This is a genomic window from Lactiplantibacillus fabifermentans DSM 21115, from assembly GCF_000498955.2.
GTDB classification, from domain to species: Bacteria; Bacillota; Bacilli; order Lactobacillales; family Lactobacillaceae; genus Lactiplantibacillus; species Lactiplantibacillus fabifermentans.
On the sequence record NZ_AYGX02000175.1, the window covers coordinates 1 to 47,430 of the forward strand.

Genomic DNA, 47,430 nt, shown 5'->3' on the forward strand with positions numbered 1-47,430 from the left:
GTAGAGCGCTTGACTGTTAATCAAGATGTCGACGGTTCGAGCCCGCCTGTCGGAGTGACAGTAGATGTTGGCCCTAGTGTTAACATCTTTTTTATATCATGCCGGCTTAGCTCAGTTGGTAGAGCATCGGTATCGTAAACCGAGGGTCATCAGTTCGACTCTGGTAGCCGGCACTCATGAAGACGAGATTAATTTTTCGTCTTTTTTTGCGTCTTCATTTAGAAGTCAGGTATTTTAAAATGATCACCGTTTTTTGTACATTGTAACCAAAATCGATTTTTAGCCGTGGCAGTGCCAGACCCCACCGTTACGAGCTCTGCCGGCGTCGTTTGTTTAATTAGATAATGGCCTAATTTAAAGGTGCATAATCGCATGCATACGCCTAAAAAGTTGCAGATATGTCGTAATTAAAATTAGAAATTCATGTTATAAGTATTTTAATGTAAGCGGATAACTTTGCCGTGATGACTGAATTCCCCCGTGATTCCGGGATTTTGAGTCTATGTTTAATATGAGAATGATTTTATTTAATGGATTTCTCATTAAAAATCAATTAAAAGCATTGTTGAATAAGATTAAGGCTAGTATAATAGTTATTATGTTTAATTAAGAAACAACTTTTGTTACTTTTAAACGAAGTTCCATCTGTTTGATTAAGTTTGGAGGAAATTCATTTGGATAATGAACAAAAACTGGATCGATCGTTTTTAGGCCAACCTCGTGGCTTACGGACATTGTTCTTCACGGAAATGTGGGAACGATTCAGTTACTACGGTATGCGGGCGCTGCTCATCTACTACATGTACTACAGTGTCAGCCAAGGCGGGTTAGGTTTTAACCAAACCACTGCCGCATCAATTATGTCAATTTACTCGGCGTTAGTTTACGTTTCGAGTGTGTTAGGTGGATTCTTATCTGACCGGGTTTGGGGCAGTCGTAAGACGGTCTTTATCGGTGGAATTTTAATCATGGTTGGTCATATGGTCTTATCATTACCATTTGGCGCACCAGCCTTGTTCATTTCAATTGCGTTTATCGTGATTGGGACTGGGTTATTGAAGCCTAACGTTTCGGATATGGTCGGTCAACTTTATTCACCAGAAGATCGGCGTCGTGACGCCGGTTTCAGTATTTTCGTCTTTGGGATTAACTTAGGTTCATTAGTATCCCCATTCTTAGTTGGACGGATTGGGTTAAACGTCAACTTCCATTTAGGCTTCTCATTAGCCGCTATTGGGATGTTCTTCGGTTTACTTCAATACTACTTCGACGGTAAGAAGACGTTGAGCAAAGACAGTCTTTATCCAACCGACCCATTGCAACCAGGCGAAATGAACAAAGTCGTTCGTCGGGTAATCTTGGGCGTTGTCGGGATTGGCTTGATCTTATTATTAATGTTCTTAATGAACGCTTTAACCTTGGAAAATGTTATTTCACTTATTAGTATTCTCGTTATCTTAACACCAGTGGCGTACTTCACGTTGATGTTAACTTCTGAAAAAACTAACGCGAAAGAACGTTCACGGGTACGCGCTTATATTCCATTATTTATCGCTGCGGCCTTATTCTGGGCCATTGAAGAACAAGGTTCCGCCGTCTTGGCATTGTTTGCCGCTGACCGGACCCGCTTAGATTTCTTAGGCTTGCATTTAGCAGCCTCTGACTTCCAAAGCTTGAACCCCTTGTTCATTATGATTTACACGACACCATTTGTTTGGTTATGGACGAAATGGGGTAAGAAACAACCTAGTTCACCGGCTAAGTTTGCGACTGGGTTAATCTTCGCCGGGGCGTCATACTTAATTATGGCGATGCCAGGTGCGTTATTTGGGACAGCTGGTAAAGTTAGCCCATTATGGTTAGTTGGTAGCTGGGCCGTTGTTGAAATCGCTGAAATGTTGATTTCACCAATTGGTTTGTCAGTAACGACTAAGTTAGCTCCAAAGGCGTTCGCTTCACAAATGATGAGTATGTGGTTCTTGGCTGATTCGGCTGGGAGTGCCGTTAACGCGCAAATCGTGCGGTTCTACTCAACGAAGACCGAAGTCCCATACTTCGCGACGATTGGGATTGTCAGTGTCATCTTAGGGATTGTGCTCTTTATGATGGTACCAATGATCAAACGCGCGATGAAGGGCGTACTTTAAAAATGATTTTTTCAAAAGATGTGTTATCTTAATTGATAGCACATCTTTTTTGATTGAGGGGGCGCACCATGACAGTTCGAGTCGCATTTACTAGTGATAATCATTTTGACGTGAATCGCGTTGATCCGCAGGCGATGATGACCGCCCAGGCCGAGTATTTATTGCAACAACACGTGCAATGGTATTTGATTGCGGGGGACTTATTTAATGATTTTCAGCGCAGTCAGCAATTTGTCGTCGATTTACAGGCTAAATTAAGCTATCAGACGCAAGTTCTCTGGATTGCGGGTAATCATGACATGGTGCACGGCGTAAGCTTTGATGAGCTCGAAAAGGGCCATTTTAACGGCTACCTGCATAACCAGTTCGTCGATATCCCGAATACGGATTGGCGCATCATTGGCAACAACGGGTGGTATGATTACCAATTTGCCAGTCAACTGGATAAACCGGCCGCCGATTTTGAACAATGGAAACGGGGCTTTTGGATTGACCGCGCCATTGAACAACCAATGACCGACCAGGAACGGGCTGATTTAGCGTTACAACAAACGGCAGTTCAGTTGCAGGCAGCGCAGGCGGCTAACAAGCACGTCATTTTTATGACGCACTTTGTTCCGCGCACAGATTATATCCACTATTCAACGACCCATCCCTTTTGGAATATGGCCAATGCGTTACTCGGCACGCCCCGGATGGGGGACTTGTTAAATCAATATCAAGTGGACCACGTGTTGTTTGGTCACACCCATCTCCATCCAGCGCCATTAAAAATCGAGAATACGACCTATTATGATCAAGCAGTGGGCTATGGCCTCAAGCGCATCAACGAATGGCAGGAGCCAACCTTCATGGCTGAATGGCGTCGGGATACGTTTTTACTCGATTTGGAAGAAAAAACAAAAAAACTTTCAAAAAAGGGTTGATTTTTTATTCAAAATTATGTATTCTAATATAGTTGATTGATTCACGGAGGGGTAGCGAAGTCTGGCTAAACGCGGCGGACTGTAAATCCGCTCCTTCGGGTTCGGTGGTTCGAATCCACTCCCCTCCATTTTATTATTGGGCTATAGCCAAGTGGTAAGGCAACGGGTTTTGATCCCGTGATGCGCTGGTTCGAACCCAGCTAGCCCAATTAGAAATAATTGGTAGTCGTTATATTAAGCTTAAACGCTTGGTATAACGACTTTTTTATTTGTTTAGATTTTAACATCACCGCGCTGAGCATTAGATATTTAAGGAACACGTCAGTTGAGAGATATATGCGCGGCGACAGCTGGTCATCAGCAGGCGCCTAATGACTTAGCTACTTAGTTGACAGTTCCACGTGACCTCATAAAGTATGCCAAAAAGCGTGAATTTTTATACGCCCTTACAAATACATCTATTTTATGAGTAAGATAAAGGGCCCCTAATCGTTAGCGTGATTCCGCTTGACGATTAGGGCCCCTTTTTTGGTTACGCAGGCTTTAATTGGTTGTAATTACTGTGCCAGCGTCCGCCAAAATGACTGCCGATAATACCATAGTAAGCCGCCGGAAATAATAATGATGATTGCGAATACGATAAGGTTTATTAGGAATGCCAAGGCTGACTGGCTGCCAATTAGCCAGCTGTAAATGCCGATAATGATGGCACCGGCAATGGCGCCCGCCATAGTGCCCAGCACTAACCCAATATTTCCGGACCCGCGATTGAATAATTGGGTCACGTTGGTCCAATTCGTTGAGCGTAAGTGATAATCGCGAATGAAGTAATGTTGCGACATCAAGTAGGTGCCCCAAGTGACGCCTAAAATTAACGCTAAGCTTAATAGTAGTGGTAACCGAGTAACTAGGGCCACGATGAGAGCAATAATTGCCGTGATGGCTGTTTGGAGGCCATAGCCCCAGTAAAACTTCTGCCACAAGTATTGTGAGGTCGAGATAGGCAACGCCTTAATAAATTCAAAATTCATTTTATCCAACGAAATAATATTAGCAACTAGCGTAGTTTGGTTGACCGTAATTACCGCCAAGAAGATCCCAACGGTGAACCAAACGCCTAACCAGTTCAATGACAGCTGGCTAAAGTTACTAGCAGAACCCGAAAAGAGCCATGGGAAAATTAAGATAATCGGCATGAGAATCGAAGTCGAAAATAGTTGAAACACTAAATTAGGCTCTTTGAGCACTTGCAGCTGATAACTGTTGAGCATCTGCTTAAGCCCGTGACGTTGATGGTGCTGCCGTTTAACGTGGGCCGGGGTTGACGCTAAGGCTGTATTTACCAAGGTCAACTGCTCAACTAAGTGGGCCAAGACATATTGACGCGTTAACAGTGCTAATACGAGGGACAGGCCCACTAAAGTGCCTAAAGCAAGCAGGCTGGTCGTACTCGTGGGCACGGTGAAAATTTTAAAAATCGGGAATAACGGTGTCAACACGGCATGGTCCAGCTGGTTCGGGTTATTCGAGCCGTGATTGAGGAAAAATAGCCCGCCTAAGATGAGGATGAGGTTCAGGGCCAGCATCAAATTCATGACGACTTTTTGATGTTGCTGAAATAGTTTTAGCTTCGTTAAACCGAAGACTAGCAGCGAACATAACATCAAAATCAGGCTTAAGATCAACGCGTAGACAATGATGGTTAAGAGTAGCGCGCTGACGATAAAGACGTGGGCGCGAATGGCGGTTAACGCAAAGATTAACATTAGTGGGGTTGTGAATGGAATAGTGTTTAAGACAACGACGAGCAATTTGCTAATAAAAATTTCGTGATTGCGAAAGGGGAGCGGCAAGTAGGCGACTAAATCGTTACCGGCGAAAAAAACGTTATAAATTCCCGAGATACTTTGCGAAATGCCTAGCAAGATGAATAGCGCCACATAGAACGTAAACATCCCCGGGAGTTTGCTAAAATCAAACATCACCAGCGACAATCCGTAAATCCCTAAAAAAATCAGCACATTCCAATAAAACTGATGCGTCAATTTTTGCGTCAAGACCTTACCGGTGGCGCCCTTTTTTCGTAAGCGGTCCGTGGCTTGCGGATTCAATAATCTGAGGTTGACCGCTAGCAACGCTCGCAGCTGTTGTTTATTCATGCGGCTCACCTTCGATTTCATCGACTAGTTGACCATTGGCCGCCTGACCAGCCATCTGTAAATAAATGGTCTCCAGTGATTGTTCCGGATGGACTGCTAATAATTGACTGACCGAGCCATTATAAATGAGTTCGCCCTTTTTTAAGATGGCTAACTGATCACAAAGTTGTTGAGCGGTATCGAGATTATGTGTTGAGAAAATAACGGTCCGACCCTTGGCGGCGTGGGCTTTCATTAGTTTTTTTAAGTCAAAGGCCGCTTGGGGGTCGAGTCCTTGTAGCGGTTCATCCAAAATCCAAATATCTGGATCTGGCAATAATGCGCCGATTAAAATCGCTTTTTGCCGCATCCCATGCGAATAGCTAGCCATGGGTTCTTCGGCGTGGGCCCCCATATCGAACAAAGCGACTAATTGTTGTCGGCGCTGTTGGACGTCCGCCGCCGATTGATTATAAGCGGCGGCTAGCAATTCCCAATATTCGACGGCCGAAAGTTGTAAGAAAATATCGGGCGTATCGGGAACATAGGATATTTTTTCTTTGCAGGCTTGCCGATTTTGCGCCAAGTCTAAGCCATCAATGATAATTGAACCACTTGTTGGGTTGATAATGCTGACTAAACTTTTGAGCGTCGTCGACTTACCGGCGCCATTATGGCCTAAGAAGCCAAAAATTTGGCCGGGTGCAATCTGTAAGGATAGTTGGTTTAACGCCAGCTGATTCCCGTATCGCTTCGTTAAATCGTGAATTTCAATCATGAGCTGATTCCCCCTATTAGTCATGGATGCCATTATTATACCTAAGAAAACCCTTTACAAACAGCGCAATAATTGCGATTTGGCTGCATAACGCTCGGATTGGCCATTGTTTTGATAAATAAAATTAAAAACTTTTTGGACCGTCGTCCGCTTAAAAATGGCGATACCCGTGACTGGAATCGTTGTTGAACGCGGGTGCTTATTTGGCCGTGATTGAAAATATAAATTATTAACAGTGCTTCAATTTATAACTAGTTCGTTAATGGGATAGTGTCTGGTGGTATCTTAAGCGGATTGACGGGGCCTAAGCTGGTCCGGGTATAATTAAGCATCAAATGAGTAGGGGTGGCGACATGCGCTTTATTTTGATTCCAGCAACGCTCGCGGGATTACTAGGAATACTAGTGGGCCAATACGGGATAACTAGTTTAATTCGCCGATTAGTGCTTGGTATTCACGGGGATAAGTATTTGGCCACGTGGGCGGAGCGAATCTGGCATCGCCGCGTTAGTCGGGCGGTCCTGATTGGATTGGCGGTCATTATTTTAGGCTTGGGGACGGGCCAAGCGACGCAGTTTTATTTATTTAATGGCGCCTACTTTTGGGTCGCCATTTTATCGGCCGGCTTATATGGGCTGCTGTTTATTTTACCGTGGTTGACGTTACTGTTAGGGTACCGGCATTCCTATAACTTGGTCGGCTTACTGGCGGTGAATTTGGGTACCGGGACCGTTGCGGTCTGGATTGGGTTATTACTGACGGCGGGCAACAAACTCTTTGACGATGAGGGTGGCGTTAGTTATCACATGGCCAATGTGCCTTTAAAAAAGGTCACTATCGGATTATTAGTCGGTTATTATGTGGTGGCGTTGCTGGGGCTAGTAGTCGTGAGTAATCAGTATTGGGCGCAACGGCGAGCGGCCCAACCCGCTAAGCTCCAAGTAGTCGGCCAACATCGTCCGGGGCGGCTAACCCCAGCTCACACGGCCCTCGTCGTTGCCAGTGGGCCGCTGATATTTATCGCGGCGATGCAACTAGTTGATAATATCATTGGGGCATCAATGTTTAAGCTGTTGACGAGTATTTTGTTCATTCCAGCAACGCTGACTTTAGTAATTAGCTTGATTAGTTGGGGCTTTTTGCGTTCTTCGCGTCAGGGGGTCCGAGTGGTGAGCTTAATTAGCTATACGATTTTATCCATTATCAATTTATTAGGCACTTATTTGTTCACCGCTTCCGGATGGTCGCGGTTTGCAGGCGATACGAGCGGTCATTTGGGCGTGTTATTACGCTTGAACGCGTTGCCGATAATGCAAGTCGGGTTGTGGCTATTAACCGTGTTCGCTTGGTTAGTCCCATACTGGTTATTTTATCGGCGGCAACATGCGTCTAAAAACGCCGAGTAGCTTAAGCAGCTATGGCGGCGTTTTGGACACGACTATTAGTGACCGGATGGCTAATTATTGGCGGGCTTTTCGGCTTGTTGGCCGTAAAACCATAAGTACGCACCGTAAAGGGCATTGATCAGCATGATGATTTGTAAGACGAACATCGAAGTGGCGGCCGGACTGACCGTCTTTAGTTGGTTGAACCAAATGATGACGTTAATCAGATCCAGCGTAATCCAAGCGACCCATTGCGAACGGTAGCCGTAAGTCATGAGGACTTGGCCGACGATGCCTAACGGGAGTAACGTCGCATCTAAGTAAACTTGGGTGCCATGGAGTCGTTTACTAAAGTACAACACAATCGCGTAAATAACTGCCGTGACGACAAACCAAAAGAGCCCGTCTAACCAGCTAAATTTGCGCGAAGCCAGTTCACTTTGGTCGCCTTGTTCGTTAAGCTGCGTGTGCCAAACGGCCATGCCAACGAATTGCATGATGACGTAAAAGCTTTGCGAAGCGATGTCGCCAATTAGTCGGTTATTGATGGCAATCACCAGCCAGACGGCGCAGCCTAAAAGCCCCCAACTGTAATTGGTTAAGCGGCCTTGGTCGACTAAAATCAAGTTTAAGACGACCGCCATTCCAGTGATTAGGCCAATCCAACCGTTGAAGCCAAAGTCTTGGCCAAACAGGAATGAGCCAATGGTAGCGAGTAGCATCAGGCTCATCATGAGTTTCGTAATGGGCCATAGCGTTTTGAGTTCGTGCACGTTACGTTGGAAGCTGAAGACTTCCCGTAACGCGGCGGGCAAGGCGTGCCAGCCGTTAATAATAGCGGTACCCCAATGATGATGAATAAAAATATTTTCCATGAAATAAAACACTCCTTAATTGTTTTTAGACAGCCGTATTCGGATGCAACGCTGTTCGGTCAAATAGTCGTTGCTAAATAGCCTAATTGTTACGTTGTCAATCTGCAATCAAGTTTGTGTAAATTTCTGGTATTGGCGCGTGAATTTTTCAGTCTGTTGATAGGTTAAGTTAACATTTACAAAAATGGCTAAAAGTTTTACAGCAGAGGCAACGCGCTGTATAATGCATTTGTAGATAAAACAAAAACATCGGTATCACAATACCGAATACCCTTAGCTATTTCAGTAGCGAAGGGTATTTTTTTACGCAAATGTATTGCGCAATAAGTGTGGCATTTGGAAATTGACGTTAAATTAAAGCGTGAACTCGGGATGAGGGCTGATTGTTTTTCGATGACATGGAGTCGAGTTATTCCAGATGGTGTCGGTGACGTGAATTGGCATTTTATGACCGCTGCGCTGGGTGATATGGCGACCATTAGATAGAAGCGTGCCGGACTTAATCGGCGGTTGAAAAGTGGTATCAACAGGTAATTAAAACTAATGGTCGTGAGTTGAATTAGGTGAAGTGGTTAGTCCTGCGAAGTTGAGATTAACCACTTTTTGAGTTGGCAGAAAAGCAAGCTGATTGAGTGTCAGTTTGTTACTAGTTTGTGCGATAATGAGGCTAAATTACGTTTGGAGGGGAATGTGGATGCAGCAACTGATTCTAATTCAACACCCGGAAGCCCAACATCATTTGAATGGCATGGTCGGTTCTTGGACTGATTGGCCATTAACAGCAGCTGGCGAAGCGACGGCTACTCAGATTGGCAAAAAACTGGCGCCGATACTGGCGGCCCATGACTTTGAAAGCTACTGTTCGGATTTGACGCGGACCAGTCAGACGATCGCGGCCTTGCCGGTAACGGATGTTCATTTTTCAGCTCAATTACGCGAACAAAACTTAGGTGTCGCGGTCGGCCAAACGCGGCAATGGGAATTTGAACACGCGCAAGAGGTTCACGATAAGTCCGAACGGCGCTTTGAAGGGGCGGAATCGGAACTTGAGTTTGAACAACGCGTCCAGCAGTTTTATGAACAAACGCTGTGTGACAATCCGCATGACCTGCTAGTTGTATCGCATGGTGGGTGGCTGCGAAAATTGATGCCGCTGCTTATGGGACAGCCAGCAGTCAATGTTTGGGGCGCTCCGGGTGGGGTTTCATGGTTTGAAAGAAATGTTGGCGAAACTAATTGGTACATTAAACGTATCAATGATTTATCGCTCCAGGTTTGATGGTAGTCAGGTGGCCGAATCTAAATAAGTTGAGGCTTTACAAGTTCGTCACCGATTTGTACGATATTAATAAGTAAATAAAACGTCACGACGAGGAGTTTTTTGATGAAAATTGGATTTTTAGGCGCCGGCAATATGGGCCGCGCTATTATTGATGGTTGGTTGAAGATGGACGCAGTAGCGCCGAGTGACTTATACATTCACAGTGCGCATCAAGTGAGTTATGAACCATATGCGCAAGCGAACGGCTTGAATGCCATGGATTCAAATTTAGCGGTCGCTGAAGCGGCGGACGTGATTGTCTTGGCCGTGAAGCCTAATATTGCTTTAGACGTTTTAAAGAGCGTTAAATCAGCTATTACAGGTGATAAATGGGTTGTAACGATGGTTTCTGGCTTACAATTAGCTGATTATGAAGCTGCGGTTGGACAAGTGCCCGTCTTACGGATTATGCCAAACGTGAATGTCGCGATTGGTGCTGGGATGACCGCCTTGATTGGCAACGATGCTTTGACGGCAGACCAATATGCCGCGGGGCAAAAGTTATTCGATGCCATTGGCCAGACGAGTGAAATCGCTGAAAAAGATTTTAGTACCTTTTCAGCTTTAGCTGGGAGTTCGCCAGCTTACATTTACTTCTTTATTGATGCCATGGCTCGCGCCGGCGTTAAGCACGGCTTGAGTAAAGCGGCCGCTGATAAGATTGCGGCGCAAGCAACGTTAGGTAGCGCTAAGATGGTCTTAGAATCTAACAAGATTCCGTTCGACTTGATTGATCAAGTTTCTTCACCGGGTGGCACGACGGTGGCCGGCTTATTGGCGATGGAAGAAGCTGGATTTATGACTTCGGTGGTTAAAGGGATTGATGCGACGATTGCTAAGGAATTGGGCGAAGATTAAGTTGGCTGTTTGAGGTTGTCGATGATTAAATAAATTATATTCGGTGACCAGTTTGTGGGTTTGGCGAGATGCTGCCCGCGGATTTAGATGACATTATGTTTTTTTGAAACGTGTTCCGACCGGCAGCGGCCTGTGCTTGCTATGCTAACCACCGAATGCCCAACCCGCATTAGGTGGTTAGCTAGGCAATGCTCGGGATTGGTGCTGCTTAATTAGACGACATTATGTTTTTTTGAAACGTGTTCAGCCCAACTGAGTCCTGCGCTTAGCTATGCAGTCACATCACCCGGGAAAGTGCACCCGGATAATATGACTGCACGGCTAATGCTCAGACTCAAAGCGTTGGGCTGAACACTCTTGCATTTTTGGTCTATACCGATTATAATAGAACCATTCAATCCAAGGAGGAATAGTTCATGAGCAAAGTGTTAAAGCATGCCATCATCTATACCGGTTTAGAAAAAATCGATGACGGTTATATTCGTTTCGGTAAGGAAATTGAAGCGGTGGGGCCGATGGACGAATACGTCGCCCAACCAGATGATGATATCGAATTTGTCAGTGGCAAGACGATTGTCCCTGGCTTTATCGATGTGCATAGCCATGGTGGTTATAGTTTTGATTCGATGGATGGGAATCCAGCCGAAATTAATGAAATGGTTAACGACATGGTGGCACGCGAAGGGATTACTTCATACTTCTGTACCACAATGACCCAATCTAATGAAAATTTGGATCATTCTATGGAAGGTATCAATAAGGCCGCTGAAGAAAACCCAGTTATCCAAGGGGTTCATTTGGAAGGGCCATTCATTTCAGCAACCTTTAAAGGGGCCCAACCTGAAAAATACATCAAGAATCCAAATGTTGAATTACTCGACAACTGGAACAAATTATCTGGCGGCCGCGTTAAGTTAATTACTTACGCACCCGAAGATGAAGGTTCTCGCGAATTTGAAAAGTATTGCTTGGAAAATGGCATCGTGCCTTCAGTTGGTCACAGTAATGCCACTCGTGAACAATTATTAGCAAGTAAAGCAACTCACGTGACGCATTTATACAATGCCCAACGTGAATTCAAGCACCGCGAACCCGGCGTTACTGGGCATGCCATGCTTGAAAACAACATGTATTGCGAGTTGATTTGTGACGGGTTCCATATCGTACCTGACATGATCAAATTAGCTTACGAACAAAAGGGTGTTGACCGGATCGAATTGGTTACCGACTCGATGCGTGCCAAAGGCGAACCCGATGGTGTGAGTGAATTAGGTGGGCAAAAAGTTATCGTTAAAGATGGCCAAGCGCGCTTGGAAGCTGGTAACTTAGCCGGTTCCGTGTTAACTTATATTAACGCCTTCAAAAATGTACAACGTTTTACTGGCTGTGGCATTGCCGAAGCTGTTAAAATGTCATCTGTTAACCAAGCGCGTGAATTTGGTTTAACTAAGAAGGGGACCTTGGAAGCTGGTAAGGATGCGGACATCAATATCTTGGATGCTAACCAAGACTTAGTCGCAACTTATAGCTACGGTCAAAAAGCAGTTAAATAAATTATTAGAAGTAAGGGATGAGTACCATGAGTTCGCCAATTTATATTCAAATTCACAACCAAATTAAGCAAGCCATCGAAGCCGGACGCTGGGCTGTTGGTGACCGAATTCCATCTGAACGTGAGCTGGCTAGTCAGTTTGATGTTAGTCGGATGACGTTACGCCAAGCGATTCAGACGTTGGTTGATGAAGGGATACTAGAACGGCGAGTGGGCGCCGGCACCTTTGTTGCTAACCAAAAAGTGCAAGAAAAAATGTCCGGGGTTACCAGTTTTACCGACCTCATGCTGGCGCAAGGAAAAGTTCCTTCGAGCAAAACGATTTCGTATCACGTCACGAGTCCGTCGCTATCCGAAAGTGAAAAACTAGCCCTCAAGCCTAACGAGCAAGTGCTACGGATGGAACGAATTCGCTATGGCGATGATACGCCCATTTGTTTTGAAGTTGCGACGGTGCCCGAACGGCTCGTTAAGCAATTTACTAAAGACGAGATTACCAGTTCGCTATACCGGACGTTGGAAGAAAAGGCGGGGTATATTCCCGGCAAAGCCCAACAAACGGTTTCCGCGATGTCCGCTTCCGAACGAATTGCCGAATATTTGTCGGTCCGCCGTGGCGACGCATTATTGCGCTTGCGGCAGATTTCATACTTACAGACGGGCGAACCGTTTGAGTATGTCCGGACCCAATATGTGGGGAATCGCTTTGAATTCTATTTAGAAAAATAAATGTATTTAGTGCACGTCAAAAATGCCGACCGATGAACTTTTTCATCAGTCGGCATTTTTTAGTTGGATGGTCGCAACGTGAATTTCGGTTATGATTGTTTCGCAATCTTTTTAACGAGCCGTAAGTAACGCGGTAAAACGAGCATGCGCTTGAAACGGCTCGGTTCTTTGATTAACCGGTAGAGCCATTCAATATGATGGTCTTGCCAAAATTTCGGTGCCCGTTTGACGGCGCCGGCTAAGACATCAAAGCTGCCGCCAACGCCCATCCACAAGCCATCGACGCGGTGGCGATATTTGGCAATGAAGAATTCTTGTTTCGGAAAACCAGTCGCGATGAAGATCATGTCCGGCTTGGCCGCACTGATTTGGTCTACGACGGTGGCTTCATCGTCGTAGTAGCCGTCTAAAGCGCCGGCAATGACTAAATTAGGGTACTGCGTTTTAACGGTCGCGACCACTTGTTTCAAGACTTCCGGTTTGGCGCCCAAAAAGAAGACGCGCTGACGCTGTTCGTGCCCCCATTGTAATAGGTCTAATAAGGTATCATAGCCCGTAATGCGTTCGGGGAGCGGCGTGCCGAGAATTTGCGCCCCTTGGATGACGCCGATGCCATCCGGGGTAATGTAGTCGGCTTGCTTCAGGACTTGTTGATAGTCGGGATGTTCACGGGCGTACATTAAAATTTCCGGATTCGCCGTCACCACGAAACGATTGTGATGCGCTAAAATATCTTGTTTTAATTGGGCGACAAAGGCAGCGTTAGTCGTGTTAATAAACGGAACATTTAAGATGGAAACAGTCGTAAAAGGTGCTGACATAGGCGGCCTCACTTTCTATTATTAGTTAAAGTATAGAGAAAACCGTGATTTCTGCAACTTTTTCAAGGGCAGAATCGCATTCTTTAAGTAAATAATGATAAAATAGGCTTATCTTTGTGTAATCGATATACACCTATTTATGAAATGGAGAATTAAACTCATGACTCAAATCTATCCGGATGATAGTTTTACCTTGCATACGGATGCTTATCAGATCAACATGATGCAAACTTATTGGAACCAAGGAATTCATAACAAGCACGCGGTGTTTGAAGTGTTTTTCCGCAAGATGCCGTTCCAAAATGGTTATGCCATCTTTGCTGGTCTTGAGCGAGTAGTTAATTATATCAATAATCTTAAGTTCACGGAGACGGATATTGCGTACTTACGTGAAACGGGGAATTATTCTGACGGCTTTTTAGATTATTTGAAAAACTTTAAGTTTGACGCCACGATTCGTTCTGTCCGTGAAGGCGACTTAGTCTTCAACAATGAACCGATGATGCAAGTTGAAGGCCCGTTAGCCACTTGCCAATTAATTGAAACGGCCTTATTAAACATCATTAATTACCAAACTTTGATTGCCACGAAAGCGGCCCGCATTAAATCAGTGGTTGGTGAAGACGGCTTATTGGAATTTGGGACACGCCGCGCGCAAGAATTTGACGCGGCCATTTGGGGCACCCGGGCCGCTTATATCGGGGGCTTCGATGCGACAAGCAATGTCCGCGCTGGTAAAATCTTCGGGATTCCAATCAGTGGGACGCATGCCCATGCCTTAGTGCAAACGTATCGTAATGATTACAAAGCCTTCAAGGCCTACGCCGAAACGTACCGCGACTGTGTCTTCTTAGTCGATACGTATGACACGTTACGCAGCGGGGTGCCGAGTGCGATTAAAGTTGCCAAAGAAATGGGCGACAAGATCAATTTCCAAGGGGTTCGCATTGATAGTGGCGATATGGCCTACATCTCTAAGCGGGTCCGCGAACAGTTGGATGAAGCGGGTTTCCCCGATGCCAAGATTTATGCGTCGAATGATTTGGATGAAAAGACCATTCAAAACTTGAAGATGCAAGGCGCTAAGATTAGCGTTTGGGGCGTTGGGACGAAGCTGATTACGGCGTTTGACCAACCGGCTTTAGGGGCGGTTTATAAGATGGTTTCGATTGAAAATGACAATCATAAGATGGTCGATACGATTAAACTTTCTAATAACGCTGAAAAAGTTTCTACGCCGGGTCGTAAACAAGTTTGGCGGATTACGAAGCGCGCCGATGGTAAGTCCGAAGGTGATTACGTCACGTTATATGACGAAGACCCCCGCAACGAAGATTCTATCTACATGTTCCACCCAAGCTTTACGTATATCAACAAAACGGTCAGTGACTTTGATGCCCGGCCAGTATTAATTCCGATTTATGACCAAGGTAAGCAAATCTATGATTTACCAGCCCTGGATGACATCAAAAAATATTCTTCAGACAGCTTAGACTCGCTCTGGGACGAATACAAGCGGGATTTGAATCCGCAAGATTATCCGGTCGACTTGTCACAAAAGTTGTATGATCATAAAATTAACATTATTCATTCTGTGCGTGACACGGTGAATAAGAAAGACTACTAGGAGGAATTTAGCCGATGCGGCCCTTACAAACAGAAATTATTAACGCGTTACACGTAGCACCTAGCATTGACCCGGAAACTGAAATCCGGCGCAGTATTGATTTTTTGAAAGCCTATTTGAAGAAAAATACGTTCTTAAAAACGTATGTCTTAGGTATTTCTGGCGGCCAAGACTCCACGTTAGCCGGCAAAATGACTCAAATGGCGATTGCTGAAATGCGTGAAGAAACTGGCGATGACGCCTACAAGTTCATCGCGGTGCGTTTACCATACGGTGACCAAGCGGATGAATCAGATGCCATGGATGCCATCAAGTTCATGAACGCGGATGTCGTTGACCGCGTGGATATCAAACCGGCTACCGATGCGATGGTCACGGCCTTAGAAGCCAATGATTTAACCATCCACGACTTCAACAAGGGTAACATCAAAGCCCGTCAACGAATGATCGTGCAATACGGGATTGCCGGTGAATTACACGGTGCCGTAGTTGGGACGGACCACGCTGCCGAAGCAGTCACTGGTTTTTACACGAAATATGGTGATGGTGGCGCGGATATCGTGCCATTGTACCGGTTAGATAAGCGCCAAGGTCGTGCAATGCTGGAAGTATTGCAAGCACCAGAACACTTATACAAGAAGGTACCAACGGCCGACTTAGAAGACGACCGGCCGGCTTTACCAGACGAAGTGGCCTTAGGAGTGCACTATGATGATATCGACGACTACCTTGAAGGTAAAGACATCGAAACGTCTGCGGCTGAAAAGATTGAATCATGGTATTTAAAGACCGCCCACAAGCGGCACGCCGCCATTAGTGTTTACGACGATTTTTGGAAATAGCGTTATTTTGAAACGACATCTGATTAGGTGTCGTTTTTTTTGTTGGCGTGTGGTTCCGCCTCCAGCGACAAGTGGGCGCGCCGTGGGGGAGCCCTCGGGCCAAACAGCGGTCCCGAGGGCGCTTTTACGCCCAGCCAAAACCCATTGCTGGTCGAAAAAGTCGCCCCCAATACCTAGTTGGCCCAGACCACCAACTAGGCATTGCGACACGACGCGCCCACTTGTCGCTTACGGCTAAGGTTGTTGGTGAGTTGGAGAATAGCTATTTCACCGGTGTGTAGTAGTTGCATACTATTCCAGAATTGGATTGTGGGTAGAAACTCGTAACTTAGGATTATCAAGTTTTATGAATAGTACTCGAATTAGCATTTTGCTGGGGTGTTGTCCAATCTATATTGAATCATTTGTGCAGTTGGAATCTTAACTTATATTGCCGTCTGCTTTTGGGCCCACGGTCTGCCCCACGGCGCACGACCGCGTGGCGACGGGCGGCAATAACAGCTATCCCAAACCTGAATGAAATAAGTAGACAGCTCCGAATATATCCGGTATACTGATGACAAATATCCATAAGGGAGTAACTAGCGGTTATCCGCGGCAATATCGTCAGCAAGAATCGTCGAGTGACGTCTATCCGGTATTGTCTTAAATAGTGAGACTTATGTATGTTCACACAAATTTTTTGCGTGCATACATGAGTCTCATTTTTTATATTTTGGCGATATAAAAGATGAGACTCATGGGGATGCCAGAAGGGGAACTTACTATGTCAAACCAACCAAAGTACCAACAAACTTTGCCGGCCATCTATCAAGAACTTAAAACCGATGAGCATGGCTTAACGCAAGCCGATGCCGCGGCTCGGCTCGAACAATATGGGCATAACGTCTTAAATCAACAAAAGACGACGTCCATGCTCCAAAAATTTGGGGCGCAATTCAAAGATTTTATGATCATTGTCTTACTGGCAGCAGCGCTGATTGCCGCCTTTACTGGTGAAGTGGTCGATGCCATCATTATTTTGCTCGTGGTCGTGTTAAACGCGATTTTTGGGGTTTTCCAAGAATCCAAAGCCGAAGAAGCGATTAATGCTTTAAAAGAAATGGCCGCGCCTGATGCGACCGTCTTGCGCGATGGTGAGTTACAGACCGTCAAAAGTGACGCCTTAGTTCCCGGTGACATCGTAGCGCTGGAAGCCGGGGACAGTGTGCCGGCGGACTTGCGGTTGATTGAGAGTGCGTCGTTAAAAGTCGAAGAATCAGCGTTGACGGGTGAATCCGTGCCGGTTGAAAAGCAAGCCGAAACGTTAACGGCGGGCGATTTAGCCATCGGGGATCGCCTCAACATGGCGTATATGAATAGTAACGTCACTTATGGTCGCGCAACGGGGATGGTTGTGGCGACTGGGATGCAGACCGAAGTGGGCCGGATTGCCGGCATGATTGAAGCCGCCGATGAAACGACGACCCCCCTACAAGCCAACTTGACCCAACTCGGGAAGTCCTTGACGATTTTAATTTTAGTCATTGCGGCGGTGGTTTTCGGAATCGGGATGTGGCGCGGAAGTGAAAGTCTCGTCAACATGTTGTTAACGGCAATTTCATTAGCCGTCGCCGCGATTCCAGAAGGCTTACCCGCCATCGTCACGATTACGTTGGCGTTAGGGACGCAACGGATGGCCAAACGTCACGCCTTAGTGCGGAAGTTGCCAGCGGTGGAAACGTTAGGGAGTACCGACATTATTGCGTCGGATAAGACCGGGACGTTGACCCAAAATAAAATGACCGTTGAAAAATTAGTCTTAAATCAACAATTAGTCGATGCTAAAACGACGAATTTAGCTACGGATAACCATTTAGCCCAAGTCATGATTTTAAGTAATGATACGAAAATTATGGCGGACGGCTTAGCGGGTGACCCCACGGAAACGGCGTTAGTGCAATACAATTTAGACCAAGGCTATCCCGTCGACCAATTATTGGCCGATATGCCGCGAGTGGCGGAAGTACCGTTTGATTCCGAACGGAAATTAATGTCGACGGTGCACCCCTTGAGTGATGGCCAATTCTTAGTCGCCGTCAAAGGGGCCCCCGACGAATTACTCAAACGGGTGACGAAAGTTGAGACTAATGGTGAAGTGACACCATTGACCAAACCCGTCCGGAACCAAATTTTAGCGACCAATCATGAGTTAGCCACGCAAGCCTTACGGGTCTTAGCGTTTGCTTACAAAGTGATTACAGCGGTACCGACGACCGTGAACTCAGAAACGTTAGAACAAGACCTCGTCTTTGCCGGGATGGTCGGGATGATTGATCCGGAACGGCCCGAAGTTGAACAAGCCGTGGCCGAAGCTAAGTCAGCGGGGATTCGCCCATTAATGATTACGGGGGACCATCGTGATACGGCCGAAGCGATTGCGGCGCGGTTAGGAATTATTGAAGCTGGCGATGATGCAGCGGTCATTACTGGGGCGGAATTAGATGCCATGAGTGACGCCGAGTTTGGTAAAAAAGTTGGTGATTATTCCGTTTATGCGCGGGTCGCTCCGGAACATAAAGTCCGGATTGTTAATGCTTGGCAAAAGCGCGGTAAAGTCGTCGCCATGACTGGTGATGGGGTCAATGATGCCCCGGCGTTAAAAGCCGCCGATATTGGTATTGGGATGGGGATTACCGGGACGGAAGTGTCTAAAGGGGCCAGTGACATGGTCTTAGCCGATGATAACTTTGCGACGATTGTCGTGGCGGTGGAAGAAGGCCGAAAAGTTTTCGCCAACATTCAAAAAGCCATTCAATACTTGTTATCCGCGAACTTAGGGGAAGTTTTGACCTTGTTCATGATGACGATGCTGGGCTGGCAGATTTTAGCACCGGTGCATATTTTGTGGATTAACTTAGTCACAGATACGTTGCCGGCGATCGCCTTAGGGGTCGAACCGACGGAAAAGAACATCATGCAAAAACAACCCCGCGGTCGGAATTCCAATTTCTTCTCGGGTGGCGTGTTCTCAAGTATTATTTACCAAGGGTTGTTAGAAGGTGGGATTACGTTATTCGTCTACTGGTTAGCGATTACGTATCCAGTCCATGCTAACGACGCGTTAGCCCATGCCGATGCGTTAACAATGGCGTTTATCACGTTAGGGTTAATTCAGTTGTTCCACGCCTTTAACTCGAAGTCGATTCACGAATCATTATTCACGGTCGGCTTGTTCCGCAACAAGTTCTTCAACTGGGCCATTTTGATTGCCTTTGCCTTATTAGCAATGACCGTCGTTGTGCCCGGATTTAACAGTTTGTTCCACGTGACACCGTTGGACGCTTACCAATGGGGCATCATTATCATCGCTTCCTTATCGATGGTCGTGATTGTTGAAATCGTTAAGTTCTTCCAACGTCGTCACATGCGGCGCGCATAATTGCCGGATAACTGGTAAAATAACGGTAACTAAACCATAAGAAAAGAGTTCTGAATTTATGAGAAAAGCAACGGTTCAAACGTATATGCCGGTCTTATCAAAAGTCATCGAAAGCACGGAAAAGATGGGGGAACAATTGAATCCTTCCTTTGAAAAAATTCGCCAAGCTTTAGATAAGGATGCCCTTAGTGACATGGTGCCAGCCGAATTCAGCGACATCCAAATGGAATTCAGTGATGGTACCGAAGAATATCAAAATAACTTGAAAAAGTTGCAGTCAGCGCCAGTGCCAGTCCGGTTGATGGGCCGCCATCGTAACTTAGTAGCTGCTTATGACGCGTATACTAAAGCGTGTGCTGCCATGACAGCTAGCTTACATGTTGATGATCAAACGGTCGATGTGGCTGCTTTCAATCAAGCTGAAAAAGATCAAGAAGAACAGATGAATCACATTTCCAACGATGTCCAACGCATCATGAATACGGTAATGTAATTAGGTTTTAATTGCCGTAGCCGTCTGACCGTAATTCCAGCTGCTATGGGACCGGTCCAAGCCTGAGGGACGTCTTGAACCTTGCTTTTGAGCCTGAAAAGCAAGTCTCAAAAGACGTCCGTGGTGTAAACGGCCGAAAACCAGCCGTTAACGCCACCCGCATAGCTGCTTCCATTACGGTTAGCCGGCAGCTGAATTGAAGATAAATACAAGTGTCCCCCGTTATGATTAGCCATGGCGGGGGATACTTGTCTATCAGGGCTGTGTTTCATAGTTAAAATATGAATGTTTTGGTTGATTGTGAGTGGCTTGAATTGAAAATAGACGCAGGTTTATTTGATAGACTAACGACTTCTAGGTGGAGGCATATTAACAAAGATTTACAAATAACTGGAGCCAACCACGCTCATTTCGACCTTTAGAACAGGTATAATATAGATATTACGCACAAACAAAGATTGGGTGAAAAGATGGATAATCAAATTTTAAAATTAGTCGAACAGACGTTGACGATGTTTAAACCGCAACAAATTAAAGCCGTCTTGGGTCTGATGGACGAAGGCAATACCGTGCCGTTTATTGCGCGGTATCGGAAAGAACGGACGGGCAGCTTGGATGAAGTTGCCATTCGTGACATTAAGGATAACTATGACCGGCTCGCGAACCTTGAAAGTCGTAAAGCCGATGTGATTAAGCTGATTAATGAACAACAACAATTAACGCCAGCTTTAAAGGCCGCCATTCAAAAAGCCGATAAATTACAAGATGTGGAAGATTTGTATTTGCCTTACAAGCAAAAACGCCGTACTAAGGCCACGATTGCCAAAGAAGCTGGCCTGGAACCATTGGCGGCGTGGTTATTGCGTTATCCGAATGGGCAAATTGCTGAAAAAGCGCAAAGTTTTGTGAAGGCCGATGCGGAAGTGTTAACCGCTGACGATGCTTTAGCCGGGGCTCATGAGATTTTAGCGGAAGCCTTTGGCGATAACGCCAGCTTACGTAACTGGGTCCGTAACTTTACCCGTAATAAAGGTGAACTCGTCGTTAAGGTGAAGCCTAAAGGCAAAGAACTGGATGAACAAGGCGTGTATCAACAATATTATGATTTCACGAGCACGCTGAAACAATTAGTGTCATACCGGGTCTTAGCCATCAATCGGGGTGAAAAAGAAAAAGTACTCCGGGTTAGCTTACAAGTTGACCAAGCCGATATTGACCGCTACTGTCATTTCCGGTTTGTTGGCCAACATCAAGGCCCCGCGGTGGCTTACATTGAAGCCGCTTATCAAGATGCCTATAAACGTTTTATTGCGCCGGCCATTGAACGCGAATTACGCAATGAACTGTCCGATGCCGCCGATGCGCAAGCCATTAAAGTCTTTGGGGATAACTTGTATCACTTATTGATGCAAGCGCCATTGAAAGGGCGGGTCGTTTTAGGGTTTGACCCGGCTTATCGGACTGGCTGTAAGTTGGCGGTCATGGATGCCAATGGTAAGTTCTTAGATAAACTCGTTATTTATCCACATAAGCCCGCGGCCCCTGCCAAACGCCAAGCCGCCGCTGGTGAATTTACTGCCTTTATCGAAAAGTACCACGTCGAAATGATTGCGATTGGGAACGGGACCGCCTCCCGTGAATCGGAAGAGTTCGTGGCGAACGTTTTAAAGACGCTCAATCGCCCTGTTTATTACGTCATCGTCAATGAAGCCGGGGCTTCGGTCTATTCTGCCAGCGACAATGCGCGGGCAGAATTTCCGGATTTGCACGTTGAACAACGTAGTGCCATCAGTATTGGTCGCCGTTTGCAAGATCCGTTAGCGGAACTGATTAAGATTGACCCGAAATCCGTTGGGGTCGGGCAATACCAGCATGACGTGCCGCAAAAAGACTTGACCGCCCAATTAGATGTCGTCATTGAAACGGCCGTTAACCAAGTCGGCGTTAATTTAAATACCGCTAGTCCGGAATTGTTGACGCATATTTCCGGTTTGTCGAAGACCATTGCCCAAAATGTGGTGGCCTATCGTGATGAAAATGGCGAATTCGCCAGTCGGCCCCAATTGAAAAAAGTGCCGCGCTTAGGACCGAAAGCGTATGAACAAGCGGTCGGGTTCTTACGGATTATTGATGGCAAAAACGTCTTCGATAATACCGATATCCATCCCGAAAGTTATCCCGCTGCCAAGGCTTTGCTCAAAGCCGCGGGACTGGCGACTAAGGATGTCGGTACCGATAAAGCCCAAACGTTATCGCACTTGAATTTACAACCGGTGGAAACCGAAACTGGCGTCGGGGCGCCAACGTTGAAAGACATTATTAGTAGCTTACAAAAGCCGGGCCGCGATGTCCGTGACCAAATGCCGGCGCCACTTTTACGCCAAGATGTCTTGAAGATGGCCGACTTGAAGCCCGGGATGCAGCTACAAGGGACCGTCCGCAACGTCGTGGACTTTGGCGCCTTTGTCGATATTGGTGTTAAACAAGATGGTCTCGTACATGTGTCGAAATTAACGAATAAGTTCTTAAAGGACCCTCGCCAGGCCGTTGCCGTGGGTGATATTGTGACCGTGTGGGTCGAAGAAGTCGATGAACAGCGCCAACGCATCGCCTTAACGATGGTCGAACCGAGCGCAGACTAGTTATGACGGATATTGAACTACAAGCACTCGTGCAACAAATCTCCCAACGCGACTTTCATCAGCCGTTTTTACACCGCGCGTATTTTAATGCCCGCTTGCGCAGTACCGGTGGGCGTTACCAGTTACAAAATCACAATATCGATATCAATCCGAAGATGTTGACGGACTTTGATGAAGCGACGTTGATTGGCGTGATTAAACACGAACTCTGCCATTACCACTTACACTTGGCCGGTCGGGGGTATCAGCATCGCGATGCTGAATTTAAGCAATTGTTGGCGGCGGTGGGCGGCTCCCGGTATGCGCCCGCCCCGAAAAAACGGACCGTCCAAGCCGTGCGGTACCACTATGTCTGTGCAAACTGCGGCCAAGCCTATCCACGTAAGCGGCGGATGGACACGCGGCGTTACCGTTGCAGTCGTTGCGGTGGTCCCATCAAGTTGGCTTGAAAAGGTTTGCTTATCTGATGGGGATTCGATAGAATTAGCTTAACTATAACGAAATATGGAGGGGTTTATCGATGGAAACTATCAAGATTGGGATTGTCGGGCTCGGCACAGTCGGCACCGGCGTCGTCAAAATGTTACAAGCCCACCAAGGCAAGATTTCCGAAATTACCGGGCGTAATTTGGAACTGGCCTGCGTGGTCGTGCACAACTTAAAGAAACATCAAGCAGTTGATTTAGGGGACGTCAAGTTGACCGACCAGATTGAGACGCTCATCGATGACCCTGAAATTCAAATCATGGTCGAAGTGATGGGGTCGATTCATCCCGCTAAGGAATATATCACCCGCGCCTTGCAAGCGGGGAAACACGTGGTCACGGCGAACAAGGATTTAATTGCCCAATACGGTCGCGAACTCGTGCAAATTGCCCGTGAAAATCATCGCGACTTGTTTTATGAAGCCAGTGTCGCTGGTGGGATTCCCATCTTGCGGACCATTGACAATAGTTTTGCCGCGGACAAGATTCAACGCGTCATGGGAATCGTTAACGGGACGACCAACTATATCATGACGCAGATGTTGACGAAGCACTGGTCATATGACCAAGCTTTGAGTTCCGCGCAAGATTTGGGCTTCGCTGAAAGTGACCCGACCAACGACGTCGAAGGACTCGATGCCGCCTACAAGATGATTATTTTGACGCAATTCGCCTTTGGGATGAGCTTGTCGATGGACCATGTCCAAGTCCAAGGCATCACGTCGATTAGTCCAGAAGATATCGCCGAAGCCCACCAACTGGGCTATACGATTAAGCTACTCGGGATCGCGGAAGAAATTGATGACCGGATTGCTGTTTCAGTCGGTCCGGTCTTAGTTTCCGACCAACACCCGTTAGCAACCGTCCAAAACGAAAATAACGCCGTCATGGTTACGGGGACCGCCGTGGGTGACACGATGTTTTATGGCCCCGGTGCCGGTGAATTGCCAACCGCCAATAGTGTCTTGAGTGATATTACGACGGTAGCTAAAAATATTGCCTTGGATACCACTGGCAATACGTTCAACTCCTATCGGCAAGATACGGTGTTAGCCGCACCCGAAGACGTTAATTATCCCCATTTCATCGCCCTCAAAATGCGCGATGTCCCTGGGATGATGATGAAGCTGACGGCCATTATGACGCGGGCGGAAGTTTCATTTAGCCGGATTATTCAAAATCAATTAGGCGATGGCAATGCGCGCGTGGTAATTATCACCCATGCGATGAATGACCAACAATTAGCCGATATCACGGCGGCCATTAGTGAACAAGAAAATATGCAACTCTTAGCAAGTTACAAAGTTTTAAAGAACGCGTAGGTGGTTAGATGTTAACAATTTCAGTTCCTGCAACTTCGGCCAACTTAGGTCCCGGCTTTGATTCGATGGGACTCGCGCTCGATATGCAATTGACGTTAACGGTTTTAGGACCGAGCACCACGTGGCAAGTCGACCATCCGTTTGGCAATGAAGTGCCGCATGATGAACGCAATCTCATGATTAAAACGGCGCTGTCACTGCATCCGGATTTAACGCCGCAACATGTGAGCGTCACGTCTGAAATCCCGCTAGCTCGTGGCTTAGGGAGTAGTTCCACCGCTATCGTGGCGGGACTAGCGCTCGCCAACGAACTTGCCGCGACACCAATTTCTAGGGAAGCCTTGCTAACGCGGGCGACCGCCCTAGAAGGCCATCCGGACAACGTGGCCCCCGCTATTTTAGGGGGCTTAGTCGTGGCGACGGCCGCAGACGGGGACGTCCAAGCCGTCAAATTACCGACGCCGGACTTGTTTGCCAGTGTCTATGTGCCAAATGAAGAACTATTGACGGCGGCCAGTCGCGAAGCTTTGCCAAGCGAACTGCCGTATAAAGCGGCGATTGCCGGTAGTAGCATCGCCAATACGTTAGTCGCGGCCTTAGCCACGCAAAACTGGGACTTGGCATTGACCTTGTTAGAACAAGATCGCTTCCATGAACAGTTCCGGGCGCACTTAGTCCCAGCCTTAGCCATCGTGCGGCAAACGGCACATGAACTCGGATTAAAAGGGACTTACTTGAGTGGCGCTGGTCCAACCATCGTCACGCTGGGCCGTCAAGCCGAGCTCCAACAATTACAAGCACAATTAAAGCAAAATCCAACGCTCGATGGGCAATATCACTTGTTACCAATCGATGCGGCGGGAGTTAAGGTTGAAAAATCTTAATTTAAGCTTGTCAGACTCACAACATTTTGTTAAAATGGTTTTTGTGAGTTAATTGATGCGGCCATGGCGGAATTGGCAGACGCGCAAGATTAAGGATCTTGTCGGGGTTAACCCGGTGGAAGTTCGAATCTTCTTGGCCGCACTTACTATATGGAATAGCCGGTATTGATACGAGTAATCGTTGATATACCGGCTTTTTTTATACGTGTGATTAAAACTGGTGCGAATTAACGCAGAACAATACTTGAAAACAGTTAATTTTTATTCATGTTGTTAGGCTAAATTCAGGGTATTCAATGGAATGACCAACTTTTCAGTGAATCAGGTACTCTTTTATACGAGATGATTGTTATAACCGATGTATTTAACGGTGTATCGTTCATAAAAGCTGGTCCAATACGTTTTATAAACTACCTTTGTAAGGTTGATAAACAAACAAGACGCCTAAACTAAACTTCGACAACATTTGGTGAATTTTTCTAATCAAATTATTTTTTTATGTGGTTAGATGAACATGTTAAATAAATTAGGGGGATGTTTTAACATGTTAGTAGCAAAGAAGTTGTTAAGTATGGTCGCCTTGACCAGTATTTCATTGATGGCGCTTGGGACGCTGAATGCGAGTGCGGATACGTCAGCGCTCGTAAACGTTAAGCGGGAAGCTAATGGTTATACGACTTATACGTATGTTGCGGCAGCTAAACCTAAAGTCACTAACTTAAAAGTTAGTTATTCGGATAAGACGCAAGCCATTAAGTTACGTGGCAATTGCCATGGGGTGTCGAAACTAACGCTTACTTATAATGGTAAGAAGCTAGCCAATGTTACTGTCAAAAATGGCAAATTTAACGTTTCCAAGAAGTTCAAGGGTTATGGGACGTTCCGTTTGTTAAAAGGCAAGACGAACTTAAAGACCATCACAAGCAGTCAATATGCTAGCCAACCAGTCATGCAAACTTATGCTAAAGCCACCAAGACGGGGACTAAAGTTGGGTTTAAGAATACTAAAAACGCCACGATTTATATTAAGAAATCCGGTAAAACGGTCAAATCGTATCAAGCCAAAGGAACTAAAACGGCGGTTACCTTAAGCAAGTCCTTAACTAAAGGGGCCGCTGCCAAACATTTTACCGTTGTTGAAAAAGTAGCTAACCGAAAGATCAGCAAAGGGGTTAAAATCCAATATATTAATACGACCAATTCAACTTATATCTATCTGTAAGTTCAAGGTAGGGTCCATAAAATCGTTAAACTCGCCTAGTCGCGTGTTTAGCGATTTTTTGTCAGTCGCCCTTTTAGGTTGAAGAATATGGAGAATGATGTATAGCTTACTCAAGGATTAGTAGGAAAAAATGAATTGGCTTATCAATAAAGGTTTTACATCCAGCCGTATCTATTTGACGATGATGTGAATTCATCGTATCCTATGCTTACAGCTAAGAAAACAGGAGATTCGCAGCCACAAGTGCGACCGATGCATAAACAAGAGATTCCCTGCTACAAGTGGGAAGGTTTCAACAAACAGGAGATATTCTACCATAAGTGAATGTGTTAGCTGGAGGGGTTGCGGGGCAACCTCTTTTTTTTTACAGTTATTACTATTCAGTGTAGCCGCGGATACAAAAGCTACTTATGCCCACCAAAATTAACGGTCGTTTTATGCCTAACCCAACCTTTACCAGTATTATAATAAACCCGAGTGATGTTCGCCAATTAAATCGTGGAAAGGCAGGTCTTGATGTTGAATAAATTGCGATATTTGTTATGGAGTGGGGGCTTACTGATGGGGCTCACGCTGGCTAAGGGCGCGCAGGCCGCGACGACGTATCCCATCGATCATATTCAAGTGACAACCGCACAGACTTATGTGGTTCAAGCAGCACACGCGCAGGGCTATCATATTACCGTCTTACCCCATCACCGGGTTAAAATGCGGGCCAATCTCCATCTGAACCGCCAGCCGGCAACGGTTTGGACGCGAGAAGAACAAGCAGAAATTACGCAACATGGCAAAAAGCATCTATATTATTACTTGAAAAATGAACGCGGCCAAAGTGGCTGGGTCGCTGCTGACCAAGTCCGGCCAACCAGTATTGCCCTAGACGTGCCGGTAGTATCGCAACTACCGGATTTACCAACCGGTTGTGAAATCACGGCCGTCGATATGTTATTGCAATACGCCGGGGCTAAAACGACTAAAAATCAATTGGCGGATGAATTGCCGCGCACGGATGATCCTAATACCGGCTTTGTGGGTGACCCATATTCTGAAGTTGGTGTCGGGTTATATGTGTATCCGCAAGGGATTTTGCCAACGATGCGCAAGTATGTATCGACGGCGTTTGATTTTACAGGCCGGTCACTCAACGAGTTGAAAGTTCAACTCACTAAAGGTCATCCGGTCGTGGTGTGGGTGGCCAATGTCGATGGTTTTGCCAGTCACGCGCTGACGGTTACCGGCTTTAATGCGACTGATATCACGTATAACGACCCGTGGACCGGCCAGCGCGAACAAATGCCGACCGCTGAATTCGAACGCGTCTGGCAAGATAATGGCCGGCGCGCCGTCAGTTATTAAATAAGTGTCAAAAGTTAGCTAAGATTATCAACTGTTTCATAAAAATGTATTAAAAATACGCAATTTTGATACACAAATCGTAATACAGTCGAGTGTATCAAAATTGTGTATCACTGACAAAGGCCGGTCTTAAGGTAATCTTAAATTAGTGTATTTTGGCACGGAAGTTGCATATATATTAGTGAGTGCTTAAAGATTGCGCTTACAGTATCAATATAAATTAAAGTTACAGGCAATTTAGATATTATTCATTCCTGATTTTGATGACTGTAACGAAAAAAATAGGAGGTACAAAAATGGTAAGCATTATCATTGCTAGTCACGGCGAATTCGCTAAAGGCATTTATCAATCTGGTTCAATGATTTTCGGCGAACAAGAAAACGTTCAACCCGTTACATTGATGCCTAGCGAAGGTCCCGATGATATTAAGGCTAAGCTAGAAAAAGCCATTGCTTCTTTTGATGATCAAGAACAAGTTTTGTTCTTAGTCGACCTTTGGGGTGGGACCCCGTTCAACCAAGTTAACGGCTTGTTTGAAGCACACAAGGACAAATGGGCGATTGTTGCTGGTTTGAACTTACCAATGTTGATTGAAGCTTATGCTTCACGCCTTTCAATGGATTCGGCGCACGAAATCGCGTCACATATTATTGAAACAGCGAAGGATGGGGTTAAGGTTCGTCCTGAAGCCTTACAACCTAAAGAAGAAAAAGCTGCGGCTGCTCCTGCTGCGAATAACAATGCGGGTCGTCCTGGGAAACTCGAATACGGGTTGGCTCGAATTGACTCACGGTTATTACATGGTCAAGTTGCAACGGCTTGGAGCAAGACGGTTAACCCAACACGGATTATCGTTGCTTCCGACAATGTTGCTAAAGATGACTTGCGGACTAACATGATTAAGCAAGCTGCTCCTGCTGGTATCAAAGCCCATGTCATTCCAATCAAGCAAATGATTAAGATTGCTAAGGATGACAAACACTTTGGTGGTCAAAAAGCTTTAGTATTGTTTGAAACGCCAGAAGATGCGCTTGAAGCAATTGAAGGTGGCGTGCCAATTAAGACCTTGAATATTGGTTCAATGGCCCATTCAGTTGGTAAAGTTCAACCAAATAAGGTTTTGGCTTTCAACCAAGAAGACATTGATACTTATCATAAGTTGGAAAAAGATGGCATCGAATTTGATGTTCGGAAAGTTCCGACCGATGGTAAAGATAACATGGACAACATCTTGAAAAAGGCGCAAGCCATGTTAGACGAACAAAAATAATAAACTATCAGAAAATGGAGGATTAATAATCATGAATTTGAATGCGATTCAAGTGATTTTAGTCGTATTAGTATCCTTTTTAGCTGGTATGGAAGGTATTTTGGATGAATTCCATTTCCATCAACCAGTTATCGCATGTACATTAATCGGTTTAGTTACCGGTCAATTAGTACCTTGCATGATCTTAGGTGGTCAATTACAAATGATCGCTTTAGGTTGGGCCAACATTGGTGCCGCCGTTGCGCCTGATGCTGCGTTAGCCTCAGTTGCTTCTGCAATTATTTTAGTTTTAGGTGGCCAAGGCCGTGCCGGAGTTTCTTCAGCCATTGCGATTGCCGTACCTTTAGCCGTTGCTGGTTTATTATTAACCATCATCGCTCGTACGTTAGCAACTGGTATCGTTCATATCATGGACCGTGCTGCTGAAGAAGGTAGTTTTGGTAAAATCGACATGTGGCAATGGATTGCCATCTGCATGCAAGGTTTACGGATTGCTTTACCAGCCGCATTAATCTTAGCTGTTGGTGCCGGTCCTGTTAAGGCAATGTTGAACTCAATGCCTGCTTGGTTAACTGATGGTTTAGCCATTGGTGGTGGGATGGTCGTTGCCGTTGGGTACGCCATGGTTATCAATATGATGGCTTCCCGCGAAATGTGGCCATTCTTCGCTTTAGGTTTCGTTTTAGCCGCTGTTAGTGAAATTACTTTGATTGGTTTAGGTGCTATTGGTATTTCCTTAGCCTTAATGTACTTAACCCTTTCAAAACAAGGCGGTTCTGGCAATGGCGGGGGCTCCAATACAGGTGACCCAGTCGGCGATATCATCGATAAGTATTAGCGAAGGAGGAAACTAAAAATGGCTGATCAAGTTAAATTATCAAAAAGCGATCGTTTACATGTTTGGTGGCGTTCAACGTTCCTCCAAGGTTCATGGAATTACGAACGTATGCAAAATGGTGGTTGGGCTTATTCCTTAATTCCTGCTATCAAGAAATTATATACAACTAAAGAAGATCGTGCCGCTGCTTTAAAGCGTCACTTGGAATTCTTCAACACTCATCCATACGTGGCATCACCAGTTATTGGTGTTACCTTAGCACTTGAAGAAGAACGCGCTAATGGGGCTCCCATTGACGACGTTACCATTCAAGGGGTTAAAGTTGGGATGATGGGTCCTTTAGCCGGTGTTGGTGACCCTGTGTTCTGGTACACGGTTAAGCCAATTGTTGGGGCTTTAGCAGCTTCATTAGCAATTGCCGGTAACATCGTTGGCCCAATCCTTTACTTCGTTGTCTGGAACTTAATCCGGATGGGCTTCATGTGGTATACTCAAGAATTCGGTTACAAAGCCGGTTCTAAGATTACCGAAGATTTATCTGGTGGTATCTTACAAGACATCACTAAGGGTGCTTCAATGCTTGGGATGTTCATCTTGGCGGCCTTAATCGAACGGTGGGTCAACATTGACTTCAGTCCGGTTAAAGTCTCCACAATCAAGCAACAATCTGGGGCCTACATTGACTGGAATAATTTGCCAGCCGGTGCTGAAGGTATCAAGAAAGCCTTGACGGAACAAAAAGCTGGTCTTTCATTAGACAAGTACAAAGTTACGACGTTACAAGATAACTTGAATCAATTGATTCCTGGTTTAGCTGCCTTACTCTTAACCTTCTTATGCATGTGGTTATTGAAGAAGAAAGTTTCACCAATCGTTATCATTCTTGGCCTCTTCGTATTTGGGGTTGTAATGCACGTACTTGGTGTTATGTAATCAATACCAATCAAAATCTGAGTCAGCGACTTAGACGCAAGGGATGGACTCAGCAGTGAGTTCATCCTTTTTGGTAATTAGCGTAATTTTGCATAATCGTCACCAGCGCCGTATAATCGGTGTTAAAGCGATAGAAATGGAGTTATGGCAATGGTTCAATCACTCAATACTAAAGTCGATTTAGTCATGGATGGTAATTCACACATGGGATTGACCGATTACGGCAAAATCATGGTCGGTGACAAAGGTTTCGAATTTTATGATGATCGCAATGTAAAAAACTTTATTCAAATTCCGTGGACCGAAGTTAACCGCGTGGTAGTTTCGGTCATGTTCAAAGGTCGTTGGATTCCACGTTACGGTTTTCAAACGAAGAAGAACGGAACGTTTACTTTTTCTTCTAAGGATCCTAAAAAGGTCCTACGAGCAATTCGCGTGTACGTCAAGCCTGAGCATATTGTCCGCTCGTTGACATTCTTTGATGTCATCAAGCGAGCGTTCAGCGGCAAGGGTCGTAAAAACGATAATTATTTGAAATAAGTTAAAGCGTTTGGACAGTTTTGTCCAGACGCTTTTTTTACACTCGTGGTCAAATTAGTGCCAGTGAAACACTAGCAATTCCATTAGTTGATGTAATCGCTTTTATTAATGGCAATTATCAATAGTGTATTAATACACTGTGTGGTAAGATTGATACTAAACAAAAGTGTTGATACACTCAACAAAAGGAGTGAGTCGGTTGAGCAGAAAAACGCGAATTTTTGACTATGTGCGCGCGCATAGTGATGCGCAAGGTCTGACAACTGAGATGGTCGCCAATGGCTTGTTAATTGCGCGTTCCAACGTCAGTAAAGAATTGAATACGCTCGTCCGCGAAGGCCAGCTACAAAAGCTTAGTGGGCGGCCGGTGCACTATGTTCCGGGAGAATTGCAACCGGTTACGGCTGATAACGCCATGTCAACGCCGGCGGTAACCCCCGTAGCCGCGGCAGCTAGCACTAAAAGCGCTACAAAAAATGTCGCAAACGATACAGACAAAAAAGTCGATGTCTTTCAAAGCATGATTGGGTCGCATGAAAGTCTGGGCAACCAAGTGGAACAAGCCAAGGCCGCGATTTTATATCCACCGCGGGGGCTGAATACGTTGATTATTGGGCCTACGGGTTCGGGGAAAACGTACTTTGCGAATACGATGTATCAATTTGCAGAGAATCAACAAGTTTTAACGAATCCGCAGGGGTTAATCACGTTCAACTGTGCTGATTATGCGCATAACCCGGAACTGTTGATGTCGCACTTGTTTGGTTATATCAAAGGTTCTTTTACGGGTGCTAATGAAGATAAGGATGGGCTGATTCAAGAAGCGGATGGGGGGATGCTGTTCTTAGATGAAGTGCACCGCTTACCACCCGAAGGTCAAGAAATGATTTTCTATTTCATGGATCATGGCACTTATTCGCGCTTAGGTGAAACGGCGAAAAATCACCATGCTAATGTGCGTCTAGTTTGTGCCACGACGGAAGACCCGGAGAGTTCGTTGCTACAAACTTTCGTCCGGCGGATTCCGATTACGATTCAACTACCCGCCTTTAATAATCGGTCGGCCAAAGAACGGTTGGAATTGTTAAAAGCGCTACTGTCGCTTGAAGCGAACCGCATTAATAAGCAGATTCGTTTAACTGAAGACGTGGTCCAGGCCTTGTTAGGGTCAGTCACGTTTGGGAACGTCGGGCAATTGAAATCCAATATTCAATTGGTCTGTGCCCAAGGTTTTGTGAACAGCTTAGAAAATGATAGTGAAATCAACATTACGATGGATGATTTACCGCAAAATATCCGTAATGGACTGATGACGGTTGCGTCCAATCGTCATGAACTCGGCGCCATCTCGGAATTACTCGATCCGGTTTTGATTGTGAAGCCCAACGATGGTCCGACGCCGTTACGTAATAAAAATGATAATTATGAATTACCATACAACTTGTATGAAATTATTGGCGATAAAGCGTCCCTATTGCGTCGTGAAGGTTTAGATAAAGAACATATCAACCGTTTTATCACGACGGATATTAACTTGCATCTGAAGTCATTTTATAAGCAAACACAGCTAGCAGTGTCACCGGAAAATAAGTTAGCAGAAATCGTCGACCAAGATGTTATCGACTTCACGAAAACGGCGCAAACGACGATTCAAGAGATGCTCGGCTATAATTTCAAAGATAACTTTATTTATGCGGTGAGCTTGCATATCAGTTCCTTTATCAAACGTATCCAAGCTGGCAAGCCGATGCGGCAAATGAGTTCCGATATGTTAGCGATGGTTAAAGAATATCCCGCCGAAATCAAAGCAGCGGAAGTGTTGAAACAGCGTTTGGATGAACGGTATCATTTACCAATTCCGCAATCCGAAGTTTATTACTTAGCCATCTTGTTGATTTCGTTGAAGTCGATGCAGTTAAATGGCAAAGTCGGGGTGTTAGTGGCGGCGCATGGAATGAGTACCGCGTCGTCAATGGCGCAAGTGGTCGGCCAATTATTGGACGATTATGACGTGCGGGCATTCGATATGCCCCTCGATATGGACCCGAATGTTGCTTATGATCATATTAAGCAACAAATTAGTGATTTAGATGCCGGTAATGGCGTGCTATTGCTAGTTGACATGGGTTCGCTGACGACGTTTGGCGAACGCATTACGAAAGAAACCGGCATAGCGATTCGCACAATCGATATGGTCACGACGCCGGTGGTTTTGGAAGCCACGCGGAAGGCCAGCTTGATTGACAGCAACTTAGATAGTATTTATCAGGAACTGGTCGGTTTCAAAGGCTATTCGCGAATTTCGCGGAATTTACCAACGGAAACTACGCCGGCGCCAACCATGACCACGGATGGTGACCAGCCAGAAAATCGCGCGATTATTGCGATTTGTTCAACTGGTGTCGGGACGGCCGAACGCATCAAAACGATTCTGGATAGCTTGTTAGCTCAGAACTTTATCGAAGGGATTACCGTCTTTCCAATTTCGGTGGTTAATATGGCGGCGCGCTTAGACCAGATCAGTCAAAGCTATCAAATTATTGCTGCGACCGGGATTGCCAAGCCAGACCTAGACGTCCCATTTATTTCGTTAGAAGAACTATTGCAAGGTGGTGGCGAGAAGTTTATTGACCAATTGGCAATGGGCATGAATGCGCCACAAAGCATGGTCGCCGAAAGCCAAGAACTGACGCCCGAGCTGTGTGAACGCTATTTGGGTGATTACTTTACATTCTTGAATCCACACAAGCTAACGCCGATTTTATGGCAATATAGCGAAGTCATTAGTGATAAGTTGGCGCAACCGATGAGTAACGCCTTTCGGATTGATTTAATTATGCACTTAGCGGGGGCGTTGGAACGTACCGCGATTAAAGATGAGATCACGGCCCCTGATGAAGAAGCCGCGACGGTCAAGGATTCTAAGTGGTATCCAATCGTCCAACAAGCCAATCAGTTGTTACAAGAACAACTCCAACTGTCATTTTCACCAGCGGAAACTTATTATGTGGTGCAACTCTTAGAGACTCATCAAGCGGAGTTGGCAACGAGTTAATACACTAGTTGGCATGATTTTTGCATAGAATATTAGTGAACGGGTTTAATGTTATGAAGGAGGCTGCTTAAGATGTTAGCGTTTGTCGTTGTGAGTCATGGTGAATTTGCCAACGGGGTCGTCAATTCGTCGTATATGATTTTTGGACCGCAACAAAAAGTCCAAACGGTCACGTTTAAATTGGACGAAGAACCACAAGATCTAGCGCAGAAGTTAGATCAGGCGGTGGCGACGTTTGATGATGATGATCAAGTATTGTTTTTAGTCGATCTGTGGGGCGGGTCGCCGTTTAATGCGGCGAGTCGGATTGTTGCGGAGCATAATGACCGGATGGGCTTGATTACCGGCTTGAATTTGCCGATGTTAATCGAAGCGTATACGGTTCGGGACAAACCGATTGATGAAGTGATTGCGCATCTCGAAGAAACGGGGAAAATCGGGATTAAGCATTTAGAATTATTGCAAGATAGTGAGGAAGATGAGTTACTATGACGATGGATATCCGACTCGCGCGGATTGACAGTCGACTATTGCATGGTCAAGTCGCCACGGTTTGGACCAAAACAGTGTCACCCAATCGCATTTTGGTCGTTTCGGATGTGGTCGCCCAAGATGAACTACGTAAGATGTTAATCGTGCAGGCAGCGCCGCCGGGTGTTCGCGCCAATGTCATTACGGTGGACAAGATGATTGAGATATATCACAGTCCCCTTTTTGACGGGGTTAAGCCACTCGTTTTGACCGATACACCGCAAAGTATGGCGCGCTTAGTCGCTGGCGGTCTGGATTTTAAAGCCACGGGGATTGATATTGGTAGCTTAGCTTATTCGGCCGGCATGGTAATGGTGACCAATGCCATTGCGGTTGGACCGGCGGAAGCCGCAGCGTTGTATCAATTACAGGCGGCCGGGCTGACCATTTTTGCTCAAAAGGTACCGACGGATAAAAAAGTCGACGTGATGCCATTATTGGCCAAAAATGGGTTTGAAGCTCCGAGTCAAATTAAATAGCTGATTAAAAAGTTTGGGCCAGTGCTCAAACTTTTTTTGCTAGTAAGCTCAGGTTGTTGAACTAATTAACAGGCCCATGATGTTTAACTAAGGTTTTAGCAAAAAATGGCACCGCAAACTTTGACCACGGCGGTTTTATTGATAAAATTAAACCAATAAACATAAATCGAAAATGCGGGGTTAATGCAATGCCAACTTATACAAAAATTACCGCGATGGGGCAATATGTACCCGACCGCATCGTTGATAATGATGAATTAGCAACCATTATGGATACCAACGACGAATGGATTCAAGCCCATACTGGGATTAAGACGCGTCACTTTGCGATGGACGCTGAAAATACGTCGAGTTTAGCCACGCAAGTCGCGCAACAATTATTGACGAAAAGTGGGCTCGCGGCGACCGCCATTGATTTAATCATCGTGACGACGATTACGCCCGATGCGTTGACACCGGCGACGGCGTGCTTAGTGCAAGCCAATATTGGGGCAACTAACGCGTTTGCCTTCGATATGAGTGCCGCGTGTGCCGGCTTTACGTTCGGCCTAGCCACGGCGGACAAATTCGTGCGGAGTGGCCAATATCAAAATGTGATGGTCATTAGCGCCGAAGTGAACTCGAAGATGATGGACTTTAAAGACCGCACGGCGGCTGTCTTTTTTGGCGACGGCGCCGGTGGGGCGTTACTACAAGCGACGACCAATCCAGCTGAAAATAGTATTTTAGCCGAAAAGTTACAAACCCAAGGTGATGCCGAAGTGATTCATTCGGGCCGCGTCCAACCCATTACGCGGGTGGTCGCTAGCAATTATCCGCAGACGGATGCCTTTTATCAAGCCGGTCGCGACGTGTTCCAATTTGCCACGACGGTCGTACCTGAACAAATGCGGACGTTATTGCAACAAGCTAACGTCGCGCCGACGGACTTACAATATGTGATTTGTCATCAAGCTAATTTGCGGATTATCGAACAGATTGCCACGAACTTAGCGTTGCCGATGGCGAAGTTCCCGCATAATGTCGAAAAGTTTGGCAACACGTCTTCCGCCGGGGTCGCGATGGCGTTAGCGAGTGTGTATGATGAGTTAACCGGGCCAGCGCTAATTACGGCCTTTGGTGGTGGCTTAGCCTATGGGTCAGTATTAATTCAAAAATAGCGGAGGAATCCAAATGGACTTACAAGATTTAGACCGGCTAGTCGCCAAATATGCGGCGGCGGGCTACGAACAAATTCGGGTCAAAGCCGGCGATTTAGAAATTGAAGTTAAGCAACCAGTTGCCAATTCAGTGACGCCGACCACTAAGCCGTCAGTCGCGGCGACAGACGTCACGGTCGTCAAGAGTCCGATGGTCGGGGTCTTGCATTTAGCCAGCGACGTCAAAGTTGGCCAAGCGGTTACCCATGGTCAGGAACTCGGCCAAATTGAAAGCATGAAGTTATTCAATGCGTTGCCAGCACCTAGTGATGGGACGATTACCGCGATTTTAGTCGCTGACCAGGCCACGGTTGAATTTGACCAACCGTTATTCGAAATGCGAAAGGATCGGTAAGTATGTTTCGCAAGCTTCTAATTGCCAACCGCGGTGAAATTGCCGTGCGGATTATCAAAGCATGTCGTCAATTGAATATTAAGACCGTCGCGGTGTGTTCGACGGCGGACCGGCAGGCGTGGTATACCGAATTGGCCGATGAAGTGGTTTGTATCGGACCTGCGGCGGCGACCGCCTCGTATTTGAATGCCGAAGCGATTTTAATGGCGGCGCTGAACACCCACGCCGACGCGATTCATCCCGGCTACGGCTTCTTAGCCGAAAATGCGGACTTTGCCGCGATGTGCGCGGAATGTGGGATTACGTGGATTGGCCCCCAAGCGGACCAGATTCGCTTGATGGGAGATAAGTCGCAAGCCAAAGACTTTGCCCGCCAGCAAGGGGTGCCCGTCTTAACCGGGCAGTCGATTCAAGGGTTAGCGTGGCCACAAATTAAACAAGTCGCGTTAAAAATCGGTTTTCCGCTGGTGCTAAAAGCGAGTCACGGCGGTGGCGGTAAAGGTATCCGGGTCTTACAAGACGCCCAGCAACTGCATCAACAATTACGAATTGCGCGCCAAGAAGCCGCGGCGTCATTTTTAAATGATGCGATGTATTTAGAACAATTTTTGCCCGCGGCCCGGCACATTGAAGTCCAGGTCTTAGGGACGGGGACGCAAGTGCACATCTTAGGTGATCGTGATTGTAGTTTGCAGTTACATAAGCAAAAAGTTCTCGAAGAAAGTCCCGCCAGTATTTTAACGGCGAATCAGCGGCTGGATTTAAATCGCTGGTCGCAACAACTGCTAGCACAGACCGGCTATCAAAGCTTAGGCACCATCGAATATTTATTCGCTGACGGGCAGTTTTATTTCATGGAAATGAATACCCGTTTACAAGTTGAACATGGGGTTACCGAGTTAACGACGGGCGTCGATATTGTGATTGCCCAAATTAAACAAGCGGCCGGTGAACAACTGACTTTTCCAGCCACGCTTACGCCCCGTTGTCACGCGATTGAAGCGCGGTTAACGGCCATCCAGCCGATTGAAGCGACCACGATTCAACAATTTAATTGGCCCAAAGCGGTGCGCGTCGATACTGGTTATCGGACGGGCGACCAGTTCGTGACGATGTATGATGGTCTAATTGCCAAGATTATGGTGACGGGTGCGGACCGCGCCGCCGCCGTTCAGGCCCTCCAACGGGCGCTAGCGGCAATTACGTGGGTCGGTCCGGCGACTAACTTGGCGTTTCTGCGCGCCACCGCCCACCGGTCAGCTTATATTCAAGATCAATATTCGATTCACAGCTTAGCACGATGGGAGGCCGAAGAAGATGGGCCATTATCCAACTAAAGGCACGTGGCAGACGTGTCCAGCATGTGGCCGCCACGTGCATCACTCACAGTGGGGAACTTACCAACAGTGTCCGTATTGCCATTATTGGCGGCGGTTAACGGCCGCTACGCGGATTGAACAGTTAGTCGATGCCGGGAGCTTTGATGCAGTATCGCTGACAGCGACCACGACCAATGCGTTACAGTTTCCGCATTATGACGAAAAACTCGCTAAAGCGGCCGCAAACGCCGCCGGTGCTGATGAGGCGGTCACCATTGGTTGGGCCACCTTTTCAGCGTGGCCGGCGATGCTAATCGTCATGGACAGCCATTTTATGATGGGCACGCTTAACACCACGGTCGCCCGCCGCATCATGGCGGCCATTCAATTAGCGGAAAAACGGCAAGTGCCGGTCATTATTGTAACGGCGTCGGGGGGCGCCCGCATGCAAGAAGGACTCTATTCGTTAGTCGGTATGAATTTAATCTTGGCAGAATTGGCCCGCTTAGCGGCGGTGCCGCTGCCCTTGATTACCGTGTTGACTGATCCCACGATGGGTGGCGTGTCGGCAAGTTTTGCCTTTAAAGGTGATGTGATCTTAGCGGAAGCCGGCGCCAAAATTGGGTTTGCCGGGGCCCGCGTCATTCAACAAACGATGCCAGTATCCTTACCAGTGGATTTTCAAACCGCCGATAGTTTATTGGCGCATGGTCAAGTTGATGCCGTCATTGAACGCCCCCAATTGCGGACCACGTTAATTGAAATCTTGGCAAGCTATGCCTATCAAGGGGGGCCACATCATGGATAAGCGACTACGACGATTACGGGCTGCTGATAGACTAAGTGCGCCCACCGTCATTGAAGCACTCCTACCGACATTTGTGGCGCAACACGGTGATCGTCTATTAGGCGATGACCCGGCATTGACAGCGGGCTTCGGTCGTACGGCTGACCACCGCGGTGTGGCCGTTTTGGGTGTCGACCGTGGGGCTGATTTAGCGACGCGGCGAGCCAAAAACGGCGGGGCCTTAACGGTACCAGGCTATCGGACCGCGCTGCGGGTGATTGCGCATGCGGCTAAGTTTGACTTACCCGTCGTGAGCTTAATTAATATGCCCGGCGCCGATGCTAGCCCGAAGTCGGAACGTTTCGGCCAGAGTCAAGCGATTGCCGATTTGATTGCGGCGATGGGCCAATTAACCGTTCCTAATATCGTCGTCTTTTTAGGCGAAGGCCACAGCGGTGGGGCGCTCGGGTTTGCCAACGCCAATCGGCTACTAATGTTAGATGATAGTTTATTTAATGTCGCGTCCCCCGAAGCCGTGGCAGCCATTTTACGGGGCCAACAAACGGTCAGCGAAGCCATTGACTTATTGCCGATGACGGCCAAGCAACTGCAACAGCGCGGCTTAGTCGACCAAATCATTGCGCATGATCAGCCGGACTTAGTGACGGTGATTGGGCATCAGATTTTAAAGCAATTGGCGCCATTAAGCGCGCTCACGCCAGCCGAATTAATTGCCCAACGCGAAGCCAAGTTCCAAGACTTTTTAGCGCAATGGCCATTGTAAGTAATAGTGGCCGCTGCCAGTTGCCAGTAAGTCCACTCGCCGTGGGGACCGGGTCAAGCCGGAGGAGCGGTCTTGACCCTCGCTTTGAAGCCGAAAAACGCGTCTTCAAAGACGTCCGTGGTGTAAATGCGGGAAAAACGCCCGCATTAACGCCACTTTCACGGCGACTTCCATTACTGGTAACCGCCAGCTAAGTGGATAATAACGAAATAGATTAGTTAAAAAGCATTTGATAGTCGTTCATGTGGCGGCATCAGATGCTTTTTTTAGTGGATGAATAGCTGACGATGATTGTAATGCGGCCGCCTTTCCGGCAACTAGTGCTGCGCGTGCTGGGACCGGTTGGCGCCAAAGAGCGGTCACCAACCTCGCTTTTGAGCTTAGCCCAACCCGCTAATCTCAAAAGACGTCCTTCTTCTAAGCCGAGAAAAGCGCTCAGTTAAGAAGAATATCACCACGTTTGCACTAGTTGCCGAAAAGGCTAAGCTAGCTGTTCTTATGATGATGTTTACGATAAAACATTTTGAAAACACTGCCTTAAGACGCAGTGTTTTTTTAGTTGTCACGATGATGCGATAGCGTAGCGGGGCAGCACGTATTGTCATAACGCTATTTTTACATGGCGTTACTGATAGTGGTTGCTAAATCAATGCGCATCATTGAAGATAATTCGATATATTGCGATATAAAACGTCTCTGTGTAAGTCGGGGAAATACAGAATGCTTTGCTTATTTGTTATCAGCGTCAATGTTTCAACTGGTTCATTCAATGACGGTTACTTTATACAAGATAAAGCTTTAATAAAAACGCTCAGCCACAATTTCGTGTGCTGAGCGTTCATTCTGAATTTAGTTGAATTTAGCAGTTGGCCGACCGTAATGGAATCGTCCTGAAGGTGGCGTTAACGGGCGTTTTTTGGCCGTTTACACCACGGACGTCTTTTGAGACCTGGGCTGTGGGCTCAAAAGCGAGGTTCAAGACGTTTCTTAGGCTTGGACCGGTCCCAAGACGATGGAATTACGGTCGGCCAACTGCGGCAATTGAACACAAAAAAAGGTTTGGCAAGCTGCCAAACCTTTTGATGACGATTAGTAGCCATTACCTTGGGTGGTAGTGGTGGTATCTGACGTACCGTAAGTGGTCGTACTGTCAGAAGTAGTGGTGCCATCGGTTGTTGTCGTCGTGCTGGAAGCTGACGACGTATCACTAGTCGATGAGCTGGAACTGCTGCTACCAACGGCGGCAGTTGTTTCAAAGTAGCTGAGCTTGATGTTTTCAGTTGATAAGCCCAACGCTTTGCGAATTCGAATCGAGTTCGTGTAGCGTTCCTTAGCGGAGGCCACTTGGTAAGATAAACCATCAATCGTGGAGTCGGTCCCTTGAACGGTGTACGACTTCGCATGATGTGAGGCGTTCTTATACTTCGTATCCAAAGCAACCATATCGTTCCAAGTTAAGTCGGTCCGCATGTTACTTGATAATTGTTTCGTGATTTTTTCGATGTTAGCAATGGAACCTAGTGAGTTAGATTGACTAACCATGGCCATAATAATTTGCCGTTGCCGTTTTTGACGACCGTAGTCACCTAATGGATCATCGTAACGCATCCGGGAGTAATCCAAAGCGGCGGCCCCGTTAAGCTTGATTTTGACACCTTTCTTAACGTTGGCATTACCGTACTTGAAGGTCATCTTCGGTGTGACGGTGACGCCCCCCATCGCGTTAACGATTTGTTTCAAACCACCCATGTTAATCAAGACGTAAAAGTCGATTGGCACGTTCAACAGTTTTTCAACTGATTTAACGGCCCCACTAGCGCCACCTAACGTGTAAGCGGCGTTGATTTTTTCCGTTGTGCCATTATAGGTAATTAAAGTATCCCGTGGAATACTCGTTAAAGTCATGCTTTCTTTTTTGGGGTTGATGGTCGCGACGATCATCGTATCGGTCCGGGCTGAGAAAGTTTTGCCCCGGCCGAGCGCCCCAGTATCAGTTCCCAATAACAAGATTGAGAACGGCTTGCCTTTTTTAATGACGGCATCAACGTTACGGAGTTTTGAGCTACCGGTTGATTGATAGGTCGTACTCATGGTTTTTTTGGCGGCATTCCAAGTCTTATAACCCCAGGCCCCACCAGCCGCAATGATCATGACGACCACAAACAATAGCCCCCAAAGCCAAGTTCGTTTGCGCTGCGGCTTCAAATGCGGGTTTTGCTGTTGCTGCTGTTGTCGGCGGCGTTGGCGTGGCCCCATTGGTTCATTATTATTTTCTGACATATCCGTTCCTCGTTATTTTAATATTTTCACCAATACTATTTTATGACGTTTGGCAAACATTTGGTTCTAAAACTAATTGATTTAAGAAGATTTTAACAATCGAACTACGAGCCATCAAAGGCAGTAGCACTTGGCACACAATTATAGAACACTATAAGGAAATTTGTGCCATTCGTCAAACGTTTACAAGTATTTACTGGGTTCAAGTGCCCGAAAAACAGTGGTATACTTGATTAATTCTCATGGAATTTTTATTTTTCAGAAAGGAGTACCAAAATGGCAATCTTTTTACATAGTATTCAAGGGGTCGTCATCATTATTGTGATGATTGCGCTCGGTTATTTACTGGCCGCGTGGGGCTGGTTTAATGAAGATTCCACTAAATTAATTGCCCGCTTAGTCACGCAAATTGCCTTACCCGCGTACATGATCGTGACGATTACGAAAAATTTCACCGCGGAAAAATTATTAGCGACTTTGCCGGGGTTGCGGTATCCCGTTTTAAATATGGCCATCTTGTTTGGGCTGTCATTTGGCGTGATGCGGGCGTTAAATATCAAAAAAACGCATCGCGGCTTATTTTCATCGATGTTCTTAAATTCCAATACCGTCTTTATTGGGCTACCGGTCAATGAAGCCTTATTTGGCAACAGCGCGTTGCCATACGTGTTGGTGTACTACATGGCGAATACCACGATTTTTTGGACGTTAGGCGTCTACCTGATTCAGCGTGATGGGGTCGGCGAAGCCAAGTTCGACTTGAAACAAACGTTGAAAAAAATCTTCTCGCCACCATTGTTAGGTTTCATGATTGGGGTCGTCTTGGTCTTAGTCCACTTCCAGTTACCGACGTTTTTAGCACAAGATTTCACCTATATCGGGGGCTTAACGGTCCCGTTGTCGATGATCTTTATTGGGATTTCGATGCATAACGCCGGGCTTAGCAGCATGCGCTTTGACTGTGACAGTATTGGAATTTTGCTTGGTCGCTTTATCTTTGCGCCGGTCTTAATGACCTTGATATTAATGCCAATGTCGATGCCAGTGGAAATGAAACAAGTTTTCATCTTGCAATCGGCAATGCCCGTCATGACGAATGCGCCGGTGGTTGCCAAACTATATGGCGCCGATGCGGATTATGCCGCGGTTATGGTCACGGAAACGACGTTACTCAGTTTGATCGTGATTCCGATTTTAATGATGATCGTGCAGACCAATCTTATTCATTAATTTGAAAGTTGACTGAAAATGGTGCTATACTAAAAAGCGTTGACTATTAAATTTTTATTATTTTTAAAAAGGAAGCGAACGTTTCGTGAAGAAAGCATATCTTTACATTGCAATCTCAACATTGATGTTTAGTTCGATGGAAATTGCTCTAAAGATGGCCGGCAGCGCATTTAATCCGATTCAACTTAATTTAATTCGGTTTTTCATTGGTGGGGTCGTCTTATTACCATTTGCCCTCAACGCCTTGAAACAAACTGGTCGTAAATTGGTTGGGGCTGACTGGCGTTTATTCGCCGTCACCGGTCTTGTCTGTGTCATTATCAGTATGTCACTGTACCAATTAGCGATTACCGTCGACCAAGCGTCGACCGTCGCCGTATTATTTAGCTGTAATCCAGTTTTTGCACTGATCTTTTCTTATTTGATTCTCCATGAACGGATGGGGCGTTCTAACTTAATTTCCGTGGTCATCTCGGTGATTGGGTTATTAATTATTGTGAACCCCGCGCATTTAACGAACGGCTTAGGTTTAGTTTTAGCCATTTCATCAGCGATTACTTTTGGGTTATATAGTATCGTTTCGCGGTATGGTTCGGTGAAACGGGGACTCAACGGCTTGACCATGACGTGTTTCACGTTCTTTGCGGGGGCCGCTGAATTATTAGTGATTGCGTGGATTTCGAAGATTCCCGCAGTCGCGAACGGCTTAACGGCGGTTGGCATGCGTCAATTTGCCGCCATTCCAATTTTAACGAATATTAGTATGCAATATTTCTGGTTATTATTTTTCATCGGCGTCTGTGTCACGGGTGGGGGCTTTGCCTTTTACTTCTTGGCCATGGAACAAACCGATGTTTCGACTGCTTCATTAGTGTTCTTTATCAAACCAGGGTTGGCGCCAATTTTAGCGGCCTTGATTTTACAAGAAAAGATTTTGCCAACGACGATTATCGGGATTATCGTTATCTTGATTGGGTCCGTTGTGACCTTCGTTGGGAATCGCTTCCGTGAACGTGGCAATGCCATGGGTGCTGAAGTCACTCCTGAGGCTGAAACAAAAGCGGCAGTCCATGAAAAGATGGCCACACATTCCAATGCAATTTCTGAACAAGAAGATTAATTAAAAACTAGTTGCGACTTAACTCGGACGTAGCCACTGGAGAAGACCTCAAGTTTCTCGAGTGGCTTTTATTTTGGTAAACAGTCTTGCGTTCGGCTAGTAAAATCGATTATTATAAGGCTATTGAAGGCACAGGTGGAGAGAATTTATGACAGAATTGGTAATTGTACGACACGGTGAAAGTACCGCCAATCGCGATAATACGTATACCGGCTGGAGTGATGTCCCCTTAACGGATGTCGGAGTGGCCCAAGCCCAACACGCGGGTAAACGGTTGCGCGAAGCGGGAATTACATTCGATGCAGTGCATACATCGGTGTTAAAACGGGCCATCGTTACGGCCAACATTATTTTAAATGAAATCGACCAGCTCTGGTTACCCGAATACAAAACGTGGCGACTAAACGAGCGCCATTATGGGGCCTTACGTGGCCAAAATAAGGATGAAACGCGCCGGTTATACGGTAAAGCCCAAGTTCAGCAGTGGCGGCGGAGTTTTTATACGGTCCCGCCATTATTGGACCCCAGTGAATTAAGCAATGACCGCCGTTATACGAAGTACGGTCCAGCCGTCGAACCGCGCGCAGAAAGCTTGAAAATGGCGTACGATCGCATCATGCCGTATTGGATTGATGTAGTTGCGCCCCAACTACTTGCAGGGCACAATCAACTGATTGTGGCACATGGCAGTACGTTGCGAGCGCTCATCAAATATTTGGAACACATCAGTGATGCCGGTATCGACGGCGTAGAAGTCGCCAACGGGGTTCCGATTCGGTATCGGTTGGACGACCAACTCCGCGTGATTGGTAAAGATGAACTGTAAGTGCTGGTGATGCTTGCCGTTGTGGGTCAGCGGTAATTCCAGCCGCCGTGGCGACCGGTCCGAGCCAAAGAGCGGTCTCGGACCTCACTTTGAAGCTTGGCACAGCCCACCAATCTTCAAAGATGTCGGTGGTGTAAGCGCGACAAAGAGCGTCGAGCTAACGCCACTTGCACGGCAGCTTCCATTACCACTGACCCACAACTAAATTGATTGATTATTAAACACAACGCTTCACGACTAATTGCCGTGATGTGTTGTGCTTTTTTAGTTGATTTGCCATAGAAGCCCAAGCATTACCCGGCGACTGTGCATTGGTTAAAGGCATTACTCGACACTAAGAATTCATCAAAATTTGCCAGCTGGTCGTGTTTATTATTTGTATTGTTTACACTTGTAATTTAGTTAGTTGTCGTTTACAATTGTAGTCAAAATTAATTGGATGAACGGGGGACCGGGGGATGAAATTAAAACAGTGGGGATTAATTGGATTGTTGGGAATTGGTCTGGTGGGTCTAGGGGTTAGCTATGGGCACCTGACTAATCGGACGCCCAGTCAGGGGATGATGGGCGGTCAAATGATGGGCAACATGGGGTCGACGGCTACGACCGCCACTACCGCAAAAACGGCGGCTCATCAACTAGCCTTACCACCGCTATTGAAGCCAACTAGTGCGAGCAAGACTAAAGTTGCGTATACGCTAACGGCTCAAACCGGCGCCCTCGCGCTGAAAAAAGGGGCTAAAACGGCGACGCTTGGCTATAATGGCAATTATTTAGGCCCCGTTTTGCGGGTTAAGCGGGGGCAAATTTTACAAGTGACGACGAAAAATAAACTGAAACAAGCCACGAGTTTTCATTGGCACGGCGCTATTTTACCTGGAAATGTCGACGGAGGTCCTGGACAAAGTGTGGCGGCTGGCCAGCAAAAAACGATTGCGTTTAAAGTCAGCCAATCCGCCGCCACCTTGTGGTATCATCCCCACGCCATGGGGAGTACCGCTAAACAAGTTTATCAAGGATTAGCGGGCTTGATTTATGTGCAAGACGCGGTTAGCCAAAAGTTGAACTTGCCGGATAAGTATGGCGTGGATGATTTTCCAGTTGTCATCCAAGACCGTAATTTCACGGCCAATAATCAGTTCGACTATGCCGCTGACCATCAAAATGACGGTACGACTGGCAAGACGTTACTCATCAATGGCACCTTGAATCCGTATATCAAAGTGACTACTAAATTAGTGCGATTACGGTTCGTGAATGGCTCGAATGCGCGCAACTATCGCTTAACGCTGTCGAATGGTCAGGCGATGCACCAAATTGCGACGGATGGGGGCTTACTTGCTAAGCCGGTTGCGGTTAAAACGTTGAAACTAGCACCCGGCGAACGGGCCGAGGTCGTCATTGATACGAGCAAGCTGACGAGTCAGGTGACAGTTAAAAATGGTCAGCAGCGTGTCTTAGCGTTACGACTAGCTAGTAACCGTCGACAACAAGGCACGCTGCCCAACGAATTAACGACTTTACCGACTGTTGACACGACGAATGCCCAGCACCAAACGTTATCATTCAGTGGAATGGGGTCGATGGTCAGCATTAATCACCAACAATATGATCCAAGCCGCGTTAATCTGACCGCTAAGCAGGGCCAAAATCAAGTTTGGACGTTAAAAAATACCGGCACAATGATGGGCAACGAAATCCATCCGTTCCATTTGCATGGTGTTCAGTTTCGCATTCTAAGCATTAACGGCCAAACGCCACCCGCTAATCTACGTGGCTACAAAGATACGGTGGCTTTAACTCCGGGGAGTACTGTCAAGATTGCCTTCAAGTTCCAAGACCGGGGGACGTATGTGTATCATTGTCATAATTTGGAGCATGAAGAAAACGGCATGATGGGCCAGATTAAGGTTAGCTGACCTAGCTAGTGGCGGATGGCCGCAATTGGCTGACCGTAATTCCACCGTCCTGGGACCGGCCCAAGCCTGAGAAGCGGTCTTGGCCCTCGCTTTTGAGCCTGAAACCCAAGTCTCAAAAGGCGTCCGTGGTGTAAACGGCC

39 protein-coding genes and 4 tRNA genes are annotated in these 47,430 nt (G+C 46.5%); 38 read left to right on the forward strand and 5 right to left on the reverse strand.

Going from position 1 to position 47,430, the window contains the following annotated elements; genetic code table 11:
• Window positions 1-100 precede the first annotated feature (100 nt).
• From DY78_RS14835 to DY78_RS14855, 5 genes are all read left to right on the forward strand, one after another.
• Window positions 101-173 (forward strand) — tRNA-Thr (locus DY78_RS14835).
• Window positions 174-674: 501 nt separating this feature from the next.
• A complete protein-coding gene (locus DY78_RS14840; protein WP_024625961.1) occupies window positions 675-2,147 on the forward strand; it encodes a peptide MFS transporter in 1,473 nt (490 codons plus the stop codon).
• Window positions 2,148-2,200: 53 nt separating this feature from the next.
• Window positions 2,201-3,073, forward strand: a complete 873-nt coding sequence (locus DY78_RS14845; RefSeq protein ID WP_024625962.1) for a metallophosphoesterase — start codon at window positions 2,201-2,203, stop codon at window positions 3,071-3,073.
• A gap of 45 nt (window positions 3,074-3,118) precedes the next feature.
• A tRNA-Tyr gene (locus tag DY78_RS14850) sits at window positions 3,119-3,201 on the forward strand.
• 9 nt (window positions 3,202-3,210) lie between these two features.
• Window positions 3,211-3,282 (forward strand) — tRNA-Gln (locus DY78_RS14855).
• Between the two features lie 348 nt (window positions 3,283-3,630).
• On the opposite strand, the gene DY78_RS14860 is transcribed toward DY78_RS14855, so the two are convergent.
• Complete coding sequence (locus DY78_RS14860) at window positions 3,631-5,232, reverse strand: hypothetical protein (protein ID WP_024625963.1); 1,602 nt, start codon at window positions 5,230-5,232, stop codon at window positions 3,631-3,633.
• Complete coding sequence (locus DY78_RS14865) at window positions 5,225-5,989, reverse strand: ABC transporter ATP-binding protein (RefSeq protein WP_024625964.1); 765 nt, start codon at window positions 5,987-5,989, stop codon at window positions 5,225-5,227. Before DY78_RS14865 ends, DY78_RS14860 begins: the two co-directional genes overlap by 8 nt.
• Before the next feature lie 353 nt (window positions 5,990-6,342).
• Here DY78_RS14865 and DY78_RS14870 point away from each other — a divergent pair, with 353 nt between their 5' ends.
• Complete coding sequence (locus DY78_RS14870; protein WP_024625965.1) at window positions 6,343-7,395, forward strand: hypothetical protein; 1,053 nt, start codon at window positions 6,343-6,345, stop codon at window positions 7,393-7,395.
• Between the two features lie 50 nt (window positions 7,396-7,445).
• Here the strand turns inward: DY78_RS14870 and pnuC are convergent, their stop codons facing one another.
• Window positions 7,446-8,249, reverse strand: a complete 804-nt coding sequence (gene pnuC / locus DY78_RS14875) for a nicotinamide riboside transporter PnuC (protein WP_024625966.1) — start codon at window positions 8,247-8,249, stop codon at window positions 7,446-7,448.
• A gap of 327 nt (window positions 8,250-8,576) precedes the next feature.
• Here pnuC and DY78_RS16905 point away from each other — a divergent pair, with 327 nt between their 5' ends.
• The 5 genes from DY78_RS16905 (at window position 8,577) to DY78_RS14895 (ending at window position 12,709) form a co-directional block, all read left to right on the forward strand.
• Window positions 8,577-8,735, forward strand: a complete 159-nt coding sequence (locus tag DY78_RS16905; protein WP_156093393.1) for a family 1 glycosylhydrolase — start codon at window positions 8,577-8,579, stop codon at window positions 8,733-8,735.
• Window positions 8,736-8,943: 208 nt separating this feature from the next.
• Entirely contained in the window at window positions 8,944-9,528 is a 585-nt protein-coding gene (locus DY78_RS14880) for a histidine phosphatase family protein (RefSeq protein ID WP_024625967.1), read from the forward strand.
• Between the two features lie 105 nt (window positions 9,529-9,633).
• The gene (proC, locus tag DY78_RS14885; RefSeq protein WP_024625968.1) at window positions 9,634-10,428 is read left to right on the forward strand and encodes a pyrroline-5-carboxylate reductase; all 795 of its coding nucleotides are present in this window, start codon (window positions 9,634-9,636) and stop codon (window positions 10,426-10,428) included.
• 416 nt (window positions 10,429-10,844) lie between these two features.
• On the forward strand, window positions 10,845-11,981 hold the full coding sequence (nagA, locus tag DY78_RS14890) for an N-acetylglucosamine-6-phosphate deacetylase (protein ID WP_024625969.1): 1,137 nt from the start codon (window positions 10,845-10,847) through the stop codon (window positions 11,979-11,981).
• Window positions 11,982-12,007: 26 nt separating this feature from the next.
• On the forward strand, window positions 12,008-12,709 hold the full coding sequence (locus tag DY78_RS14895; protein WP_024625970.1) for a GntR family transcriptional regulator: 702 nt from the start codon (window positions 12,008-12,010) through the stop codon (window positions 12,707-12,709).
• A gap of 89 nt (window positions 12,710-12,798) precedes the next feature.
• Here the strand turns inward: DY78_RS14895 and DY78_RS14900 are convergent, their stop codons facing one another.
• Window positions 12,799-13,530, reverse strand: coding sequence for a WecB/TagA/CpsF family glycosyltransferase (locus DY78_RS14900; protein WP_024625971.1), 732 nt, complete (start codon window positions 13,528-13,530; stop codon window positions 12,799-12,801).
• Window positions 13,531-13,690: 160 nt separating this feature from the next.
• On the opposite strand from DY78_RS14900, the gene DY78_RS14905 reads away from it, so the two are divergent.
• From DY78_RS14905 to accA, 23 genes are all read left to right on the forward strand, one after another.
• Window positions 13,691-15,157 (forward strand): nicotinate phosphoribosyltransferase, encoded by a 1,467-nt coding sequence (locus tag DY78_RS14905; RefSeq protein WP_024625972.1) that lies wholly within the window; start codon window positions 13,691-13,693, stop codon window positions 15,155-15,157.
• A 14-nt stretch (window positions 15,158-15,171) separates the two neighbouring features.
• Complete coding sequence (gene nadE, locus DY78_RS14910; protein WP_024625973.1) at window positions 15,172-15,999, forward strand: ammonia-dependent NAD(+) synthetase; 828 nt, start codon at window positions 15,172-15,174, stop codon at window positions 15,997-15,999.
• A 766-nt stretch (window positions 16,000-16,765) separates the two neighbouring features.
• Window positions 16,766-19,420 (forward strand): cation-translocating P-type ATPase, encoded by a 2,655-nt coding sequence (locus DY78_RS14915; protein WP_024625974.1) that lies wholly within the window; start codon window positions 16,766-16,768, stop codon window positions 19,418-19,420.
• A gap of 58 nt (window positions 19,421-19,478) precedes the next feature.
• On the forward strand, window positions 19,479-19,913 hold the full coding sequence (locus tag DY78_RS14920) for a hypothetical protein (RefSeq protein ID WP_024625975.1): 435 nt from the start codon (window positions 19,479-19,481) through the stop codon (window positions 19,911-19,913).
• 470 nt (window positions 19,914-20,383) lie between these two features.
• Window positions 20,384-22,555: a Tex family protein gene (locus DY78_RS14925; protein ID WP_024625976.1), complete on the forward strand. Its 2,172-nt coding sequence runs from the start codon at window positions 20,384-20,386 to the stop codon at window positions 22,553-22,555.
• A 2-nt stretch (window positions 22,556-22,557) separates the two neighbouring features.
• Complete coding sequence (locus tag DY78_RS14930; protein WP_024625977.1) at window positions 22,558-23,004, forward strand: SprT family protein; 447 nt, start codon at window positions 22,558-22,560, stop codon at window positions 23,002-23,004.
• A 71-nt stretch (window positions 23,005-23,075) separates the two neighbouring features.
• Window positions 23,076-24,362, forward strand: coding sequence for a homoserine dehydrogenase (locus DY78_RS14935; protein WP_024625978.1), 1,287 nt, complete (start codon window positions 23,076-23,078; stop codon window positions 24,360-24,362).
• Window positions 24,363-24,370: 8 nt separating this feature from the next.
• Window positions 24,371-25,246, forward strand: a complete 876-nt coding sequence (gene thrB / locus DY78_RS14940) for a homoserine kinase (RefSeq protein WP_024625979.1) — start codon at window positions 24,371-24,373, stop codon at window positions 25,244-25,246.
• A 57-nt stretch (window positions 25,247-25,303) separates the two neighbouring features.
• Window positions 25,304-25,388, forward strand: a tRNA-Leu gene (locus tag DY78_RS14945).
• Between the two features lie 402 nt (window positions 25,389-25,790).
• A complete protein-coding gene (locus DY78_RS14950; protein WP_024625980.1) occupies window positions 25,791-26,468 on the forward strand; it encodes a hypothetical protein in 678 nt (225 codons plus the stop codon).
• Between the two features lie 516 nt (window positions 26,469-26,984).
• Window positions 26,985-27,824 (forward strand): C39 family peptidase, encoded by an 840-nt coding sequence (locus DY78_RS14955; RefSeq protein WP_051385251.1) that lies wholly within the window; start codon window positions 26,985-26,987, stop codon window positions 27,822-27,824.
• Between the two features lie 296 nt (window positions 27,825-28,120).
• Window positions 28,121-29,095: a mannose/fructose/sorbose PTS transporter subunit IIA gene (locus DY78_RS14960; protein ID WP_024625982.1), complete on the forward strand. Its 975-nt coding sequence runs from the start codon at window positions 28,121-28,123 to the stop codon at window positions 29,093-29,095.
• Window positions 29,096-29,126: 31 nt separating this feature from the next.
• Window positions 29,127-29,933: a PTS mannose/fructose/sorbose transporter subunit IIC gene (locus DY78_RS14965; protein ID WP_024625983.1), complete on the forward strand. Its 807-nt coding sequence runs from the start codon at window positions 29,127-29,129 to the stop codon at window positions 29,931-29,933.
• 18 nt (window positions 29,934-29,951) lie between these two features.
• The gene (locus DY78_RS14970) at window positions 29,952-30,866 is read left to right on the forward strand and encodes a PTS system mannose/fructose/sorbose family transporter subunit IID (RefSeq protein WP_024625984.1); all 915 of its coding nucleotides are present in this window, start codon (window positions 29,952-29,954) and stop codon (window positions 30,864-30,866) included.
• Window positions 30,867-31,016: 150 nt separating this feature from the next.
• The gene (locus DY78_RS14975; RefSeq protein ID WP_024625985.1) at window positions 31,017-31,406 is read left to right on the forward strand and encodes a DUF956 family protein; all 390 of its coding nucleotides are present in this window, start codon (window positions 31,017-31,019) and stop codon (window positions 31,404-31,406) included.
• Between the two features lie 199 nt (window positions 31,407-31,605).
• Window positions 31,606-34,461 carry a sigma-54-dependent transcriptional regulator gene (locus DY78_RS14980; protein WP_024625986.1) on the forward strand — a complete coding sequence of 952 codons (2,856 nt, stop codon included), beginning with the start codon at window positions 31,606-31,608 and terminating at the stop codon, window positions 34,459-34,461.
• Window positions 34,462-34,533: 72 nt separating this feature from the next.
• Window positions 34,534-34,953 carry a PTS sugar transporter subunit IIA gene (locus DY78_RS14985; protein ID WP_024625987.1) on the forward strand — a complete coding sequence of 140 codons (420 nt, stop codon included), beginning with the start codon at window positions 34,534-34,536 and terminating at the stop codon, window positions 34,951-34,953.
• Entirely contained in the window at window positions 34,950-35,471 is a 522-nt protein-coding gene (locus DY78_RS14990; protein WP_024625988.1) for a PTS sugar transporter subunit IIB, read from the forward strand. The genes DY78_RS14985 and DY78_RS14990 overlap by 4 nt, the downstream gene beginning before the upstream one ends.
• Before the next feature lie 188 nt (window positions 35,472-35,659).
• Window positions 35,660-36,631 (forward strand): beta-ketoacyl-ACP synthase III, encoded by a 972-nt coding sequence (locus tag DY78_RS14995; RefSeq protein WP_024625989.1) that lies wholly within the window; start codon window positions 35,660-35,662, stop codon window positions 36,629-36,631.
• Between the two features lie 13 nt (window positions 36,632-36,644).
• The gene (locus DY78_RS15000) at window positions 36,645-37,025 is read left to right on the forward strand and encodes an acetyl-CoA carboxylase biotin carboxyl carrier protein (RefSeq protein WP_024625990.1); all 381 of its coding nucleotides are present in this window, start codon (window positions 36,645-36,647) and stop codon (window positions 37,023-37,025) included.
• Between the two features lie 2 nt (window positions 37,026-37,027).
• On the forward strand, window positions 37,028-38,362 hold the full coding sequence (locus DY78_RS15005; protein ID WP_024625991.1) for an acetyl-CoA carboxylase biotin carboxylase subunit: 1,335 nt from the start codon (window positions 37,028-37,030) through the stop codon (window positions 38,360-38,362).
• Entirely contained in the window at window positions 38,343-39,152 is an 810-nt protein-coding gene (locus DY78_RS15010) for an acetyl-CoA carboxylase carboxyltransferase subunit beta (RefSeq protein ID WP_024625992.1), read from the forward strand. The genes DY78_RS15005 and DY78_RS15010 overlap by 20 nt, the downstream gene beginning before the upstream one ends.
• Entirely contained in the window at window positions 39,145-39,915 is a 771-nt protein-coding gene (accA, locus tag DY78_RS15015; RefSeq protein ID WP_024625993.1) for a carboxyltransferase subunit alpha, read from the forward strand. The genes DY78_RS15010 and accA overlap by 8 nt, the downstream gene beginning before the upstream one ends.
• A 1,089-nt stretch (window positions 39,916-41,004) precedes the next feature.
• Here accA and DY78_RS15020 read toward each other — a convergent pair.
• Window positions 41,005-42,195 (reverse strand): LCP family glycopolymer transferase, encoded by a 1,191-nt coding sequence (locus tag DY78_RS15020; protein WP_033613609.1) that lies wholly within the window; start codon window positions 42,193-42,195, stop codon window positions 41,005-41,007.
• Window positions 42,196-42,471: 276 nt separating this feature from the next.
• Here DY78_RS15020 and DY78_RS15025 point away from each other — a divergent pair, with 276 nt between their 5' ends.
• From DY78_RS15025 to DY78_RS15040, 4 genes are all read left to right on the forward strand, one after another.
• Window positions 42,472-43,425 carry an AEC family transporter gene (locus tag DY78_RS15025; RefSeq protein ID WP_024625395.1) on the forward strand — a complete coding sequence of 318 codons (954 nt, stop codon included), beginning with the start codon at window positions 42,472-42,474 and terminating at the stop codon, window positions 43,423-43,425.
• Window positions 43,426-43,510: 85 nt separating this feature from the next.
• Complete coding sequence (locus DY78_RS15030; protein WP_024625394.1) at window positions 43,511-44,545, forward strand: DMT family transporter; 1,035 nt, start codon at window positions 43,511-43,513, stop codon at window positions 44,543-44,545.
• Window positions 44,546-44,693: 148 nt separating this feature from the next.
• On the forward strand, window positions 44,694-45,371 hold the full coding sequence (locus DY78_RS15035) for a 2,3-bisphosphoglycerate-dependent phosphoglycerate mutase (protein WP_024625393.1): 678 nt from the start codon (window positions 44,694-44,696) through the stop codon (window positions 45,369-45,371).
• A 458-nt stretch (window positions 45,372-45,829) separates the two neighbouring features.
• Window positions 45,830-47,290, forward strand: coding sequence for a multicopper oxidase family protein (locus DY78_RS15040; protein WP_024625392.1), 1,461 nt, complete (start codon window positions 45,830-45,832; stop codon window positions 47,288-47,290).
• Window positions 47,291-47,430 lie beyond the last annotated feature (140 nt).

Excerpts from the sequence above, each read along its gene's own strand:
- DY78_RS15035 (WP_024625393.1), top strand. The coding sequence starts at position 44,694 with ATGACAGAATTGGTAATTGTACGACACGGTGAAAGTACCGCCAATCGC.
- nadE (WP_024625973.1), top strand. The coding sequence starts at position 15,172 with ATGCGGCCCTTACAAACAGAAATTATTAACGCGTTACACGTAGCACCT.
- DY78_RS14900 (WP_024625971.1), bottom strand. The coding sequence starts at position 13,530 with ATGTCAGCACCTTTTACGACTGTTTCCATCTTAAATGTTCCGTTTATT.
- DY78_RS14975 (WP_024625985.1), top strand. The coding sequence starts at position 31,017 with ATGGTTCAATCACTCAATACTAAAGTCGATTTAGTCATGGATGGTAAT.
- DY78_RS15040 (WP_024625392.1), top strand. The coding sequence starts at position 45,830 with ATGAAATTAAAACAGTGGGGATTAATTGGATTGTTGGGAATTGGTCTG.
- DY78_RS14950 (WP_024625980.1), top strand. The coding sequence starts at position 25,791 with ATGTTAGTAGCAAAGAAGTTGTTAAGTATGGTCGCCTTGACCAGTATT.
- pnuC (WP_024625966.1), bottom strand. The coding sequence starts at position 8,249 with ATGGAAAATATTTTTATTCATCATCATTGGGGTACCGCTATTATTAAC.
- proC (WP_024625968.1), top strand. The coding sequence starts at position 9,634 with ATGAAAATTGGATTTTTAGGCGCCGGCAATATGGGCCGCGCTATTATT.
- DY78_RS14970 (WP_024625984.1), top strand. The coding sequence starts at position 29,952 with ATGGCTGATCAAGTTAAATTATCAAAAAGCGATCGTTTACATGTTTGG.
- DY78_RS14935 (WP_024625978.1), top strand. The coding sequence starts at position 23,076 with ATGGAAACTATCAAGATTGGGATTGTCGGGCTCGGCACAGTCGGCACC.
- DY78_RS14985 (WP_024625987.1), top strand. The coding sequence starts at position 34,534 with ATGTTAGCGTTTGTCGTTGTGAGTCATGGTGAATTTGCCAACGGGGTC.
- DY78_RS14905 (WP_024625972.1), top strand. The coding sequence starts at position 13,691 with ATGACTCAAATCTATCCGGATGATAGTTTTACCTTGCATACGGATGCT.
- DY78_RS14990 (WP_024625988.1), top strand. The coding sequence starts at position 34,950 with ATGACGATGGATATCCGACTCGCGCGGATTGACAGTCGACTATTGCAT.
- DY78_RS15020 (WP_033613609.1), bottom strand. The coding sequence starts at position 42,195 with ATGTCAGAAAATAATAATGAACCAATGGGGCCACGCCAACGCCGCCGA.
- DY78_RS14995 (WP_024625989.1), top strand. The coding sequence starts at position 35,660 with ATGCCAACTTATACAAAAATTACCGCGATGGGGCAATATGTACCCGAC.
- DY78_RS14960 (WP_024625982.1), top strand. The coding sequence starts at position 28,121 with ATGGTAAGCATTATCATTGCTAGTCACGGCGAATTCGCTAAAGGCATT.
- DY78_RS14965 (WP_024625983.1), top strand. The coding sequence starts at position 29,127 with ATGAATTTGAATGCGATTCAAGTGATTTTAGTCGTATTAGTATCCTTT.
- DY78_RS14860 (WP_024625963.1), bottom strand. The coding sequence starts at position 5,232 with ATGAATAAACAACAGCTGCGAGCGTTGCTAGCGGTCAACCTCAGATTA.
- DY78_RS15000 (WP_024625990.1), top strand. The coding sequence starts at position 36,645 with ATGGACTTACAAGATTTAGACCGGCTAGTCGCCAAATATGCGGCGGCG.
- DY78_RS14895 (WP_024625970.1), top strand. The coding sequence starts at position 12,008 with ATGAGTTCGCCAATTTATATTCAAATTCACAACCAAATTAAGCAAGCC.
- thrB (WP_024625979.1), top strand. The coding sequence starts at position 24,371 with ATGTTAACAATTTCAGTTCCTGCAACTTCGGCCAACTTAGGTCCCGGC.
- DY78_RS14925 (WP_024625976.1), top strand. The coding sequence starts at position 20,384 with ATGGATAATCAAATTTTAAAATTAGTCGAACAGACGTTGACGATGTTT.
- DY78_RS14920 (WP_024625975.1), top strand. The coding sequence starts at position 19,479 with ATGAGAAAAGCAACGGTTCAAACGTATATGCCGGTCTTATCAAAAGTC.
- DY78_RS15010 (WP_024625992.1), top strand. The coding sequence starts at position 38,343 with ATGGGCCATTATCCAACTAAAGGCACGTGGCAGACGTGTCCAGCATGT.
- DY78_RS14930 (WP_024625977.1), top strand. The coding sequence starts at position 22,558 with ATGACGGATATTGAACTACAAGCACTCGTGCAACAAATCTCCCAACGC.
- accA (WP_024625993.1), top strand. The coding sequence starts at position 39,145 with ATGGATAAGCGACTACGACGATTACGGGCTGCTGATAGACTAAGTGCG.
- DY78_RS15005 (WP_024625991.1), top strand. The coding sequence starts at position 37,028 with ATGTTTCGCAAGCTTCTAATTGCCAACCGCGGTGAAATTGCCGTGCGG.
- DY78_RS14955 (WP_051385251.1), top strand. The coding sequence starts at position 26,985 with ATGTTGAATAAATTGCGATATTTGTTATGGAGTGGGGGCTTACTGATG.
- DY78_RS14870 (WP_024625965.1), top strand. The coding sequence starts at position 6,343 with ATGCGCTTTATTTTGATTCCAGCAACGCTCGCGGGATTACTAGGAATA.
- nagA (WP_024625969.1), top strand. The coding sequence starts at position 10,845 with ATGAGCAAAGTGTTAAAGCATGCCATCATCTATACCGGTTTAGAAAAA.
- DY78_RS14915 (WP_024625974.1), top strand. The coding sequence starts at position 16,766 with ATGTCAAACCAACCAAAGTACCAACAAACTTTGCCGGCCATCTATCAA.
- DY78_RS15025 (WP_024625395.1), top strand. The coding sequence starts at position 42,472 with ATGGCAATCTTTTTACATAGTATTCAAGGGGTCGTCATCATTATTGTG.
- DY78_RS14880 (WP_024625967.1), top strand. The coding sequence starts at position 8,944 with ATGCAGCAACTGATTCTAATTCAACACCCGGAAGCCCAACATCATTTG.
- DY78_RS14865 (WP_024625964.1), bottom strand. The coding sequence starts at position 5,989 with ATGATTGAAATTCACGATTTAACGAAGCGATACGGGAATCAGCTGGCG.